The following is a 55,328-nucleotide window of genomic DNA, read 5'->3' as shown; positions in this document are numbered from 1 at the left end:
TCATGGCGATGCCGCGTTCGTTGGCCGCCTCTTGGTACCAGCGCGACAGGCAGTTCCGGCAGAAGCCCGCCAGATTCATCATGTCGATGTTCTGCACGTCGGTGCGCTTGTCCATCAGGTGTTCACGCAGGGCGCGGAAGGCGGCGGCTTCGATCTCGATGCGGGTCTGGTCGTCCATGTCTGGTCCTTTCAGCGGGTTGGCCGTGATCTAGCACGCGCAGGGCACGGGGCCAATGCGACGTCAGTCCACGCACTCGGCCAGGGCGGCGGTCAGGATCGGGGCCAGGCGCTGTGCCCAGGCGCGTTGCTGGTCGGGCGTTTCGATTAGATCATTGCGCACCTCGACCAGCGTGTTGTGGCGCTGCATGGCGATGGCGTGGCGCGCGATGGCGTCGCCGGGCAGGTGGCCGCCGTAGGGCTCATTCTCGCCCACGCAGAGGTCGGGTTCCTGATTCAGAAGCCGGATCAAGGGCTTGGACAGGCGCGTATCGGCGGCATAGAGGATGCCGACCTGCCACGGACGCGGCGCGCGGCCCTGCAATTGGCGGGTGAAGCTGTGGATCGACAGGATCACGGTGTCGTCCCGGCGCGCGGCCAGCTGGGCCAATGCGGTGTGATAGGGGCGGTAGCAGCGGTTCAGGCGCTTCTCCAGCTCGGCCTGATCGGCGTGGCGGTTGGCGGGGATGATCGAGCCGTCATAGAGCCGCATCAGCAGGGTCGGGTCATCCTCGCCGCGGTTGGGGTCGATCACCAGCCGCGAGAAGTTGGACAGGATGACGGGGGCGTCCAGCAATTCCCCCAGTGCCTTGGACACACCGGCGGCGCCAACGTCATAGGCGATGTGGCGGTTCATGTCGCCCGCGGCCAGGCCAAGGCTGCCGCCATTCACGAAATCGGGCACGGTATTGGCGGCATGATCGCAGGTGACCAGCCAGCGCGAGGGGCGATCTGCCCCGATGATCTGATAGGGTTCGTATGTCATCGAAAATTCACGTCCTTTGCAGCCGATCTAGGACAGAATTGCCGGATATGGAATTGTCCTTGCCGCCCGAAGCGCATAAGTTAGCGTTAACAGTGGCGAAAGCGCAAGGATGCGCCAAGAAACGGATGGATGGCAGGATGAGACGGCTTCGGAACGTAAAGATCGTGGCAACGCTGGGACCGGCGTCGAACACCTATGAGATGATCCGCAAGCTGCACGAGGCCGGCGCGGACGTGTTCCGCCTGAACATGAGCCACGGCAGCCATGAGGAAATCCGCGAGCGTCACCGCATGATCCGGCAGGTCGGCGACGATCTGCAAAGCCCGATCGGCATTCTGGCGGACTTGCAGGGGCCGAAGCTGCGGGTCGGTGTGTTCGCCAATGGGGCCGAGGAGCTGGTCGAGGGGGCGCCCTTCCGGCTGGATCTGGACAAGGCCGAGGGGGATGCAACGCGAGTCTGCCTGCCGCACCCCGAGATTTTCGCCGCCCTGGAACCGGGCGCGAGCCTGCTGGTGAACGACGGCAAGATCCGGCTGAAGGTCACCGCTTGTGGCCCGGATTTCGCGGATTGCACCGTGGTGACGGGGGGCACGATCTCTAACCGCAAGGGCGTGAACGTGCCGGACGTGCTGCTGCCCTTGGCGGCGCTGTCGGAAAAGGACCGCGCGGATCTGGAATTCGTGTGCGAGCTGGGCGTGGACTGGCTGGCGCTGTCCTTTGTGCAGCGCCCCGAGGACGTGAACGAGGCGCGCGCGCTGGCCAAGGGGCGGGCGGCGATCCTGTCGAAGATCGAGAAGCCCGCCGCCGTGAAAAGCTTTGAGGCGATCCTGGAGGTCAGCGACGGCATCATGGTGGCGCGGGGCGATCTGGGGGTCGAACTGCCGGTCAGTGCCGTGCCGCCGATCCAGAAGCGGCTGATCCGCAAGTGCCGCTCGGCCGGGAAACCGGTGATCGTGGCGACGCAGATGCTGGAAAGCATGATCGAGTCGCCGATGCCGACGCGGGCCGAAGTGTCCGACGTGGCGACGGCGATCTACGAAGGCGCCGACGCGGTGATGCTGAGCGCGGAATCGGCGGCAGGGAATTACCCGGTCGAGGCGGTGACCACGATGAACGACGTCGCGGTCGCGGTCGAAAGCGACCCCACCTATCGCGACATCATCGAGGCGTCGCGGCAGGCGGTGCGGACCTCGGTCGCGGACGGGATCGTGGCGGCGGCGCGGGAAATCGCGGAAACCACCGACATCAAGGCGATCTGCTGCTACACCCAATCGGGCACGACGGCGCTGCTGACGGCGCGGGAACGCCCGCGCGTGCCGATCATCGCCATGACCAGCCTGCGCCGCACCGCACAGCGGCTGGCGCTGAGCTGGGGCACGAATTGCGTGATGACCGGCGCAGTGACACGGTTCAAGGAGGCGGTCGTGAACTCGGCCCGGGCGGCGCGGGCGCAGGGCTATGCAGACGTGACCGACCAGATCGTGGTGATCGCGGGCGTGCCGTTCAACCAGCCGGGCACCACGAACATCCTGCGCGTCGCGCCGTGCGACGAGCGTTTGATCTACGCGACCGATCCGGGCTAATCTGGCCCGGTAAGTGGTGGGAGCGTAGGTATGATCTCGGATATGGATTCACTGTTTGTGATCGGGCTGTTCATCGCCGTGATGGCGGTGCCCTCGATCGTGTCCGCCTGGAGTGATAACGAAGTGCCGCGCGTCGCCGCGATCGTGCTGATTCTGGGCGGGGGGATGATGGTCTGGGCCCACACGCACAAGCCCGGCGGCTATCATTTCGACGAGATTCCGCACCTGATCTATAAATTGGTGGCGAAAATCATCTGACACCCCCTTGTCAGGCCGGGGAATGGCTCGTATACGGCCCCCCTGTCTGCGCGACCGGCCGAAGAGGCATGCCGAGTCGTGTTTCAACCGTTGAGAAAGACAAGGAGACGGAAATGCCCAAGATGAAGACCAAGTCGAGCGCCAAGAAGCGCTTCAAGATGACGGCTTCCGGTAAAGTCGTCGCTGCTCAGGCTGGCAAACGCCACGGCATGATCAAGCGCACCAAGAAATTCATTCGCGACGCTCGCGGCACCACCACGCTGTCCGCACCCGACGCCAAGATCGTCAAGGGCTACATGCCCTACGACCGCTAAGAGGAGATTGATCAATGTCCCGCGTCAAAGGTGGTACCACGACCCACGCCCGCCACAAGAAAGTCATCAAGGCAGCCAAAGGCTACTATGGCCGTCGCAAGAACACCTTCAAGGTGGCGACCCAGGCCGTTGACAAGGCAAACCAGTACGCAACTCGTGACCGTAAGACCCGCAAGCGGAATTTCCGCGCGCTGTGGATCCAGCGGATCAACGCTGCTGTCCGTCTGCACGACGAAGCCCTGACCTACTCGCGCTTCATCAACGGCCTGAACCTGGCCGGTATCGAAGTCGACCGTAAGGTTCTGGCCGACCTGGCCGTGCACGAGCCCGCAGCGTTTGGCGCCATCGTCGAAAAGGCGAAGGCCGCGCTCGCGTAACCCTATCCGGGTGACACATTGAGAAGCCGCGGACCTTTTGGGGTCTCGCGGCTTCTTGCGTTTTGGGCGTCCGCTGGGTAGCAGGGTGCCAACGGTAACGGAGGGTCGGATGGACGATCTGAGAGACAAGTATCTGGGCGCAATCGCAGGCGCCGGTGACGAGGCCGCGCTGGAGGACATCCGTCTGCAAGCCGTGGGCAAGAAGGGCGAGGTCGCCCTGAAGATGCGCGAGCTGGGCAAGATGAGCCCGGAAGAGCGCCAGACCATGGGCCCCAAGCTGAACGCGCTGAAGGACGAGATCAACAGCGCGCTGGCCGCCAAGAAATCCGCGCTGGCCGACGCCGCGCTGGATGAACGCCTGCGCACCGAATGGCTGGACGTGACGCTGCCGGTGCGCCCGCGCCGTCAGGGCACCATCCACCCGATCAGCCAGGTCACCGAGGAAGTCAGCGCGATCTTCGCCGATATGGGTTTCTCGGTCGCCGAGGGGCCTCGGGTCGAGACCGACTGGTATAACTTCGACGCGCTGAACATCCCCGGCCACCACCCCGCGCGGGCGGAAATGGACACGTTCTACATGCACCGCGCCGAGGGCGATAATCGCCCGCCGCACGTGCTGCGGACGCATACCAGCCCGGTGCAGATCCGCTCGATGGAGAAGCACGGCGCGCCGATCCGCGTGATCTGTCCGGGCGGCGTGTACCGCGCCGACTATGACCAGACCCACACGCCGATGTTCCACCAGGTCGAGGGGCTGGCCATCGACAAGAACATCTCGATGGCGAACCTGAAATGGGTGCTGGAAGAGTTCGTGAAAGCCTTCTTCGAGGTGGACGACGTCGAGCTGCGCTTCCGCGCGTCGCACTTCCCGTTCACGGAGCCGTCGGCCGAGGTGGACATCCGTTGCAGCTGGGAAGGCGGCACGCTGAAGGTCGGCGAAGGCGACGACTGGCTGGAGATTCTGGGCAGCGGCATGGTGCACCCCAAGGTGCTGCAAGCGGGCGGGATCGACCCGAACGAATGGCAGGGCTTTGCCTTTGGCATGGGGATCGACCGGATCGCGATGCTGAAATACGGCATCCCCGATTTGCGCGCGTTCTTCGATAGCGACCTGCGCTGGCTGCGCCATTATGGTTTCGCGTCGCTTGATGTACCCACTTTGCACGGGGGGCTGTCCCGATGAAATTCACCCTCTCCTGGCTGAAAGAGCACCTGGATACGCAGGCCTCTTTGGATGACATCCTCTATGCCCTGACCGATCTGGGTCTGGAGGTCGAAGGCGTGGAAAATCCGGCCTCGAAGCTGGCCAATTTCACGCTGGCCAAGGTCAAGCACGCCGAGCAGCACCCCGATGCGGACCGTCTGCGCGTGTGCACCGTCGAAACCGACGAGGGCGACAAGCAGATCGTTTGTGGCGCCCCCAATGCGCGGGCTGGCATCACCGTGGTGCTGTGCAAGCCCGGCGATTACGTGCCCGGCATCGACGTCACGCTGAGCGTCGGCAAGATCCGCGGCGTGGAAAGCCACGGGATGATGGCCTCGGAGCGCGAGCTGGAGCTGTCGGACGAGCATAACGGGATTATCGAGCTGCCGAGCGGCGAGGTGGGTCAGAAATTCACCGACTGGCTGGCGCAGAACGACCCGGCCAAGGTGGACCCGGTGATCGAGATCGCGATCACTCCGAACCGCCCGGATGCGCTGGGTGTGCGCGGGGTTGCGCTGGATCTGGCGGCGCGGGGGCTGGGCGTGATGAAGCCCGCCAAGACCGCGCATATCGAGGGCCAGTACCCGTGCCCCGTCACCGTGACGATCGACGAAGACACCCGTGAAAACGGCTGCGAAGTGTTCGCCGGCCGTCTGATCCGTGGTGTGAAGAACGGCCCCAGCCCGGACTGGCTGCAACAGCGGCTGAAGGCGATCGGCCTGCGTCCGATCTCGGCCTTGGTGGATGTGACCAACTTCTTCACCTATGACCGCAACCGCCCGCTGCACGTGTTCGACGCGGACAAGGTGAAGGGTGGCCTGCGGGTGCACCGCACCGTGGGTGGCGAAACCATGCTGGGCCTGGACGAGAAGGAGTACACCTTTGGCGCAGGCCAGGTGGTGATTTCCGACGACAACGGCGTGGAATCCATCGGCGGCATCATGGGCGGCGAAGTGTCGGGCTGCACCGAGGAAACCGTGAACGTGTTCCTTGAGGCCGCCGTGTGGGAGCGCGTGCAGATCGCGACCACGGGCCGTGCGCTGAAGATCAACACCGACGCGCGCTATCGCAACGAACGCGGGATCGACCCGGCCTACAACATGCAGGCGCTGGACGATGCGACCCAGATGATCCTGGAGCTGTGCGGCGGCGAGCCGTCGAACCTGGTGGTCGCCGGGGCCGTGCCGGATGTCAGCCGCGCCTACAAGCTGGACGCCGCGCGCATCCAGTCGCTGGTGGGCATGGACATCCCCGAGGCCGAGCAGCGCCAGATCCTGACGCGTCTGGGCTTCAAGCTGGAGGGCAACCTGGCCCACGTGCCGTCCTGGCGCCCGGACATCCTGGGCGAGGCGGACCTGGTGGAAGAGGTGGCGCGCGTGGCCTCGCTGACCAAGCTGGTTGGCAAGCCGATGCCGCGTGGCACCGCTGGTGTGCCCAAACCGATCCTGTCGCTGAAGCAAAAGCGCGAGCAGATCGCGCGGCGGACCGCGGCGGCGCTGGGATATAACGAGTGCGTGACGTACTCGTTCATCGACCAGAAATCGGCGGGGCTGTTCGGCGGTGGCACCGATGTGACCATGCTGGAGAACCCGATTTCGTCCGAGATGAGCCACATGCGCCCCGACCTGCTGGCCGGGCTGCTGCAAGCGGCGGCGCGTAACCAGTCGCGCGGCTTCATGGACCTGGCCCTGTTCGAGGTCGGCCCGGTGTTCAACGGCGGTGAGCCGGGTGAACAGCGGATGCAGATCTCGGGCGTGCTGATCGGCAAGACCGGTCCGAAGGACGTGCATGGCGCGGCGCGCTCGGTCGACGTGTTCGACGCCAAGGCCGATGCCGAGGCCGTGCTGGCCGCCATCGGCGCCCCCGCCAAGGTGCAGGTGTTGCGCAATGGCGAAGGCTGGTGGCACCCCGGTCGTCACGGCCAGATCTGCCTGGGCCCGAAGAAGGTGCTGGGCACGTTCGGCGAGCTGCACCCCAAGGTGCTGGCCGAGATGGACGTGAAGGGCCCTGCCGTGGCCTTTACCATCTGGCCCGAGGAAGTGCCGGAGCCGAAGACCCGCACCGCCACCCGCCCCGCGCTGGAGTTGCGCGACCTGCAGGCGGTGGAGCGTGACTTTGCCTTTGTCGTCGATGCGGGCGTCGAGGCGCTGACGCTGGTGAACGCGGCGGCGGGCTCGGACAAGGCGCTGATCGAGGACGTGCGCGTCTTCGACCAGTTCGTTGGCGGCTCGCTGGGCGAGGGCAAGAAGTCCATCGCCATCACGGTGCGCATCCAGCCGACCGAAAAGACGCTGACCGAAAAGGACATCGAGGCGGTCGCCGCCAAGATCGTCGAGAAGGTCGCCAAAGCCACCGGCGGCGTGCTGCGCGGCTAAGCGCTGACGCCTTCGGCGAGAGTATTTGGATCAGAAAGAAGGGGGCGCGCAGGCGCCCCTTTTTGCTGCCTCGCGCAAGGTCATGCTTTGGGATTTCAGGGCCCCGGGCGTAGCCTGCGCGCGGGGAGGATCTGGCATGGCTTATGATTACGTGATCGTTGGGGGTGGTTCGGCCGGGGCGGTGATGGCCGCACGGCTGAGCGAGGATGCATCTGTCAGCGTGTGCCTGCTGGAGGCGGGCGGCGGCGGGCGCGACCTGATGATCCGGGCGCCTGCGCTGGTGGCAGGGATGGTCTCGGGGCGGCCAAAGATCAACAACTGGGCGTTCCAGACGGTGCCTCAGGCCGGGTTGAACGGGCGGCGGGGGTATCAGCCGCGGGGGCGTGCGTTGGGGGGATCGAGTGCGATCAACGCGATGCTGTACATCCGCGGCCACCGCAAGGATTACGACGAATGGGCCGATCTGGGCTGCGATGGCTGGGATTGGGACAGCGTGTTCCCGTTCTTTCGCAAGGCCGAGCGCAACATGCGCGGGGCGGACGCGTGGCACGGGGGTGACGGGCCGCTGCAGGTGGCGGATCAAAGCGCGCCACGGGCGATCTCGGAGGCGTTTGTCGAGGCAGCTGGACAGATGCAGATCCGGCGCAACGCGGATTTCAACGGTGAGCGGCAAGAGGGCGCCGGGTTCTACCAGGTGACCCAGTTCTTTGACGGCGAGAAGCGGGGCGAGCGGTGCTCTTCGGCGGCGGCCTACCTGTTCCCGGCGATGGGGCGGGCGAACCTGACGGTGCTGACCGGTGCGCAGGTCCACCGCGTGGTGCTGGACCAGGGGCGCGCGGTGGCGGTCGAGCTGCGCCATGCCGGGGCCGTCAAACGCATCGACGCGCGGCAAGAGGTGATCCTGTCCGCCGGCGCGCTGAAGACGCCGCAGCTGCTGATGCTGTCGGGCATCGGCCCCGAGGACGAGCTGAGCGCCCACGGTATCGAACCGGTCCACGCGCTGCCGGGCGTTGGGCAGAACCTGCAGGACCACCTGGATTATGTCATCTCCTACCACTCGAAACGCGACGACGTGCTGGGGCTGAACCCTTCGGGGCTGGCGGCGCTGACACGGGCGGGGCTGCAATGGCGTACGACCGGACAGGGCATGTTTGCGACGCCCTATGCCGAAGGGGCGGCGTTTCTGCGGAGCGAACCGGGCCTGGATCGCCCCGACATCCAGCTGCATTTCGTGATCGGGATCGTCGATCAACACATGCGCAAGCTGCACTTCAAATACGGCTACTCCTGCCATGTCTGCGCGCTGCGACCCTGGTCGCGCGGCCGCGTCGGCCTGCACTCGGCCGCGCCCGAGGCCGCACCGTTGATCGACCCGGCCTTCCTCTCCGATCCGCGCGACCTGCCGCTGCTGATGCGCGCCGCCCGCCAGATGGAGGGGATCCTCGACGCCCCCGCCCTCGCCCCCTGGCGGGGCAAGCGGCTCTATCCCCATGACGGCGGCGACGCGGCGCTCGAGGCCGACATCCGCGCGCGCGCCGACACAATTTACCACCCGGTCGGCACCTGCCGCATGGGCACGGATGCGATGGCCGTCACCGACACACAGGGCCGCGTCCACGGGGTGCAGGGGCTGCGCGTCGTCGACGCCTCGCTGATGCCGCGCCTGATCGGGGGCAATACCAATGCGCCCACGATCATGATGGCCGAAAAAATCGCCCACACCATGCGCGCGCCGACCTGATCGTCCTTCTTCTTTTTGAAAATATCCCGGGGGTGAGGCCGCAGGCCGAGGGGGCAGCGCCCCCTCTCGCCCCTTGTCAGCCCTCGCGCGGCGGGATGTTCAGGCCGCGCTGCACGGCGGGCCGCGCCAGGAACCGTTGCAGGTAGGCCTGGCAGTTGGGGAAGTCATTCCAGCCCGTCAGCTCGACCGCGTCATAGCGTTCGGGCATCCGCATCCAGCCCCCCAGCGCAATATCGGCGATCGAGTAGTCGCCGCAGATCCACTCGCGCCCGTCCAGCCGTTTCTCGATCACCGCCAGCAGGCGGCGCACTTCTGCGACGTAGCGGTCGCGGGGGCGGGTGTCTTCGAAATCCTTGCCTCCGCCGGCGTGGAACCAGCCCATTTGCCCGAACATCGGGCCGACGCCGCCCATTTGGAACATCAGCCACTGGATCACGGTGTAACGCTGTGCGGGGTCTTGCGGCAGCAGCTGGCCGGTCTTTTCAGCCAGGTAGATCAGGATCGCGCCGGATTCCCACAGCGGCATAGGCTGCCCGCCGGGCCCGTGCGGGTCGATGATGGCGGGGATCTTGTTGTTGGGGTTCAGCGACAGGAACTCGGGCGATTTCACATCGACATCCGACAGGGTGACGCGGTGCGCCTCGTAGGGCAGGCCAATCTCCTCGAGCATGATCGAGATCTTCACCCCGTTCGGCGTCGGAAAAGAGTACAACTGGAGCACGTCCGGGTTCTGCGCGGGCCAGCGGGCGTTGATCGGGAAATCCTCGGGGAAGGTCATGGTTGCTCCTGTTCGGTCACCTGAGGGGGAATTTAGACCAAAATTCCCGATGCAACAGGCCGGTGATTGTGGAATATCGCCGCATTGGCTGTGTGGAAACGCGCGAAACAGCACCCGCAGCTGGGGAAAAAGGGGACAAACATGCTTAACGAATTCAAATCGTTCATCGCCAAGGGCAACGTGATGGACATGGCCGTCGGTATCATCGTCGGCGCGGCCTTTACGGCGATCGTGCAATCGGTGGTCAAGGATCTGATCAACCCGATCATCGGCCTGTTCACTGGCGGGATCGATTTCACCAACAACTACGTCGTGCTGTCGGGCGAAGTGCCCGAAGGCTCCAGCCTGGATGCCGCGCGCGAGGCCGGGGCCTCGATCTTTGCCTACGGCGCCTTTGCGATGGCCGTCATCAACTTCCTGATCATCGCCTTCGTGGTGTTCATGCTGGTCAAGATGGTCAACCGCGTCAAAGACGCCGCCATCCGCGAGGAAGAGGCGGCCGCCCCCGCAGAGGCAGCCCCCGCCGGTCCGTCCGAGCTGGACGTGCTGCTGGAAATCCGGGACGCGCTGAAGAAATAAGATGTGAAATCCTCCGCCTTGGCGGAGGGTTTTTTCATTCGGCCCGGAACAGCAGGCGGTTCACCCGCCACGACAGGCCGAATGCGATCGGGCTGACGATCATCGACAGCGCAAACGCGATGGGCCAGGCGGTGAAAAAGCTTTCGGGCCAATGGGCCAGCCATTCCCGGGTCAGGCCAAGGTTCAGCGCTCCAAAAATGCCGGTCATCAAAAAGGCCATCATGGCCGAGATGAACAGCTGCGCGACGATGATGATTTTCCTGTCTTGCATGGACACTCCTTTCAACAGGGGGCGGAGGGTCCGTGACATGGGCACCCTACCGCCAAGCGGTGGATGCCGTGGGTTCCCGAGGGACTAATTCTTGCGCAGCAAGGGCCGGAATAACCGTACCGGCCTGTCATTTTTCGGCCCTTCGGACCTAAGCATTCCGGGCAGTCGGGGCAAGGGTGAGGATAAAAAATCCCCGTGCTCGGGAAGGGGCCGAGCACGGGGTCCCATGGGAGGAAAGCACCGTCCGGTGCCAGGGATCAAGGTCTCTTCAGCGGGCCAACGCAGGCGCGCTGAAAAGGTTCCGAAGAAATTTCGCGAAATGCGAAATTTATTTGATGACCGCCTGCGGCGACACGACATCGATGCCCAGTGCAGTGCCGACGGCGGCATAAGTCAGCTGGCCAGCATGCACGTTCAGGCCATTCAGCAGGTGCACATCGTCAGCGCAGGCCTGTTTCCAGCCCTTGTTGGCCAAGGCCAGCAGGAAGGGCATGGTGGCGTTGCCAAGCGCGATGGTCGAGGTGCGGGCCACGGCGCCGGGCATGTTGGCGACGCAGTAGTGCATGATGCCGTCGACGTCATAGATGGGATCGGCATGGGTGGTGGCACGCGAGGTTTCAAAGCAGCCACCCTGGTCGATGGCAACGTCCACCAGTGCGGCACCCGGCTTCATCGTGGCCAGTTGCGCGCGGCTGACCAGTTTCGGCGCGGCAGCACCGGGGATCAGCACGGCGCCGATGACCATGTCGGCCTGCTCGACCAGCTCGGCGGTGTAGCCCTTGGAGGCATAGCCGGTGCGGAATTCTCCGCGGAAGGCATCGTCCAGATAGCGCAAGCGGGGCAGGGACATGTCCAGCACGGTCACATCCGCGCCCATCCCGGCAGCCACGCGGGCGGCATGGGTGCCGACGACACCACCGCCAATCACGACGACCTTGGCCGGGCCAACGCCGGGCACGCCGCCCAGCAGGACGCCACGGCCGCCGTTCGCTTTTTGCAGGGTCCAGGCGCCGACCTGCGGGGCCAGCTTGCCCGCAACCTCGGACATCGGGGCCAGCAGGGGCAGGCCGCCGTTGCGGTCGGTCACGGTTTCATAGGCGATCGCGGTGCAACCCGAGGCCAGCAGGTCATGGGTCTGCTCGGGGTCGGGGGCCAGGTGCAGGTAGGTGAACAGCAGCTGGCCTTCGCGCAGCATCTTGCGCTCGCCGGCCTGGGGTTCCTTGACCTTGACGATCATGTCGGCGGTCCCGAAGACCTCGGCGGCGGTGTTCAGAATGGTCGCGCCAGCAGCGACATAGGCGGCGTCGTCAAAGCCCGAACCCGCACCAGCGCCTTTTTGGATAAAGACCTGATGGCCGTGCGCGACGGCCTCTTGTGCGGCGTTGGGCGTCATGCCGACGCGGAATTCCTGCGGTTTGATTTCGGTGGGGCAGCCGATTTTCATGAGGTCCTCCCAAGGATCATGTAAGTTCTTTCCTGCGGTCAGGATGTCGCAGCCTCGGCGCAAGTGCTTTGAAAAACGGGTCGCCAAGCGGCGATTTTTGTGAATATCCTGCGAAGGAAATGAAGTTTCTGCGAAGGATTTTGCGCAAATGTCGCTGGATGAAACAGATCGGCGTATCCTGCGGGTGCTGCAACGCAAGGGGCGGATCTCGAATGCCGAGCTGTCCGAACAGGTGAACCTGTCGCCCTCGGCCTGTCACCGGCGGGTGCAGCGGCTGGAGGATGACGGGTTCATCAAGGGCTATGTCGCGCTGCTGGACCCGCGCAAGCTGAGCGTGCCGACGACCGTGTTTGTCGAGATCACGCTACAGGGTCAGGCGGACGAGATTCTGGATGCGTTCGAAAAGGCCGTGTCGCGGATTCCGGACGTGTTGGAGTGCCACCTGATGGCCGGGACGGCGGATTACATTCTGAAGGTCGTCGCCGAAAACACCGAGGATTTCGCGCGCATCCACCGCCAGCACCTGACCCGATTGCCGGGTGTCGCGCAGATGCAAAGCAGCTTTGCCCTGCGGACGGTGTTCAAGACGACAGCGTTGCCGGTTTAAATGCCTGACTTTTGATATTGTAAATGTAAGACATTTGACGTTACTTCTGCCGTAACGTCATTTCGTACAGCGGGAGAGAGCTATGCAGTGGGACTACATCATCGTTGGCGCCGGAAGTGCGGGATGCGTTTTGGCCAAACGGCTGGCCGATGCGAACAAGAAAGTTCTTCTGCTGGAGGCGGGCGGCAGCGATTTCTACCACTGGGTCCATATCCCGATGGGGTATCTCTATTGCATCGGCAACCCGCGCACCGACTGGATGTTCAAGACCGAGGCGGATGCCGGGCTGAATGGGCGCTCGCTGATCTACCCGCGGGGCAAGTTGCTGGGCGGGTGCTCGTCGATCAACGGGATGCTGTATCTGCGTGGGCAGGCGGCGGATTATGACGGCTGGCGGCAAACCGGCCTGACCGGCTGGGGCTGGGACGATGTGCTGCCCTATTTCATGAAGTCCGAGGATTACGTGGACGGCCCGTCGGACCTGCACGGCGCGGGCGGCGAATGGCGCGTGGACAATCAGCGCCTGCACTGGGACGTGCTGGACGACTGGATGGAGGCGGCCGCGCAAGAGGGGCTGCCCAAGACCACCGACTTCAACCGGGGCAATAACGAGGGCGTCGGCTATTTCCGCGTCAACCAGCGGCGCGGCTGGCGGATGAACACCGCCAAGGCGTTCCTGCGGACGCGCAGCGGGCAGGCGCTGAAGGTGGAAACCCACGCGCATACGCGGCGCGTGCTGCTGGAGGGCGGGCGCTGCGTCGGCGTGGAATACGAACAGAACGGCCAGGTGCATACGGCGCGGGCCGGAGAGGTGATCCTGTCGGCGGGGGCGATCGGCTCGCCGCAGATCCTGCAGCTGTCGGGGATCGGGCCGGGGGCCTTGTTGCAGAAACATGGCATCGCGGTGCAGCACGAAATGGCCGGGATCGGGGCCAACCTGCAGGACCATTTGCAGCTGCGCTGTGCGTGGAAACTGCAGGGGGCCAAGACGCTGAACACGATGGCCAACAGCCTGTTCGGCAAGGCGATGATCGGGATGGACTACGTGTTCCGGCGGCGCGGGCCGATGTCGATGGCGCCCTCGCAGCTGGGGGCGTTCGCCAAGTCGCGCCCGGAACTGGAGACGCCCGATCTGGAATTCCACGTCCAGCCCCTGACACTGGAGGCATTCGGCCAGCCGCTGCACGATTTCCCGGCAATGACGGCCAGCGTGTGCAACCTGCGGCCCGAAAGCCGGGGCGTGGTGGAAATCACCAGCCCGGACCCCAAGGCCAAGCCGCGCATCGCGCCGAACTATCTGTCCACCGAAGGGGACCGCAAGGTCGCGGCGGACTCGATCCGGCTGTCGCGGCGGATCATGGCGCAGTCGGCCATGGCGAAATACGCCCCCGAAGAAATGAAGCCCGGCCCCGTTGGCGACACCGATGCCGAACTGGCCCGCGCTGCGGGCGATATCGGCACGACGATCTTCCATCCCTCCGGTACGGTGCGGATGGGTGCGGATGACGCGGCCCCGCTGGACGGGCAGCTGCGGATGCGCGGGATCGGCGGGCTGCGGGTGGTTGATTGCTCGGTCATGCCCAGCATCACCAGCGGCAACACCAACTCGCCCACCATCATGATCGCCGAGAAGGCCAGTGACATGATCCTTGCATCCGCCCGCTAAGGCGTGGCAATGCGAGGACATGGCGAATGTAGCGATCACCTTTTTCTCGGGGCGGGGGCACACCCGCAAACTGGCGGTCACCCTGGCGCGGGCGCTGGGGACTGAGGGGTGCTCGGCCCGGCTGATCGACGTCATGGAGATGAGCGAGACCGACTGGCAGGCGATGGAGGCCGCGGACGGTATCCTGTTCGGCGCGCCCACCTACATGGGCAGCGTCGCGGCCGAGTACAAAGGCTTCATGGATGCCACCAGTGACATCTGGAGCGGCCAGAAATGGGCCGACAAGCTGGCGGGCGGGTTCACGGTGGCGACCTTTCCGGGCGGGGACAAGATCGTGGCGCTGCAACAGCTGAGTACCTTTGCCATGCAGCACGGGATGCTGTGGGTCGGGCAGGATCAGATCGGCGCGCCGGTCAACCGCAACCAGGTCGGCATCAACGAAAGCGGCACCTGGCTGGGGCTGGCGGCGACCACGGTGCGCGACAAGGAACTGCTGGTTTCAGACGGCGACGTCGAGACCGCGCGCCGCTATGGCACCCGCTTTGCACGGGCCGTACGACGTTGGTCTATATAGGCCTGAACGCTTTTGTTTTCCGGCCCCGGGCGTGGTATCACCCAGGCTGAGGAGACCGGAGGGCCCCGCATGTCGTGGCTGCATCACGCCGACAAGGTTCTGGAAGACGCATTTTCGCCGCGGGCCGCGGCGACCTCGCGCTTGGCTGCGTCCTGGCGGCGATCGGCGGTCACGTACGGGCTGGACCCGCGCAATAGCCGCGCCCCCGAACGGGTGGATCAAAGCAATGTCGGTTATCGGCGCGATGCGATGGGCGCGTTCCTGGCGCTGGCCACGCCGCAGCTGGATCAGCTGTTCCGCATGGTGGGTAATACCGGCTGCTGCGTGCTGCTGACCGACGCCGAGGGCGTGGTGCTGGAGCAGCGGTGCTCGGATTCGGATCGGGCGGTGTTCCAAAGCTGGGGCCTGTGGGAAGGCGCGGTCTGGAGCGAACAGACCGAAGGCACCAACGGCATCGGCACCTGCCTGGCCGAAAAGCGGCAGGTCGTCATCCACCGCGACGAACATTTCCACAGCCGCAACACCGGCATGAGCTGCATGGACGCGCCGATCTATGACGCGGACGGAGAGGTGGTGGCGGCGCTGGACGTGTCCTCGTGCCGGGCCGACCAGACCGAGGGCTACACCCGTCTGATCGCGGGCGCCGTGGCGCAGACCGCCCGGCAGATCGAGACGGCGCATTTCCGTGCGGCTTTTGCCGGGGCGCGGTTCGTTGATGTCGGCGCGGACCGCCCCGAGGAAACGCTGCTGCTGGCGGTGGACCGTGACGATCTGGTGATCGGAGCCACCCGCGCGGCGCGGCGCAAGCTGGGGCTGACGGCGGACAGTTTCGCCAACCCGCTGCCGGCGGCCGACCTGCTGGGCATGCGCCCCGACGCGGCCGGGCTGGACCACGCCGAACGCGCGGCCCTGCGCCGGGCGTTGGCGCGTGCGGGCGGCAATGCCAGTGCGGCGGCACGGGCGCTGGGGATCGGGCGCGCGACGCTGTATCGCCGGATGAAGCGCCTGGGCCTGGACTGAGCCTCGCAATTTCCTGTCTCGCTGTCTCAGTTCTGAGACACATCCTGCCGCTCCTCCCCCGGGGTGGGGATGCGGGAATCAGTGTTTCAGGGAACGCTTCCTTTCATTCGCCGGACCATCCGGCAAATGAGGAGGAGTTTCCAAATGAATGACATGAGCCAATCCAGCGCCACCCAGTATGCCTCGCCGTTCAAGGCACGCTACGACAACTTCATCGGCGGCAATTTCGTCGCCCCGGTGAATGGCCGCTACTTTGACAACATCACCCCGATCACCGGCCTGAAGTGCTGTGAAGTCGCGCGCTCGGACGCTGCCGATGTCGAGCTGGCGCTGGACGCCGCACACGCCGCCAAGGAAGCGTGGGGCAAGACCTCGGCCGCCGAGCGTTCGAACATCCTGCTGAAGATCGCCGACCGCATCGAAGAAAACCTGGAGCTGATCGCCACCGCCGAGACCTGGGACAACGGCAAGCCGATCCGCGAGACGATGGCCGCGGACATCCCGCTGTCGGTCGACCACTTCCGCTATTTCGCCGGTGTGCTGCGCTCGCAAGAGGGCACCATGTCGGAAATCGACCACGACACCGTGGCGTATCACTTCCACGAACCGCTGGGCGTTGTTGGCCAGATCATTCCGTGGAACTTCTCGATCCTGATGGCGGCGTGGAAACTGGCGCCCGCGCTGGCGGCTGGCAACTGCATCGTGCTGAAGCCGGCCGAGCAAACCCCCGCCGCGATCATGGTGCTGGCCGAGGTCATCGCTGACCTGCTGCCCGCCGGTGTGCTGAACATCGTCAACGGCATGGGCCCGGATGTCGGCGGCCCGCTGGCCGAATCCAGCCGTATCGCCAAGATCGCGTTCACGGGCTCGACCGAAACCGGCCGCATCATCATGAAGGCCGCGACCAAGAACCTGATCCCCGTCACGCTGGAGCTGGGTGGCAAGTCTCCGAACATCTTCTTCTCGGACGTGATGGCGCAGGACGACGCGTATCTGGACAAGGCGGTCGAGGGCTTCGTGCTGTTCGCCTTCAACCAGGGCGAAGTCTGCACCTGCCCGTCGCGCGCGCTGATCCAGGAAGACATCTACGAAGAGTTCATCGCCCGCTGCATCGAGCGTGTGAAGGCCATCAAGCGCGGCGACCCGCGTGACCTGAACACCATGGTCGGCGCACAGGCATCGCAGGAACAACAGGAGAAAATCCTGTCCTACCTGACCATCGGCCGCGAAGAAGGTGCCGAAGTGCTGGTGGGCGGCGACGCGGAACGCTTCAACGGCGAGCTGTCGAACGGCTACTACATCCAGCCGACCATCCTGAAGGGCCACAACAAGATGCGTGTGTTCCAAGAGGAGATCTTTGGCCCGGTCGTGTCCGTGACCACCTTCAAGGACGAGGCCGAGGCGCTGGCGATCGCCAACGACACCATGTACGGTCTGGGCGCCGGCGTGTGGACCCGTGACGGCACCCGCGCCTACCGCTTTGGCCGCAACATCGAAGCGGGCCGCGTCTGGGTGAACAACTACCACGCCTACCCGGCCCACGCGGCATTCGGTGGATACAAGCAGTCGGGCATCGGTCGTGAGACCCACAAGATGATGCTGGACCACTACCAGCAGACCAAGAACATGCTGGTCAGCTACAACCCGAACAAGCTGGGCTTCTTCTAAGGGAACTCGGTCGGGCCCCGCCCACCGGGGCCCGCACGTCCGGTTTCGGCCTGACTGCCCGTGGTTCTGTCTCCCGCGCTCCTCTTTCGACGGCGAGCGGGTGGTCAGGCCGGAATTGACGTAACAGAAAGGCGCGCACGGGGATGAGCCGGGCGCGCCTTTTTCGTTTCCGATGCTCCAGAAACGACAAACCCCCGGGCAGGGCCGCGGGGGTCGTCTTCAGCATTCAAGCTGTCGAGGAGGTCTTAGAGAAGACCTTCACGCTGTGCTTTCTTGCGTGCCAGTTTCCGGGCACGGCGAACTGCTTCAGCTTTCTCGCGCGCTTTCTTGACCGACGGTTTCTCGAAATGTTGCTTAAGCTTCATTTCACGGAACACGCCTTCACGCTGCAGCTTTTTCTTCAGGGCACGGAGTGCCTGATCGACGTTATTGTCGCGAACGCTCACCTGCATGTGGTTTTCACCACCTTTCTAAGTTGAGTTGCAAGGAATTGCAGGAGGTGGCCATATAGCAAAGGCCGCCCTATTTGTCTAGGGTGTGCCGGACAGACACGAAGGAGCCTGACATGACCGCGCCCGATGTGAAGGAAACTCTGCTGGATGCCGCGCTGATCCACGTCGCCTTTGACGGCTGGAGCGCCGAAACCTTTGCCGCTGCGGTGGCCGATTGCGGGGTGGATATGGCGGTGGCGCGGGCGGTGTGTCCGCGCGGCGCGGTGGATCTGGCGATGGCCTATCACCAGCGGGGCGACCGCCTGATGGCCGCCCGATTCGCGGCCGAGGACATGACCGGCCTGCGCTATTCGGAAAAGGTGGCCGCGCTGGTCCGGTTCCGGATCGAAGCCGCCGACGACAAGGAAGCGGTGCGCCGGGGCACGACCCTGTTCACGCTGCCGCAATATGCCGCCGACGGGGCGCGGCTGATCTGGAACACCTGCGATCTGATCTGGAACCTGCTGGGCGACAGCTCGGACGATGTGAACTGGTACACCAAGCGGATGACGCTGAGCGGGGTTTATTCCTCGACCGTGCTGTACTGGCTGGGCGACGATTCGCAGGGTGAACAGGCCACGTGGGAGTTCTTGGACCGCCGCATCGACGACGTTATGCGGTTCGAGAAGTTCAAGGCCAGCGTGCGGGCGAACAAACCATTGAGCGCGCTGCTGGCAGGGCCGATGGCCGTGCTGGGGGCAATCAAGGCCCCCAAGCGGCGCGACGACATGCCGGGCCATATGGGCGGCACCAACTGAGGAGAGCGAGATGACCGAGATGATGCGGGCGGTGGAAATCACCGAGCCGGGTGGCCCCGATGTGCTGAAACCCTGCAAGCGGCCGGTGCCGCAGCCAGCGGCTGGACAGGTGGTGATCAAGGTGGCCTATGCCGGGGTGAACCGCCCCGATGCGCTGCAACGCGCCGGGCGCTATGCGCCGCCGCCGACGGCCAGCGATCTGCCGGGGCTGGAAGCCTCGGGTACGATCGTGGCGATGGGCGAGGGCGTCAGCGGCTGGGCGATCGGCGATCAGGTTTGCGCGCTGCTGCCGGGCGGTGGCTATGCCGAATACGTGGCCACCCCGGCGGCGCATTGCCTGCCGATCCCGCACGGCATGGGCATGAAAGAGGCCGCCTGCCTGCCCGAGACGTTCTACACCGTCTGGTCCAACGTGTTTCAGCGCGGCGGGCTGAAGGCGGGCGAGAAGTTCCTGATCCACGGCGGCTCGTCTGGCATTGGGACGACGGCGATCCAGCTGGCGCGGGAATTCGGCGCGCGGGTTTTCGTGACCGTGGGCAGCCAGGACAAGGCCGCCGCCTGCAAGGCGCTGGGGGCCGAGCGCACGATCATCTACAAGGACGAGGATTTCGTCGAGGTGATGACCTCGGAAGGGGGCGCAGACCTGATCCTGGACATGGTGGGCGGGCTGTATATCCCGCGCAACATCCGGTCTCTGGCCGATGATGGGCGTCTGGTGCAGATCGCCTTCCTTCAGGGGCCGAAAGTGGCCGAGATGAACTTTGTCCAGGTCATGACCCGGCGGCTGACGATCACCGGATCCACCTTGCGGCCGCAAAGCGACCTGGCCAAGGCGATGATCGCTGACAGCCTGCGCGCCAATGTCTGGCCGCTGCTGGACGCGGGCAAGGTTGCCCCCGTGATGGACAGCGAATTCGCGCTAGGTGAAGCGAACAAGGCCCACGCCCACATGGAGGCAAGCGGCCATATCGGCAAGATCGTGTTGAAGGTGGCGGGCGACTGAGCCCCGAGGGAGGAAACATGGCACGTACAGTCATTATCGAGGAACACGGCGGACCCGAAGTTCTGAAAATCGTCGATCGCCCGGTGGGCGAGCCCGGCCCCGGACAGGTGCGAATCGCGCACAAGGTCTGCGGGCTGAACTTCATCGACGTGTATCAGCGCTCGGGGCTGTACCCGCTGCAAATGCCCGCCGCGATGGGCATGGAGGCCGCCGGCGTCATCGAAGCCGTCGGCGAAGGCGTGACCCATCTGAAGGTGGGCGACCGCGCGGCCTATGCGGCGATGCCGCCGGGGTCATATTGCGAGGCGCGGGTGATGCCCGCTGCCCAGGTCTGCCCGCTGCCCGAGGGGATCAGCTTTGAGCAGGGCGCCGCGATGATGCTGAAGGGCATGACCGTGGAATACCTGTTCCACCGCACCACGCCGCTGAAGGCCGGGGACACGGTGCTGTTCCACGCAGCTGCTGGCGGTGTGGGGCTGATCGCTTGCCAATGGGCGCGGTCCGAAGGGATCACGCTGATCGGCACCGCCGGCACGGACGACAAATGCCAGCTGGCGCTGGACCACGGCGCGGCCCATTGCATCAACTACCGCGATGGCGATTGGGTCGCCAAGGTGCGCGAGCTGACCGGCGGCAAGGGCGTGGACGTGGTGATGGACGCGGTTGGCGCGGACACGTTCAAGGGCTCGCTGGACAGCCTGAAACCGCTGGGGATGATGATCTCGTTCGGCAACGCCTCGGGGCCGGTCGCGCCGTTCGGTCTGGCCGAGCTGGCCTCGCGCGGGTCGCTGAAGATCACCCGCCCGACCCTGTTCACGCATATCGCCAAGCACGAGGACTGCCAGGCGATGGCCAAGCACCTGTTCGACAAGGTGCTGTCGGGCGACGTGACGATCCGGATCGACCAGCGTTTCCCGCTGGATCAGGTCGCCGACGCGCAGCGCGCGCTAGAGGCGCGACAGACCACCGGCAGTACGGTTCTGGAATTGTGACGACAAAAGAAGGGGGCTTTGCCCCCTTTTTTATATCCGGCATTCGGCGGTTTCTATTTTAAGTAGATTATTCCGCGTACTTCCGGTCAATTCAGTGGATTTCTACGGCTTTTATTGAACTCAATTTGCTAATCGGCATCGTCTAATGCTATTTGGGCTTCAGAGAAAAGACACGAAAAAGGAATTCGTCTCGTGACTGATATTGCTCAGATTTCCGCAGACCAGCTGAATGCCCTGTCCCTGGACGAGCTGAAATCGCTGGAACGGAAGGTTGCAAAAGCGATCGCCGGCTTCGAGGATCGCCAGCGTCAGGCCGCACTGGCCGCGCTGGAGGTCAAGGCCAAGGAATTGGGCTTTTCGCTGGCGGAATTGACCGGCGTTGCCCCCAAGGCGAAATCGCGCGGTGTGCCGAAATACGCCAACCCCGCCAACCCCGCGCAAACCTGGACTGGCAAGGGCCGTCGCCCCGACTGGTTCATCGCTGCGCTGGAGGCCGGCAAGTCGCCCGAGGACCTGTCGCTGTAATCAGCGGATCGGTTCGAACAGGGCGTCCTTGAGGCGGCAATCCTGCACGACATCCCGGCCACAGGGCACGGGGCGCAGGTCTTTCGACAGACACAGGCGGGCCTCTTGAATGCGGCCCGCCTGACACGTGATGGTCAGCATGTCACGCTCCCATCCGGGGTTTTCTTTCAGGAACGCATCTTCGATGACGGTGGCGGGCAGCGTGACCGCGCGGTTCAGCTTGCGAAAGATCGCGGGCCGGTTGACCTGTTCATAGGCGCGGCGGGCCAGGGCGAAATACTGCGCGGCAGACAGGCCAGAGCAGACGCCATGCTTTTTCCACTGATACCAGGCCAGACCCGAGGATCCCATGATGTCCTCCATCCCTTCGGTCATGAAGCGGGTGGGCATCGGCTCGGTCGTGCGGCAGTAGGAGGGCCAGCCGCGATGGTACTGCGGCCACAGCCCATGCAGCACCCAGCCGTAATCGGCGCGCGGGTCGCATTGCGGGGAATTGCGGGCGTCCCCCTCGAGCGCGCACCAGGTCGGTGACCAGCTGAGCGACAGCACGTAGTAATCGAACGCGCCCGCGCGCTCTCCGTCCGCACGGGCGAAACCTGCGAAATTCAGCGCAAAAACCAGGGCAAACAGGGCAAATCGCATAAACTCTTTCCTTCCGTCATTAACGGCACTATATAGGCGCCAAGTTCCCCAACAAGGTAACCTGCCCCGCAAGGGCCGCCTGATTTCAGGCAACGGGGAAGTTTTGCGTCAAGGAGAGATGACATGTCCAAACCGATCATGGCGAAAGCGACCGCTGTCTGGCTGATCGACAACACCACGATCAGCTTCAAGCAGATCGCCGATTTCGTCGGAATGCACGAGCTTGAAATCCAGGGCATCGCGGATGGCGACGTGGCGCCGGGCGTCAAAGGCTTTGACCCGGTGGCCAACAACCAGCTGACCGAGGACGAGATCGCCAAGGCCGAGAAAAGCCCGCTGCACAAGCTGAAGCTGAAGTTCAACGCCGCCGCCCAAGGCGAAGAAAAACGCCGCGGCCCGCGCTACACCCCGCTGTCCAAGCGTCAGGACCGCCCGAACTCGATCCTGTGGCTGGTGAAATTCCACCCCGAGCTGACCGACGGCCAGATCGCCAAGCTGGTGGGCACCACCAAACCGACCATCCAGTCGATCCGCGAGCGGACCCACTGGAACATCGCCAACATGCAGCCGATCGACCCGGTCGCTCTGGGCCTGTGCAAACAGTCCGAACTGGACGCGGCCGTGCAGAAGGCCGCCGCCAAGCGCGCCGCCGATGGCGCCGCGATGTCGGACGATGAGCGCCGCAAGCTGCTGTCGACCGAACAGTCGCTGGGCATGGCGCCCGAGCCCAAGATTCCCACTGCGATCGAAGGCCTGGAAACCTTCAGCCTGCGCGAGGATGACGAGGACGACAAGGACGACGACATCATCGACGCCGACAGCTTCTTTAACCTGCCGGGCGGCTCGGACGACGACGAACAGCCCTGATTTCAGGTACGTTCAAAACGCAAGGCCCGGCGATCGTCCGGGCCTTTGTCGTTTCGCAGGCTGCCGCGTTCGGTCATGAGTATTTGGATCAGAAAGAAACCAGGGGCGCGACGCGCCTTGTTCTTCTTCTTTTTGAAAATATCCCGGGGGAGTCGCCTGCAAGGCGACGGGGGCAGCGCCCCCTAGAACCGTTTACGTGCGTTCAGCGCGGCGGTGATGGTGCCATCGTCCAGGTAGTCCAGCTCGCCGCCTATCGGGACGCCCTGGGCAAGAGAGCTGAGCGCGACCGTGCCTTCGAGCTGGTCAGCGATGTAATGGGCCGTGGTCTGGCCGTCGACGGTGGCGTTCAGGGCCAGGATGACCTCGGTGATGCCTTCGGTTTTCACGCGGTCCAGCAGGCGGGGGATGCGCAGGTCTTCCGGACCGACCGAGGCCAGGGCCGACAGGGTTCCGCCCAGCACGTGGTAACGGCCCTTGAACACGCCGGAGCGTTCCATCGCCCAGAGGTCGGCCACGTCCTCGACCACGCAGAGCAGGCCGTTGGCGCGTGCCTCGGAGGCGCAGATGTCGCAGATGTCGCCGGTGCCGATATTGCCGCAGTTCAGGCATTCGCGTGCCGAGGCGGCGACGGTTTGCATCAGCTCGGCCAGTGGCGTCAGAAGCAGGCCGCGCTTGCGGATCATGTGCAGCACCGCGCGCCGGGCGGACCGTGGGCCCAGTCCCGGCAGTTTCGCCATCATCTCGATGAGGGCGTCGATGTCGCGGTTGCTGCTCATGTTCGGGCTGCGATCAGAACGGCAGCTTCATGTCGGCGGGCAGGCCCAGCCCTTCGGTCAGTTTCGACATTTCGGCCTGGGCGGCTTCGGCGGCTTTGCCTTGGGCGTCCTTGATGGCGGCCAGGATCAGGTCTTCGACGACTTCCTTGTCATCGGCGTTGAAGATCGAGGGGTCGATGTCCAGCGCGGTCAGTTCGGATTTCAGGGTGCAGGTTGCCTTGACCAGCCCGGCGCCGGATTCACCGGTCACGGTCATGCGGGCCATGTCGTCTTGCAGGGTGGCCATTTTCTCCTGCATTTCCTTGGCTGCTTTCATCATCTTGGCCATGTCGCCAAGGCCGCCGAGTCCTTTCAGCATGTTCGTCTCTCCGTCTGCATGGGCGGCCGGGGCCGCATCTTGTGTCGCGGGGTGTTAAGCATATGGCGCCGGGAATGGCGACAGGCAAAGCGTCTCAGTCCTCTTCGAACGGGTCCCATTCGTCTTCGACCTCGGGCAGGGCTTCGGCCTGGATTTCGGCGGCCAGTTCCTGACGGGTGCGGACCTCGGTGATGCGGGCCGTGGGGAAGGCGGCCAGAACGGCTTGCACCATCGGGTGTTGCGCGGCTTCGGCCTTGATCGCAAGGTCCGCGGCGTCGCGTTTCTGGGCGATGGTTTCGGCGCCGCCGTCCTTGACCAGGGTCACGACCCAGCGATTGCCGGTCCAGCGTTGCAGGGCGCTGCCGAGGCGCGAGGCGAGGTCCGAGGGGGCCTTGTCCGAGGGTTGAAACTCGATCCGGCCCGGGCGGTAGGCGGCCAGCCGGACGCCGGTTTCGACATCGACCAGCAGTTTCGCGTCGCGGTTGGTTCGGATCAACTCGACCACGTGTTCAAAGGTGGGGAAGCGGGCCAGGGCCTGATCGACATCCTGCGCAAGGGCCATCATCGGGCCGTTACCGCCGGGGTTGCCCCCCGTGGTCGCGCCGGAATAGGCCGAGGTCATGCCACCACGTCCGCCGCCACCGTTGCCGGGGGCGGACATGCCGCCGCCGCCCGGACCGGGGGCTGGCGGGGGTGTTGCGTTCTGAAGCTTGCGCACCAGGTCTTCGGGGGTGGGCAGTTCGGCGACGTGGGTCAGGCGGATCACGGCCATTTCGGCGGCCATCATGGAGTTGGGGGCGCTGCCGACCTCGTCCAGCGCCTTGAGCAGCATTTGCCACATGCGCGACAGGATGCGCATCGGTAGGGCCTTGGCCATTTCCTGCCCGCGGGCGCGTTCGTCGGGGGATACGGTGGGGTCTTCGGCGGCTTCGGGCGTGATCTGCACGACCGAGACCCAATGCGTGACCTCGGCCAGATCGCGCAGGATGGCCATCGGGTCGGCACCGTCGGCATATTGCGCGCTCAGCTCGGTCAGGGCGCCGGCGGCGTCGCCTTTCATGATCAGGTCGAACAGGTCCAGCACGCGGCCACGATCGGCCAGGCCCAGCATCGCGCGGACCTGATCGGCGGTGGTTTCGCCGGCCCCGTGGCTGATCGCCTGATCCAAGAGCGAGGTCGCATCACGGGCCGAACCTTCGGCGGCGCGGGTGATCAGCGCCAGCGCGTCGTCGGTGATCTGCGCGTTTTCGGCGGTGGCGATCTTGCGCAGCAGGGCGATCATCACCTCGGGTTCGATCCGGCGCAGGTCGAAGCGCTGGCAGCGCGACAGGACGGTGACGGGAACCTTGCGGATCTCGGTGGTGGCGAAGATGAATTTCACATGCGCGGGCGGTTCTTCGAGCGTCTTGAGCAGCGCGTTGAAGGCGCTGGTCGAGAGCATGTGCACTTCGTCGATGATGTAGATCTTGTAGCGGGCCGAGGCCGCGCGGTAGTGCACGCTGTCGATTATTTCGCGGATGTCGTTGACGCCGGTGCGCGATGCGGCGTCCATCTCCATCACGTCGACATGGCGGCCTTCCATGATGGCGACGCAGTGCTCACACTTGCCGCAGGGTTCGGTGGTGGGGCCGCCTGTGCCATCGTGGCCGATGCAGTTCATGCCCTTGGCAATGATCCGGGCGGTGGTGGTTTTGCCGGTGCCACGGATGCCGGTCATGATGAAGGCCTGCGCGATGCGGTCCGCCTCGAACGCGTTCTTCAGGGTGCGGACCATCGCATCCTGCCCGACGAGATCGGCAAAGGTCTCGGGCCGGTATTTGCGGGCCAGAACCTGATAGCCTTTGGTTGGGGTGTCGCTCATGAGGTGCCTTCGGATTCGTCGTACCGGGCCAAGGTAAGCGGGACGGGGCGGCGCGTCTACCGGAATGCCCGTGGGAACCGCCCGCCCGCGCCGCGTGTTGACGCAGGGGCCCGTGGGTCACGGGGAAAACGGTGCCGGATTTTCCATGTGCAGAAAGGGGCAAAGGCGCTAACGTCGATAAAAACGGGGGGAATGTCATGCGTCTGAAAGGTGTCCGCGGCAGCCGCAACATCGAGGATCGCCGCCGCAGCGGTGGCGCGGGTGGCAAGGCGGGGATCGGCGGCGTGGGTTTGCTGATCATTCTGGCCATCGGCTATTTCGCGGGGATTGATGTCTCGCCCCTGCTGGACGGGGCGACCAGTTCGCAGGCCGTTACCCCTCGTGAATTGACGGCGGAAGAGGAGAAGGCGGCGCAGTTTTCCTCGCGCGTGTTGACGACGACCGAGGACGTGTGGACCGACCTGTTCGCCGACCAGCTGGATGCCGAGTATCAGCCGCCCATTCTGGTGCTGTATTCCGGTGTCACGCAAAGCCCGTGCGGCGGGGCCAGCGGGGCGACGGGGCCGTTCTATTGCCCGTCGGATGAAAAGGCGTATCTGGACACCGATTTCTTTGCCACCCTGTCCCGCCAGCTGGGCGCGCGGGGGGATTTCGCGGCGGCCTATGTGATCGCGCACGAAGTGGCGCACCATGTTCAGAACGAGCTGGGGATCCTTGAACAGGTGAACGCCGCCCGCCAGAAGGCCAGCCAGACCGAGGCGAACGCGCTGACCGTGCGGCTGGAGCTGCAGGCTGATTGCCTGTCGGGTGTCTGGGCGCGTCAGGTCGGCGGAATGCTGGAGCCGGGCGACATCGAGGAAGCGCTGAATGCAGCCCGCATGATCGGGGACGATCACCTGCAAAAGCGGGCGGGCCGGGTGCCGCAGCCTCATACCTTTACGCATGGCACATCCGCGCAGCGGGCGCGCTGGTTCGCAACCGGGTACAAAAGCGGCAAGATCGACAGCTGCGATACCTGGTCGGTCCGTAATCCATAGGGGGGCGGGGTGCCGGATTTCGTCATACACGCCTTGCAGGTCGGAAACGGGATACTGGCGATTTCCCCTCTGCCCGGACGCGGTGGCAGCTATGCCGCCGATCTGGAGCATTTGCGGGAATGGCAGCCGGCGATGCTGATCTCGATGACGACACTGGCCGAGATGACGGCGCACGGGGCGCAGACGCTCGGGGCGGATATTCAGGACAGGGGCGCGCGCTGGCATCACTTGCCGGTCGCGGATTTCGGAACGCCCAACGCGCAGGTCGCAGAACACTGGCCCGAGGTCAGCCGCGCCGCCCGTCAGGCGCTGGCCGGGGGTGGCCGGGTGCTGATCCACTGCATGGGCGGGTGCGGGCGATCAGGCATGGCGGCGCTGCGCCTGATGATCGAGGCCGGAGAGAAACCGGACGCAGCACTTGCCCATCTGCGCCGGATCAGGCCCTGCGCGGTCGAGACCGACGAGCAGATGAAATGGGCGACTACTCCCACTCCATCTGGCTGAAAACGGCCTGCGCGTTACGGCGGGCCAGAATGTCGAAATTTTCCAGGTATTCAAACGCCGACTGGTTCACCTCGACCGAGCCGATGATGTCCCCGCCTTCGTCGATATGCGCGCGAATCCGGTCCCGCAGGTTTTGCAGGTAGTCGCGGGTGTCGCGGGTGGCGGTTGCGAGGTCCGTCACATCGCCGTGGCCGGGGACGATATGGGCCGGGTTCAACGCGGCCATCGCGTCAAATGCGGTCAGCCAGTTGGCGGCGTCCGAAACCTCCAGCACGCCAAGGATGCGTTGGACGTAAACGATATCACCGGCAAAGACCGTCTGCGCAGCGGGATGCCAGACAAAGCTGTCGCCGGGGGTATGTGCCCCACCCTGATGGCTGATCTGCAGCGTCACGCCGCCAAGGGTCAGGTCGTACCATTCGTCAAAGGTGATGTCGGCATAGGCGGGATTGGTGCCGGCCAGCCCGTCTGTGCCGATCAGCATCGACAGCCCCGTCTGCTGCATCGAGGCGCGGGCGGTCTGGTCCGCCACCGCATCCGCTGAGGCGATGACGGTTGCGCCGTGCTCTTTCCAGTAGCTGTTGCCAATCCAGCGGTGATCTTGCCCGCCGGTATTGATGACGTATTTCACCGGCTGATCCGTCACCGTGCGGATCGTCTGGTCCAGCATCTGCGCGCCCTTGTAGCTGCCGCCCGCGTCGATCAGGATCGCGCCTTCGGTCGTCACAACCAGCCCGAACGTGGCGTTGTTGCCCAGGTTTTCAGAGTCGCGATTGCCCAGCGGCCCCACCAGCGCATAGGTGTCGGGTGCGATCTGCGTAACGGTCATCTGGGCCGAAACAGGCCCGGACAACAGCGTCACCGCCAACGTGATCAGAGTGAAAATGCGGGTCATGGGCGTCTCCCTCGCGACTGAACCGAAGGGGTATGATGACCCGCACCGGGCAACCCGGCAACGCGCCGGATTGCCGCTGGGCTTACTCGCCGCGGCGGGCGCGTTTGGCCTTCATCACCGATTTCGCCATCTTGCTGAACTTGCGGCCGCGCTGGCGTGCCTCGGCCACGGTTTCCGAGTTGCGCGCGTCCTCGTCCTTCAGCTTGCGCCAGCGGTCCAGCCGGTCCTCGTCCAGATCACCGGAGTCGATGGCGGCGCGGATGGCGCAGCCGGGTTCGGTTTCGTGCTGGCAGTCCGAGAATTTGCAGGTCGCCGCCAGATCGGTGATGTCAGAGAACAGCGCGTCGATCCCGTCGGCGGCGTCGTGCAGGGCCAGCTCTCGCATTCCTGGCGTGTCGATCAGCCAGCCGCCATCGTGCATCCGGTACATCGAACGCGCGGTGGTGGTGTGGCGGCCCTTGGCGTCATCCTCGCGGATATCGGCAACGGCCAGGTCTTCGCCGGTCAGGCCGCGCGCGACGGTGGATTTGCCCACGCCGGACGAGCCGACCAGCGCCAACGTCTGCCCGGTGCCGCACCAGGGGGCCAGCCGCGCGATGTCGGCGGGGTCCTTGGCGTTCAGCGTCACCACCTGCAAATCGCGATAGAGCGCGCGGGCACGATCGGTGTAGGCGTCGGCGCTCATCTCCTCGGGCTTGTCGGCCTTGGTGATGACGATCACCGGGTCGATCCCGGCCTCGATCGCGATGGCCAGGTAGCGTTCCAGCCGGGCCTCGTTGAAGTCGTGGTTGCACGAGGTGGTGATGAACAGCGTGTCGATATTCGCCGCGATCAGCTGGGTTTCGGACGCGATCCCGGCCGCCTTGCGCGAAATCAGCGAGCGCCGGTCCAGCAGGCGGATGATCCGCTCGCCATCAGACAGGGCGAAATCGCCCACGGCAAAGTCGCTGGCAATAAACTCGCCGGTCAGGGCCAGTTCGTGCCGGGTTTGCGCTGCATCCAGCGCGATCAGGCTGCGGCGGCGCACCTCGGCGATGCGCACGGGCGTCAGGGTTTCAAATTCTTCGGGGCTCAGCTGGCCTGTGAAATGCTGGGTCCAGCCAAGGGTTTTCAGGTCGAATGTCATCGGTCTGCCTTCAAAAACGCAGAAAGACACCCCGTGCCGGTCGGGCGGCGGGGCGAAACGGTTTCGGGCAATCCGGAAATGGCGCTGGCCTTAGGCTGCAACTGCCCGAAGGGCAAAACGTGCGACAATCATCGAAACCCTCCTGTGGCGTGGCGTTAAGGCGTAGGTGAGAGGCTGGACAACGACCCAAGCGGGACTCGTTACGGCTGCTTCCTTCCGGACCTGACCGGGTTGGCGAGGAGCTTGCCCGCGCCAACCTCTCAGGGGTCCATATAGGAGTGTGGCCCCGGATTCGCAAGGCGTTGCGTCATCCTTCGGTTACAGCGCCAGCCGGTAGTAGCTGAACCCGTTCTCGGCGGGGCCTGCTTCGGTCAGGTTCAGCGGCAGCCCCGACAGGTAATCGCGCGCCTTGGGGGCGGATTCCAACAGGGTCGTCGTGCCGGGCATCGGGCGGAACCGCCAGTTCATTTGCCGCGGGATTTCCAGCTGCTTGCCGCGTGCCCAATCCGATAGGATCGTGCGGATTTCCTCGGTGACGGCCAGAACCTGCTGTTTTGGCCCCGCCCCGGCGAAATTGCCGCCACCACCCGCGCGGTAGCTGTTGGTGACCAGCAGAAATTCCTGATCGTCCTTCAGCGGATTGCCCTGATATTCCAGATCGCGGATGCGCGTGCCGGAGGGGTGGGCCAAGCTGCCGTCCAGCGCGAATTTGGCCGGTTGCGACAGGTCGATCTGGTAATCCAGCCCGAAGATCGAGTCGAAATTGTAGCTGGGGAAGTCGGGGTCCAGCAAAGGCTGATCCGGACGCCCCGGCAAAAGTTGGCGGAACTTGCCCGCCGCGCGCTCCAGCCAGTCGCGCAGCTGCGCACCGGAGACACGCAGCACGTTCAGCGTGTTGGGAAACTGATAAAGGTCGGCCAAGCCGCGCAGGGTCAGTGCGCCTGCGGGCACCTCGGTATAGTTGTCGGGGCCGGCATGGCCACCCGCGCGGAACGGCGAGGCAGCCGAAAGCAGCGGAATGTCCTGCTCGCCAAGCTTTTGACGCACGAAATCCAGTTGTGCCATCGCCACCGCACGCGTCGCCAGATCGAACCCGGCGAATGCGAAATAGGTGTGCAGCGGCTGCGCCACCGTGGCCACCGCCGTCCTGATATGACAGAGTGTTTCGGTATGCTCGGCCTCCATCTCGACCGGGATCTGTGCGTTTTCCAGCACGTCCTCGGGGATGGGTTTCAGGTAGGATTTGTGTCGCGCGATCTGCCATTTGCCAGCGTCGTCGCGTTTCAGGGCCAGCTCGATCACGCCAAGGTCCGAGCCAAAGAACCCCGCCATCACCGCGGGTTTACCGTGCAGAGTACCGCGGATGTGGTCCACGCCTTCGACACCTTCGAAGGTCGGGCCGGGAAAACGGCGGTGCTGGTGGCCGCACAACAGCACGTCGATGCCGTCGATGGCTGCCAGCGGGATGCTGGCGTTTTCCTGCAGGTCAAAATCCTCGGCGTTGCCGATCCCGGAATGGCTGAGTGCGATGATCAGATCGGCCCCGGCCTGTTTCAGCTTGGGCACCCATGCCCGCGCCGCCTGCGTGATGCCGCGGACGTAAAGCTTGTTTTCCAGATGCCGCCGGTCCCAAATCGAGATCTGCGGCGGCACAAAGCCGATGACGCCGATCTTCAGGCTGTGGGACTGGCCCGCCTGGTCGGTGAACGTTCGTTCAAGCAGCGTAAAGGGCGGGAAAAGCGTGTCGTCCTGATCTGGCGTCGGACCCAGTTTGCGGGCGGCGTTGGCCAGCACGACGGGAAACTGGGCGCCCGAGACGACGTTTGTCAGAAACTCCAGCCCGTAGTTGAACTCGTGATTGCCCGGCCCGCAGGCGTCATAGGACAGCGCGTTCATCATGGTAATGGCGGGGTGAAGGGCTTCGCCCTCGGGATTGCGCTCGGCGTAGACATCGCCAAGCGGCGTACCTTGCAGGAAATCCCCGGTTTCCAGCAACAAGGTGTTCGGCACCTCGGCACGCGCCTGGCGAATCATGCCGGCAAGCTGTGACAGACCCACCTGGGGGTCAGGACGATCGGTGAAGTAATTGTAGGGCAGCAGGTTGACGTGGATGTCGGTCGTCTGAAGCAGCCTCAGATGAATTTCTTCGTCGCAAATTTCTATTGGTGCAGGTCGAAACCCGCTTTGTTCGGTCTTGGGCATGGACGCCATTTGCCTTTAGGTTGTGTGCGTGGCCTAAAAGTTCAGGTTCGTTATGGTTTTGAATAGAAAACATGTTCAGATTAAAGCGTATTTGTGACCTCGCTTTTCTACTTTGCGGCAAGGATATGATTTTTCGGGTGAAAATGCCCAGCATAATCGCTTAAGTCGAGGCCGAGGGTGATGGGAGACAGCGATGAAACTGGCGGAACAGGTGACATTTGGCGGCTCGGGGTTGGAGCGCGCGGCGGAATTTCGGGGCGATGCGGCGCGTCTGGCCGAGTTGCAGGCCGATCCGCGTGCGGTTTCGATCGTTCTATGGCGTGGCAAGCCGCTGATGGCTTGGCTGCCGGACCGATCGGCCGATCTGGCGCGGGTGCAAATGGATCACCCCGTTCTGTCCGAGGCAAAGGCCGATCCGATTTTCCTGGGGATTGAGGACGAGGGGCCGGTCTTCGCGCAGGATATCTCGGGCTGGGATCCCGATGACGTGGATCTGGCGCAGCTGAACAGCTTCATGGACCGCAGCGAGCAGCACCATCCGGCGCTGCCGCCACATTTTCTGTTCTCGGAACTGCGGGGCGTGATGACCCGGATCAGCGCCCGCGATGCCGAACTGGCAGCGACCGCGCGGGCCTTGTTCAGCTGGCACCGCTCGCACCGGTTCTGCGCGATGTGCGGTGCTGAAAGCCAGCAGGCGATGGCCGGTTGGCAGCGCAATTGCCCGTCTTGCGGCGGCCAGCATTTCCCTCGCACCGACCCGGTCGTCATCATGCTGATCACGCATGGCAATGACGTGCTGCTGGGCCGCTCGCATGGCTGGCCAAAGGGGATGTACTCGCTGCTGGCCGGGTTCGTCGAACCGGGCGAAACCATCGAAGCCGCCGTGCGCCGCGAAGTGCGCGAAGAGGCGGGCGTGAAGGTGGGAGAGGTCGGTTATCTTGCCAGCCAGCCCTGGGCGTTTCCGTCCTCGCTGATGTTCGGTTGCCGTGGCCGGGCGTTGAGCCGGGACATCAATATCGACCCCAAAGAGATCGAGGATGCGCGCTGGTTTGCCCGCGAAGAGATCATGCTGGCGTTCTCTGGGCGGCATCCGGGTCTGATGCCTGCGCGAAAAGGGGCCATTGCGCAGTTCCTTTTGCGGAACTGGCTTGCCGACCGGTTGGATTGACGCAAAACTGCCGCCAGAGCAGAGCAAGAACGAGAGCTACAGGATGGAAATTACCACCCGCGAAGACATCGCAGCGCCGGCGGACTACGTCTTTGAATGCCTGTCCGACTTCCAGAGTTTCGAAAAGGCCGCGCTGCGCCGCGGGGCCGAGGTCGAGCGGGTCGATGGCGACGGTCCCTTGGGGCCGGGTGCGAAATGGCGTGTGAACTTCAGTTTCAGGGGCAAACCCCGCGAAATCTCGGTCGAGCTGGTTGATTACGAGCCGACGGAAAAGGCGTGCTATCGCGCCGTGGGGCAGGGGATGGAGGCGCTGATGCAGATCGAGTTGCTGCCGATGTCACGCACCCGCACCCGGATGGCGACGACCGTCGGGATGGAGGCGAAAACCCTGTCCGCCCGCCTGCTGCTGCAATCGCTGAAACTGGCAAAGGGCCAGATCGGTCGCCGGTTCGAAGGCATGATGGCCGATTACGCCCGGCAGCTGGAAAAGCGGCACACCAAGATGGGCGCGCACTGACCCTCTGCCGGGGTGGTAAGCGGGCGCCTTAGTGGCGCCGCTCATCCGCCGGGTAGACGCCCAGAATCTTCACGTTGGTGGTGAAGTAGTCCAGTTCCTCAAGCGCCAGCTTGACGTTGGGGTCTTCGGGGTGGCCTTCGATATCGGCATAGAACTGCGTCGCGGTGAACGAGCCGCCGACCATGTAGCTTTCCAGCTTGGTCATGTTGATGCCGTTGGTGGCAAAACCGCCCATCGCCTTATACAGCGCCGCCGGAATGTTGCGGACCTCGAACACGAAGCTGGTGATCATGCCATTGCCGCCGCGGCGCGAATGGTCGGCTTCGCGGCTCATCAGCAGGAAGCGGGTGGTGTTGTTGCCCTGATCCTCGATGTGGCGGGCCAGCACGTCCAGGCCGTAGATCTCGCCCGCCAGTTCGCTGGCCAGCGCCGCCAGCGACGCATCGTGCTGTTCGGCCACATGCCGAGCCGAGCCTGCGGTGTCCGCGCCGATGATGCGACGGATGCCGTGTTCACGCAGAAAGCCGTGGCACTGGCCCAGCAGGACGGTGTGGCTCATCGCGGTTTTCACGTCGGCCAGTTTGGTGCCGGGCAGGGCCAGCAGGTTGATGTGCACACGGACGAAATGTTCCTCGATGATGTGCAGGCCGGATTCGGGCAGCAGAGAGTGGATGTCAGCCACGCGGCCATAGGTCGAATTTTCGACCGGCAGCATCGCCAGATCAGCCTCGCCCGAGTTCACGGCGTCGATCGCGTCCTCGAAGGTGCGGCAGGGCAGGGCCTCCATGTCGGGGCGGGCCTGACGGCAGGCTTGGTGGGAATAGGCGCCCGGTTCACCCTGAAAGGCAATGCGATTGGTCATTTTCTGTCATTCCTGTCGATTTTTCTGCCTCTTGGGCGTTTGGTCGCGGAAACTACACCTTGCGTAATGCAAGGGGAAGCGGATACATACGCGCCGACAGACACGAAATAGACGGGCGAACCATGTTTGACACGATGACCCTTACCAAAGTCGGCGGCGCACTCTGTGGCTCGCTTCTGGTGTTCCTGCTGGGCAACTGGGCGGCAGAGTCGCTGTACCATGTCGGCGGCGGTCACGGTGACCATGCCGAGCAAGCCTATGTGATCGACACCGGCGCGGACGATTCGCATGGTGAAGCCAAGGAAGAGGCGGACGCACCTGACTTCAACGCGCTGCTGGCAGCTGCTGACGTCGCCAAAGGCGAAAAGCTGTTCGGCAAGTGCAAGGCCTGCCACAAGCTGGAAGATGGCGCCAACGCAACCGGCCCGTACCTGTCCGGCGTTGTTGGCCGTCCGGTCGACGCTGCCAACGGCTACTCCTACTCGGGCGCATTCGAAGCCGTTGCGGACGTTTGGTCGCCGGAGAACCTGAACCACTTCCTGGAAAACCCGAAGGGCTTTGCTCCCGGCACCAAGATGTCGTTCGCCGGCTTGAAAAAGATCGAAGAACGCGCAGATCTGGTCGCTTACCTGGCAACCATCAAGTAAGCATCCTGCACCGCGAAATTCAGGCCGCTGCCCATTGGGCGGCGGCCTTTGCTTTTGTGCCCCTCGCAGTCGCACAAATCCCGGTGAGCAACGGATTACCCGCTTGAACATGGTCGCACCGGCCCTTTACCTTCGCGGGAACAATCCGCTGAGGAGGACGAGCAATTGAAACCGATCCGTTCCAATGTTCGCGCGAAAACGTGCTCGACCCTGCCGATGGCATGGATGCTGGCGCTGATGGCCCTTGGGGCGATGCTGCTGGCGATGCCCGCTTGGGCCGGGGCACAGAAGATCATCAAGTCGCACGGCTATTCGTATTTCGGGAATCTGAAATACCCCGCCGATTACAAGCATTTCGACTATGTGAACCCGGATGCGCCGAAGGGTGGGGAAATCGCGCTTTGGGCGCCGGGGACATTCGATTCGATGAACCCCTACAGCCGCAAGGGCCGCGCGGGCCGCTATAGCTGGATGGTGTACGAAAGCCTGCTGGGCGAGGAGCCCAGTTCGGGCGGCAGCGCACCGGCGGACGTGAATGACGAGGCCTACGGCCTGCTGGCCGAAAGCCTGGAATATGATGAGGGCAAAACCTGGGTCATCTTCCACATGCGCCCCGAGGCGAAGTTCTCTGACGGCTCGCCGCTGACAGCGCATGACGTGGTGTTCTCGCACAACCTGCTGCTGGAGCAGGGACTGCCGTCGTACGCGCAGGCTGTGAAGAAACGCGTTCTGAGTGCCGAGGCGCTGGACGACCACACCGTCCGGTTCACCTTTGCCACCGGAATTTCCCGGCGCAGCCTGATTGATCAGGTCGGCGGCGTGCCGGTCTGGCCCAAGGCCTGGTTCGAAAAGACCGGCGCCCGCCTGGACGAGCCGCGCATGGATGCGGCGCCCGGCTCGGGGCCGTACATGCTGGACAGCTACGAGGTGAACCGCCGGATCGTCTACAAGCGCAACCCCGATTACTGGGGCAAGGACCTGCCGATCAATGTCGGCCGCCACAACTTTGACCGCATCCGCATCGAGTATTTCGGCGACGATTCGGCCGCGTTTGAGGCGTTCAAAGCCGGCGAATACACCTTCCGCGCCGAGGGGAACTCCAAGCAATGGGCGACGGGGTACGATTTCCCGGCGGTCAAGAAAGAGTGGGTGAAGCTGGAAACCCTGCCCGATGGCACGCCGCCCGATCCCACGGGCATCATCTTCAACTTGGGGCGCGAGGTCTTCAAGGACAAGCGCGTGCGCGAGGCGGTCTCGCTGGCGTTCAACTTCGAATGGACCAACCAGTCGCTGCAATACGGGCTGTTCAAACAGCGCCATTCGTTCGTGCAGGGCTCGCACCTAGAGGCGAAAGGCCCGCCCGAAGGGGCCGAGCTGGAGCTGCTGAAATCGCTGGGCGATCTGGTGCCTGCTGACATGCTGACCGAACCTGCGGTGACCGCGCACGAGTCGAACGCCGATCGGCTGAGCGACCGCCGCAACCTGCGTAAAGCGATGAAACTGCTGGACGAAGCAGGCTGGCCCGTTGGCAGCGACGGGATGCGCCGGAACGCGCAGGGGCAGCTGATGACGATCGAGTTCCCGATCGCCTCCAGCGGTTCGGCGACGATGGAAGCGGTCGTGGAAACCTTTACCCAGAACCTGCGGGCGATGGGCATCGACGCCAAGTTCGAGAAGGTGGACCCCTCACAATACACCCTGCGCGAACGGGATCGTGATTATGATCTGGTGTTCGACGGCTACCGTACCTTCTTGGACACGGGCACCGGGCTGCACCAGATGTATGGCTCGACCGAGGCGGCGTTCAGCCTGTTCAATCCCGCCGGTCTGGCCAGCCCGCTGGTCGACAAGATCATCGACGCCTCGCTGGACTCGACCACGGCCGAGGAACGCGACGTCGCCCTGATGGCGCTGGATCGTGCCCTGCGGTACGAGCGGTTCATGGTACCGGTCTGGTACAACGACTCTAGCTGGGCGGCCTATTGGGATATGTTCGAACATCCCGCGGAAATGCCGAAATACTCGATGGGTCTGCTGGATTTCTGGTGGTACAACGCCGACAAGGCTGCCGCGTTGAAAGCGGCCGGGGCGCTGAGGTAAGTCGCGCATGGGCGCTTATATTCTACGACGATTTCTGCTGATCATCCCCACATTGATCGGCATCATGATCATCAACTTCGCGTTGGTGCAGTTCGTGCCGGGCGGCCCGATCGAGCAAGTCATCGCCCAGATGCAAGGGCAGGGCGACGTGTTTCAGGGTTTTGCCGGATCGGGCGAGGATGCGGGCAGCGCCATGCCCTCGGGCGACGAGCAATATATCGGCGCGCGTGGCTTGCCGCCCGAGTTCATCGCCCAGCTGGAAAAGGAATTCGGCTTTGACAAGCCACCGCTGGAGCGGTTCCTGAACATGATCTGGAACTACATGCGGCTGGATTTCGGCGAGAGTTACTTTCGCAAGATCGGTGTGATCGACCTGGTGCTGGAGAAGATGCCGGTCTCGATCACGCTGGGACTGTGGTCGACGCTGATCGCCTATTTTGTCTCGATTCCGCTGGGCATTCGCAAGGCGGTCAAGGACGGCACCAGCTTTGACACATGGACCAGCGGGCTGATCATCGTCGCCTATGCGATTCCGGGTTTCTTGTTCGCGATCCTGCTGCTGGTGCTGCTGGCGGGCGGGTCATACTGGCAAATCTTCCCCTTGCGCGGCCTGACCAGCGACAACTGGGATCAACTGTCCTGGCTGGGCAAGATTGGCGATTACTTCTGGCACATCGCGCTGCCGGTGATCGCCTCGACCATCTCGGCCTTTGCGACGCTGACGCTGCTGACGAAGAACTCGTTCCTGGACGAGATCAAGAAACACTACGTGATGACCGCCCGCGCCAAGGGCCTGTCGGAAAGCCGCGTGCTGTACGGTCACGTTTTCCGCAATGCCATGCTGATCGTGATCGCAGGTTTCCCGGCGGTGTTCATCGGCGTGTTCTTTGGCGGCTCGCTGATCATCGAGACGATCTTCAGCCTCGACGGGCTGGGCCGACTGGGGTTCGAGGCCGCCGTGGCCCGCGATTACCCGGTGATCTTTGGCACGCTGTTCATCTTTGGCCTGATCGGGCTGGTCGTGGGCATCCTGTCGGACCTGATGTACGTGGTCGTCGACCCGCGGATTGATTTCGAACGGAGGGAAGGCTGATGGCCCTGTCGCCGCTCAACCAGCGCCGCTGGAACAACTTCAAACGCAACCGCCGTGCCTTTTGGTCGTTGGTGCTGTTCGTGATCTTGTTCGGCCTGTCGCTGTTCGCCGAGTTCATCGCCAACGACAAACCCATCCTGGTGAAATACCGGGGCGAATATTTCACGCCGATCTTCAACTTCTACCCCGAGACGCAATTCGGCGGCGATTTCCAGACCGAGGCCGCCTATCGCGACCCCGAGGTGCGCTGCCTGATCAAATCCGGCGGGGTCGAGGACTGTTTCGACGACCCCGAGGGGATCATCGACTCGATCGACGCGGGCAATTATGGCGACGCGGTCGAGGCGTTCCACCAAGGCTGGCTGCTGTGGCCGCCGATCCCCTACTCCTACGACACCACCGTGGACCGCCCTGGTGCCGCGCCGCTGTCGCCCAACGCGCAGAACTGGCTGGGCACCGACGACACCAAGCGCGACGTGGTGGCACGCGTGATCTATGGCTTCCGCCTGTCGATCCTTTTCACGCTGATCGTGACGACGCTGGCCTCGGTCGTCGGCGTTGTGGCGGGCGCCTTGCAGGGCTATTTCGGCGGCTGGCTTGACCTGATTTTCCAACGGGTGATCGAGATTTGGGGTTCTACCCCATCGCTTTACGTCATCATCATCCTGTTCGCGGTGCTGGGGCGCAGTTTCTGGCTGCTGGTGTTCATCACGGTTCTGTTCGGCTGGACCTCGCTTGTGGGCGTGGTGCGGGCCGAGTTTCTGCGTGCCCGTAACCTGGAATATGTCCGCGCGGCCAAGGCCTTGGGCGTGTCGAACACGGTCATCATGTTCCGCCACATGCTGCCCAACGCGATGGTGGCGACAGTGACCATGCTGCCCTTTATCGTCACCGGCACCATTGCCACGTTGGCGTCGTTGGATTTTCTGGGCTTCGGCCTGCCGTCCTCGGCCCCGTCACTGGGTGAACTGACGCTGCAAGCCAAACAGAACCTGCAAGCGCCCTGGCTGGCCTTCACGGCCTTCACCGTCTTCGCGGTGATGCTGTCGCTGCTGGTCTTCATCTTCGAGGGCGTCCGCGACGCGTTTGACCCCAGAAAGACGTTTCAATGAGCATTCTTGAGGTCAAGGATCTAACGGTTTCGTTCCGGCAGGACGGCAAGACGCATATGGCGGTCAAGGGCGTCAGTTTCTCGGTGGATCGCGGGGAAACCGTGGCGCTGGTGGGTGAAAGCGGCTCGGGCAAATCGGTGACGGCGCTGTCCACCGTGTCCCTTCTGGGCGAGGCGGCGCAGCTGGGCGGCTCGGTCACCTATGACGGCCAACAGATGATCGGCGCGCCCGAGCGCGATCTGCGCAAGGTGCGGGGCAATGACATCAGCTTTATCTTCCAAGAGCCGATGACCAGCCTTAACCCCTTGCACACAATCGAAAAACAGCTGACGGAAAGCATCGCGCTGCACCAGGGCCTGGCCGGTGACGCCGCCCGTGCCCGCATTCTGGAGCTGCTGGAAAAGGTCGGAATCCGCGACGCCGAAAGCCGACTGGGCGCCTATCCGCACCAGCTGTCCGGTGGGCAGCGGCAGCGGGTGATGATCGCGATGGCGCTGGCCAACAAGCCCGACATCCTGATCGCGGACGAGCCGACAACGGCGCTGGACGTGACCATTCAGGCTCAGATTCTGGAGCTGCTGGCCGAGTTGAAAGCCAGCGAGGACATGGGCCTGCTGTTCATCACCCACGATCTGGGGATCGTGAAGCGTATCGCCGACAAGGTCTGCGTCATGAAGGACGGCGAGATCGTGGAAACCGGCCCCACGGCCGAGATTTTCGCAAACCCGCAACACCCCTACACGCGCAAACTGCTGTCGGCTCGCGCGGTCGGTCAGCCCGCCCCGGTGCCAGAGGGCGCGAAAGAGCTGATCCGCACCGACAAGCTGCGTGTCTGGTTCCCGATCCAGCGCGGGTTCTTCAAGAAAGTGGTCGGCCATGTGAAGGCCGTTAACGAGGCGACGATCAACGTGCGTGCCGGGGAAACCCTTGGGATCGTTGGGGAATCCGGCTCGGGCAAGACGACGCTGGCGCTGGCGGTGATGCGGCTGATCGGGTCCGACGGGGGCATCAATTTCGACGGACAAGACGTGCGAAAATGGTCCACCTCCGAGCTGCGCGCGCTGCGCAAGGACATGCAGATCGTGTTCCAGGACCCGTTCGGCAGCCTGTCGCCGCGGATGACGTGCGAGCAGATTATCTCGGAAGGTTTGGGCGTTCATCGGATTGATACGGGGCGCTCGACGCGGGATCTGGTGGCGGAAGTGATGGAGGAGGTCGGCCTCGACCCGGCCACGATGCACCGCTATCCGCATGAATTCTCGGGCGGTCAACGCCAAAGGATTGCCATCGCGCGGGCCATGGTGCTGCGGCCCCGGCTGGTGGTGCTGGATGAACCCACCAGCGCGCTGGACATGACCGTTCAGGTGCAAATCGTTGATTTGCTTCGGGATTTGCAGGTGAAATACGGGCTGGCCTACCTGTTCATCAGCCATGATCTGAACGTCGTGCGCGCGATGAGCCACAAGATGATCGTCATGCGCCACGGTGATGTGGTGGAATCGGGGCTGGCCGCAGACGTGTTTGCCAACCCGCAAACCGACTACACGCGCGAGCTGCTGGCCGCGGCAGAGCTGTCATGAACGCTCGGTTAACGTCTCGTTTCTGGGTGGATGCGTACAGAAATCGGCTGAAATTGTACGCGATTCCCGCCTTCGTCGTGGCCCATGGCGATGACACGGCGGGGGCGGTTCTGGTGAAGCTGAACACGCTGGATGGGCAGGCGGTGGCGTATCACCGCTCGTTCGATCTGATGACCGGCGATCGCAAATGGGTCGAGCTGACGCGCGGACCCGAGGTGGACGTGGACGCGGCGATCCGGCGGCAGCGCGGGTTCGATCCGGACCTGTGGGTGATCGAGGTCGAGGACCGCGACGGCCGCCATCTGCTGGACGAGCCGGGGCTGGAATAAGCAGCCGCGCGGGGCGATAGTGTCGGCATGGAATGGCGGGATCAGGGCATTTTGCTGGGTGTGCGGCGGCACGGGGAAACCTCGGCCATTCTTGACGTGTTCACGCGCGAGCGCGGCCGCCATTTGGGCGTGATGCGCGGCGCGACCAGCCGCAAGATTGCTCCGATCCTGCAACCCGGCGCGCAGCTGGACCTGACATGGCGGGCGCGGTTGGACGACCATATCGGCAGCTATACGGTGGAGCCGGTGCGCAGCCGATCCGCGATGGCGCTGGGGGACCGGCTGTCGCTGGCCGGGCTGAACGCGGTGGCGGCGCTGCTGATGTTCCTGCTGCCCGAGCGCGAGGACCATCACTCGCTTTACCTGCGGACCGAGGCGCTGCTGGACATCCTGGACGAGGTGCAGATCTGGCCCTTTGCCTATCTGAAATGGGAAATGGCCCTGCTGGAGGAGCTGGGCTATGGCTTGGACCTGCGCAAATGCGCGGTCACGGGCAGCCGGGACGATCTGGTCTATGTGTCGCCCAAGACCGGGCGCGCGGTGTCGCGGCTGGGCGCTGGGGAATGGGCGGACAGGTTGCTGCCGCTGCCGCCGTGCCTGCTGGGGCAGGGGGGCGCGACGGATGCGGAGATCGCGGACGGGCTGCGTACGACGGGACATTTTCTGATGAACAAGATGGCGCCGGAACTGGGGCACAAACCGCTGCCCGAAGCGCGGCAACGCTTTGTCGATCTGGTGCGGCGGCGCTTAGCGCAGGGCGAGGACCAGATCGACCAGTGAGCCCATGGCACTGGTGTTGTCGTTGGAATCGCGGGCCGACAGATCCTCCATCCCGATATCGGCGGCATAGATGATGCGCGCCCATTCCGGGTTGGTGATGCCAGTTTCGTTCAGCAGGGTTTCCAGGAAACCCAGACGCTGGCCGTCGACAGAGGCCAGACGTTCCGCGACGACCGGATTGGCGCGCGACCAGGCGCGGATGGCGGCGTCCAGCTTGACCCCGCCCAGCGACTCGCTGCGGTGCGTCGCGATGATCTGGGACAGGCGGCGCAGCTTGGCGACGGGGGTCGGTTCAGCCTCGAGCGCGGCGGGGATGTGGCTGGTGGCCTGTTCGGCCCACAGGTCCAGCATGGCCGCGTGATAGGCGGGGACATCCGCGAAATGCCAGTAGAACGAGCCCTTGGTGGTGCCCAGACGGCGCGCCAGAGGTTCGGCTTTCAACGCCTCGGGGCCGTCCTCGGCGAGGGCGGCGAAACCGGCAAGCAGCCAGTCGGTCTGGTTCAGGCGCGTCTTCTTGGTCATGGGATCGGGATACGCGAGGTCAATTCATTTCGCAAACGCAGAAAAAGCTTGCGGCTCTTTTGTCGCTGCAAGCGTGACAATCCTGCCTGATTCCCCGGCGTCACCCCGCCTAGAGGTCGATTTCCAGCACTCCGTCCGGGTCAGCGGCGCGCGATTGGCACAGGATCATGGCGTGCTGGCGCTGCGCGTTGGACAGGACGAAATCGCGGTGCTCGACCTTGCCGGACAGGACGCCGCACTTGCAGACGCCGCAGATTCCGTCGGCACATTTGATGTCGACGCGGATGCCGTTCTGCACCAGCACATCGGCGGCGGTTTGGTCCGCGGGGACGGTCAGTTCGCGGCCATCGCGCAGGCGCAGGCGGAAGGGGTGGTTTTCGTACTCCGGCTGCTCGGGCGGGTTGAAGTATTCCAGGTGGCGGGCGTCGTCGGGGAAACCGGCCAGGGTGGCCGCGTCGATGACCGAGGACATGTAGCGATCCGGCCCGCAGGTGTAGACGTGCCAGCCGGGGGTGTAGCCCTTCAGGATCGCAGACAGGTCGGCGCGGGTGCCTTCGTCGCTGAAATGCAGGTGCACGCGGTCGGCCCAGGGGGCGGCGGCCAGATCGGCCAGATAGCCCGCGTTGGCGCGGCTGGAGCAGGAGTAGTGCAGCTGGAACTCGGCCCCCAGCGCGTGCAGGCGATGGGCAAAGGCGATCATCGGGGTGATGCCGATACCGCCGCCCATCAGGAAGGTCCGGGTGGCAGCCTCATCAAGGTGGAAATGGTTGATGGGGCGCGAGATAAAGACCTTGCGCCCCGGCTGGAAAATCCGGTGCATCAGGGCAGAGCCACCGCGCCCGGCATCCTCGCGCAGGACGCCGATCTGGTAGCGGTCGGTGGCCTGCGGATCGCCGGACATCGAGTATTGGCGCAGGAATTCCGGGGCGACCAGCACGTCCAGATGCGCGCCTGCGGTCCAGTCGGGCAGGGGCAGCCCGTCAAGCGAGGCGAATTCGTACTTGGTGATCTCGGGGGTCATCACCTCGGCCTTGGTCACTTCGACCCGCAGCAGGGGCGCGTCGCCGGGCACCGTGTAGCGGTGCACCATCGACAGATCGCCCCGGGCCAGACGGGCGCGGTATTCGGCGGCGGGGATCAGGGCGCGGTAGGCGGCGATGCCGGCCTCTCGGTCCATCGGAAAGGGATAGGGCCAGGGCGGCGGGGCCAGCGGTGCGGGGTAAACGGCGAGGGTCTGATCCTCGTACCGCAGTTTCAGGTCGGTCTGCAGGCCGCGCCGGTTCACCGGGTGCTGGGTGGGGCGATAGGCGCCGTCGGGGCATAGCTCCAGATCCCACCACCATGTCTTGACCGGGTTCAGGCCGCCATTCCCCGCCAGATCGTCCAGCCGCGTCAGCACGGGGGCGGCGGCGGGGACATGCATCGCGGCCCAGCGGAAGGGGGCCTGCGTGAACAGCCCCTCAAGGTTCCACGGGCAGGTTTTCATGCAGCGCCCGCACATCGCGCCGCCGGGGGTGGTGATGCGGTAGGTGGCGCATTTCTGGCTGTCGGATTTCCAGATCTCGTAGCCGTTGAACATCAGCTTCGGCCCGGCGGTGATCGCGCCCGAGGGGCATTCGCGCGCGCATTTGTTGCACGACTCGCAGAACGCTTGCAGGCCGAAGTCGATGGGCCGGTCATGCGCGACGGGCATGTCCGTGGTGACGACCCCGGATTTCAGGCGCGGCCCCAGATAGGGGTTCAGGATGACCTCGCCGATGCGGCTGACCTCGCCCAGCCCAGAGAGCAGCAGCAGGGGCGGTTGCAGAACGTCGCCGTCCATCACGGTGTGGGCCTTGGCGCTGTAACCGAGGTTGCGCAGGTGCTTGGCCAGCACGCCGCCCAGCAACGAGAACCGCAGATAGGCGCGCATGGATTGCGCGACGCTGATCCAGTCGTCGCCCGAGGCCCCCTCCATCGTCTCATAGCCCTGGTCGATGATGATGCTGATGGCCTGATCGTGGGGCGGTTTGATCGGGGTGCCGGTGGCGTCGTGGGAATACCACGCCCAGTCCGGGCAACGCGACAGCCCCACCGCATCGACGCCCAGGAAATAGCAGGCGGCCTTGATATTGGCGGCATTGCGGGCGGGGTCTGTGGGGCGGGGTCCCGGCGAGGGCACGCCGTTCTGGATCACGGTAAAGGCCCCAAGCGCGCGCCGTTGCGCCATGCTGGGGGCGGATTTGCGGACGTAGTGGCCGTTCTTGGCCTTGTCCTGAACGTGCTGGCCAAGGTCGCCGAACAGCGCGCGGGCGAACATGTCGGTGCGTTTGGGGACGCGGGCGACGTGCGCCTCGTCGATATAGGTGGTGGGGGTGGGGACGCGTTTCAGCCGTTCGAACGGGTGGGCGCCGTCGGTGAAGCGGCGCTTGGCAAAGGGATCGCGGGCGCGGGCGGGGCGGCGCGGTGGCGTCTGACCAGGGGTGAGGGGGCGGTCAGTGGCCAGATCCAGATCGCAGGTGACGACGGCCAGACCGAAGCGCGAGCCGATCCACGGGGCAGTCAGTTGGCCGTCTTGGACCCATGCCAGACCCGACTCGACCGCCAGAGCACCCAGATGAACGTCGGTGGTGCTGCCGCTATGGGCGCGGGCCTGCCAGCCCAACAGGCGCAGGTAATTCGCCAGAACAACGGCGGTTTCAGAGGCGCGCAGGCAGGCCCGATGCGCCTGCGCGTCGGCGATCCAGTCGGTGCCGGGCTCTGCCCGGTCGGGGTCGCGCGGGTATTCGTAGAGCAGGACCAGCGCGTGGCTGTGGCCGTCGATATCCGTGGGCGGGGCCTGCATCGCCTCTTTCAGTTCGGCCATGATGACGTCGATCCCCGAGGCCAGCGTTTGGGTCTGGCGGGTCTGCAGTTCGGTCGCCAGACGCTGGATGTCGGGGTTACGCACCGGGGTCTGCAACCGGGCCTGAGGCGGAATGCGGCAGATGCCGACCATGCTGGCGTCGTTGAAATAGGCGAACGCTTTCAGGTGGTTGGCGCGTTCCTGCGGGTCGGCCGGGATGTCCGAGCGGAGGCGCGCCTGATGCCCCTCGCGGATGGCGTCCAGCATGGCCTGATACTCGCCCATCGCGTTGACGATGCTTTCGGGTGAGGCGGGGCGGGCAAAGCTGACGGGCTGGAACGGGGGCAGGTTGGACAGATCGGCGGTGGCCTCACGCGTCAGCCGGTCCAGCGGATAGCACCCCAGATGGACCGGCCGATGCTTGTCCGAGAATAGCTTGGTCACGGCCCGCCCCTTTGTTCTGACACCGGTCTGACGGGGCGATTGCAGCCCCGCGCCAGTGTTTGATGAAATTTAAGGCAATCAGACCCGCAACACGAAACTTTTTCAAGCGGTCAAATTTTACCAGTTGATAAAAAAAGAAACCGTGAAATACTTTGACAAAAAAGAACACCAAGCACAGCGGAGGTTGGAATGAGTCCGAACACCCTGACGCCAGGTATCGCCGCAGGGCGGCTGCCGGCAAAGGCCTATGCCGAAAATTTCAGTGACCTGCACCCGGTCCTGGACGATCACGAGGCGCATGTCGCCGCGGATCGCTGCTATTTCTGCCATGATGCCCCGTGCATGACGGCCTGCCCGACCAGCATCGACATCCCGCTGTTCATCCGGCAGATCGCCACCGGCACGCCCGAGGCGGCGGCGAAAACCATCCTGTCGCAGAACATCCTGGGCGGGATGTGCGCGCGGGTCTGCCCAACGGAAACCCTGTGCGAGGAAGCCTGCGTGCGTGAAACCGCCGAGGGCGAGCCGGTGCAGATCGGGCGCTTGCAACGCTATGCGACGGACACGTTGATGGCGGCGGGCGTGCATCCGTTCAGCCGTGCGGCCTCGACCGGCAAGAGCATCGCCGTTCTGGGCGCGGGGCCTGCGGGCCTGTCCTGCGCGCACCGTCTGGCGATGAAGGGGCATGAGGTCGTGATCTACGATCCGCGCCCCAAATCGGGCGGTCTGAACGAATACGGGATTGCCTCGTACAAATCCGTGGGGGGCTTTGCCGCGAAAGAGGTCGAATGGCTGATGCAGATCGGTGGGATCACCGTGAAGCACGGCGAAGCCTTGGGCGCGGGCCTGTGTCTGGAGAAGCTGAAGGCCGATTACGACGCGGTGTTCCTGGGCATCGGTCTGGCCGGGGTGAATGCGCTGGACGTGGAAGGCGAGGACAAGGACGGTGTTCTGGACGCGGTGGAGTTCATCGCGGACCTGCGTCAGGCCTCGGATCTGGCCAAGGTGCCGGTGGGGCGCGACGTAGTGGTGATCGGCGGCGGGATGACCGCGATCGACGCCGCTGTGCAGGCGAAACTGCTGGGCGCGCTGAACGTGACGCTGGTCTATCGCCGCGGGCGTGACCGCATGAATGCGAGCGTGTTTGAACAGGATCTGGCGGCCTCCAAGGGTGTGCGCATTATTACGAACGCATCGCCCAAGGCGGTGATCGGTAACGGCGCGGTGCGCGAGATCGAGTTCGAATATACCGGCGACGATCTGAAGCCGACGGGCGATGCCTTCCGCCTGGCCGCCGATCAGGTGTTCAAGGCGATTGGCCAGACTTTGGGCCGCACCGACCTGCCCGATCTGGACGGCCGCAAGATTGCCGTCACGGGCGCGGGCCGCACCAGCATGGCGGGCGTCTGGGCCGGGGGTGATTGCGCCAGCGGCGGGGATGACCTGACCGTGACCGCCGTCGCCGAAGGGCGCGATGCCGCCGAAGACATTCACGCCTCGTTGATGGCGTAAGAGAGGGAGATAAGCAGATGGCCAATCTCGCAAGTGAATTCATCGGGATCAAATCCCCCAACCCGTTCTGGCTGGCCTCGGCCCCGCCGACGGACAAGGAATACAACGTCCGCCGCGCGTTCGAGGCCGGATGGGGCGGTGTCGTGTGGAAGACTCTGGGCTCCGAAGGGCCGCCGGTGGTGAACGTCAACGGCCCGCGCTACGGCGCGATCTGGGGGGCGGATCGCCGCCTGCTGGGCCTGAACAATATCGAGCTGATCACCGACCGCCCGCTGGAGGTGAACCTGCGCGAAATCAAGTCGGTCAAGCGGGATTACCCGGACCGCGCGCTGATCATTTCGCTGATGGTGCCCTGTGACGAGGATAGCTGGATCGACATCCTGAAGCGCATCGAGGACACCGAGGCGGACGGGGTCGAGCTGAACTTTGGCTGCCCGCACGGGATGGCTGAACGGGGCATGGGATCCGCTGTTGGGCAGGTGCCGGAATATATCGAGATGGTCACCCGCTGGGTCAAGAAACACAGCCGAATGCCCTGCATCGTCAAGCTGACGCCGAACATCACCGACGTGCGCAAACCCGCCGAGGCGGCCAAGCGTGGCGGGGCGGATGCGGTGAGTTTGATCAACACGATCAACTCGATCACCTCGGTCGATCTGGACGATTTCGCGCCGGAACCGACGATTGATGGCAAGGGCACGCATGGCGGCTATTGCGGGCCGGCGGTGAAGCCGATCGCGCTGAACATGGTGGCCGAGATCGCGCGTAATCCTGAGACGCATGGCCTGCCGATCAGCGGCATCGGCGGCGTCACCACGTGGCGCGACGCGGCCGAGTTCATGACCCTGGGCGCGGGCAACGTGCAGGTCTGCACGGCGGCGATGACCTACGGGTTCAAGGTGGTGCAAGAGATGATCTCGGGCCTGTCGGACTACATGGATCGCAAGGGCATGACCTCGACCAGCGAGTTGGTGGGCCGTGCGGTGCCGAACGTGACCGACTGGCAGTATCTGAACCTGAACTACATCACCAAGGCCAAGATCAACGAGGCGGATTGCATCAAGTGCGGGCGCTGCTACGCCGCCTGCGAAGACACCAGCCACCAGGCGATTGCGATGTCCGAAGACCGCGTGTTCAGCGTCAAGGACGAGGAATGCGTCGCCTGCAACCTGTGCGTCAACGTCTGCCCGGTCGAGGGCTGCATCACCATGGAACGGGTCGCCCCCGGTCAGGTTGATCAGCGCACCGGCAAAGAGGTTCCGGCGGAATACGGCAACTGGCTGGAGCACCCCAACAACCCCGGCAACACCTGCGCGGCGGAGTAACGCAAAAGCCCCGGCACTGCCGGGGCTTTTCGTTATAAATCAAGGCGTCAGCAGGTTTCGGAACAGCGTGTCCAGATAGCTTTCCGCCCCCTTGATGATGTCCTTTTCGCCGGGGGTCAGGACGGTGACCTGGGCCTCGAAATCGGCGTAGTGCTGGGTGGTGGCCCAGATCGAGAAGATCAGGTGGCGCGGGTCGACCTTGTTGATCTTGCCCTGCTTCATCCACTCGCGGATCACGGCGCATTTTTCCTCGAACAGCGGTTTCAGGTCGCTTTCCAGATGCGGGGCCATGCGCGGCGCGCCTTGCAGGATTTCGTTGGCGAACAGACGGCTTTCGCGGGGGAACTGGCGGCTCATGCGGATCTTGCGGCGGACATAGGCGCAGATCTCGTCCAGCGGTTCGCCGTTCGGGTCCATTTCGTGCAGCGGGTCCAGCCAGGTTTCCATCAGTTTGCTGAGCAAGGTGACGTGGATCGCCTCTTTGCCGTCGAAGTAATACAGGATGTTCGGCTTGCTCAGGCCGGCCTGTTCGGCGATCTGGTCCAAGGTCGCGCCGCGGTAGCCATGCTGCGAGAAAACGTCCAGTGCGGCCTCTAGGATCTTCTTGCGATTGCGCAATTGAATCCGGCTTGGTTTCTTGGCTGGCGCGGCGTTCTCGGCACTCATTCAGGCCCCTTTCAACAAACTGACGAAAAATTCATCGTGAGCCCTTTTAGACTATCCGGTGGCGAGAGGTAGCCAAGAGTTTTCTTGACAGATGCGGGGCGGGCGGCAATCGTCAATTTACCAAATGGTAAAAAAGCAGCAAGAGGGCGCCGCTCTCCAGCCAGGCGCGAAACTCTTGACTGACAGGGAAAGAGACGAGGAACGACCAATGCCTGCGCCGGGTGAAAATCTGAAAATCAATGCGGACCGTCTGTGGGACAGCCTGATGGAAATGGCCAAGATCGGGCCGGGTGTCGCGGGGGGGAACAACCGCCAGACGCTGACCGATGCCGATGGCGAGGGCCGTAAATTGTTCCAGAAATGGTGCGAGGACGCGGGCTGCTCGATGGGTGTGGACCAGATGGGCAACATGTTCGCCATGCGTCCGGGCGAAGACCCGGATGCGCTGCCGGTTTACGTGGGTAGCCACCTGGATACGCAGCCGACCGGTGGGAAATACGACGGGGTGCTGGGGGTTCTGGGCGCGCTGGAAGTCGTCCGCTCGCTCAACGATCTGGGGATCAAGACCAAGCACCCGATCGTGGCCACCAACTGGACCAACGAGGAAGGCACCCGGTTCGCGCCGGCGATGCTGGCCTCGGGTGTGTTCGCGGGGGTGCATACGCAGGACTGGGCTTACGGGCGGGTCGATGCCAAGGGCAAGAAATTCGGAGATGAGCTGGAGCGGATCGGCTGGAAGGGCGAGGAAGAAGTCGGTGCGCGCAAGATGCACGCGTTCTTTGAGCTGCACATCGAACAGGGCCCGATTCTGGAGATCGAGGGCAAGGATATCGGTGTTGTCACCCACGGCCAGGGTCTGAGCTGGATTCAGGTTACGATCACCGGCAAGGACGCGCATACCGGCTCGACCCCGATGCCGATGCGCAAGAATGCCGGGCTGGGCATGGCCCGCGTGCTGGAACTGGTGGACGAGATCGCCTGGTCGCACAAACCCCACGCGGTGGGGGCGGCGGGCCATATCGACGTCTATCCCAACTCGCGCAACGTGATCCCGGGCAAGGTGGTGTTCACCGTCGATTTCCGCAGCCCCGATCTGGCCGTGATCCAGGATATGGAGGCGCGGCTGAAGGAAGGCGCGCAGAAGATTTGCGATGAGATGGGCCTGGGCGTAGAGTTTGAAAAGGTGGGCGGATTCGATCCGGTCGCCTTTGATGAGGGGTGTGTGTCGGCCATTCGCAACGCGGCCGAGCGGCTGGGCTACAGCCACAGGGACATCATCTCGGGCGCGGGGCACGATGCCTGCTGGATCAACCAGGTCGCGCCCACCGCGATGGTGATGTGCCCCTGTGTCGACGGGCTGAGCCATAACGAGGCCGAGGACATCTCGAAGGAGTGGGCGGCCGCGGGCGCGGATGTGCTGTTGCACGCGGTGCTGGAGACAGCGCAGATCGTGGACTAAGGACCGGAGGGTCCCGGCGTGGTGACAAAGGACGAGGTCAAGGCAGAGGTGGCGAAGGCGATCGCGGGGTATCATCCCGCCAATCGCATGGATGCGGCCCGGCTGGAGGACTTCAAAAAGGCGGTCGTCGAACCTCGCCTTGTCACCGTCAATTTCAGCGGGGGGATCACCCAGAAATGCTGGAACGTGACGCGATCGAACGGGATGTACCGGGTCATTTTCCTGCCCACGGCGGGGTATTTTTCACTCTGTGTTGAATCGGACTTCGGGCCGCTCGACATCGGGGTGCATGGGGATGCGATTGGGTGTTTCGGGTCGGTGTGATCCGGGCAACCACAAGAAAAGACAGGGAGTTTTGATATGACCAAAGTCATCAAGGGCGGCATGGTCTGCACCGCGGACCGCACCTGGAAGGCGGATGTGCTGATCGAGGGCGAGACCATCAAGCAGATCGGCGAGGACCTGAAGGGCGACGAATATATCGACGCGGAAGGCGCCTATGTGATCCCCGGCGGGATCGACCCGCATACGCATCTGGAGATGCCGTTCATGGGCACCACGGCGGCGGAAACGTTTGAATCCGGCACCTGGGCCGCGGCCGTTGGCGGCACCACGATGGTGGTGGATTTCTGCCTGCCGGGCGAGGATGGCAGCATCAAGAACGCGATCAACGAATGGCACCGGAAATCCGCGCCGCAGATCTGCTCGGACGTCGGCTATCACATGGCGATTACCGGCTGGAACGAGAATGTTTTCAACGAGATGAAAGACGCCGTGGATATGGGCGTGAACTCGTTCAAGCATTTCATGGCCTACAAGGGCGCGCTGATGGTCGAGGATGACGAGATGTTCGCCTCGTTCAAGCGCTGCAAGGAGCTGGGCGCGCTGGCGATGGTGCACGCGGAAAACGGCGATCTGGTCGCGGCGATGCAGGAAAAACTGCTGTCCGAAGGCAAGACCGGCCCCGAGGCGCACGCCTATTCCCGTCCGCCCGAGTTCGAGGGCGAAGCCGCCAACCGCGCGATCACGATTGCCGATGCGGCGGGTGTGCCGCTGTACATCGTGCACGTCAGCTGTGAGCAGGCGCATGAGGCGATCCGGCGGGCGCGGCAGAAGGGGATGCGGGTCTATGGCGAGCCGCTGATCCAGTTCCTGACGCTGGATGAAAGCGAGTATTTCAACAAGGATTGGGACCACGCCGCACGCCGGGTGATGTCGCCTCCGTTCCGGAACAAGGAGCACCAGAACAGCCTGTGGGCGGGGCTTCAGTCCGGGTCGTTGCAGGTGGTGGCGACGGACCATGCCGCATTCTCGACCAAGCAGAAACGTATGGGGATCAATGATTTCACCAAGATTCCCAACGGGTCCAACGGGTTGGAGGAACGTCTGGCCGTGCTGTGGACCGAGGGCGTGGAGACCGGCCGCCTGACGCCGAACGAGTTTGTCGCGGCGACCTCGACCAACGTGGCGAAGATCCTGAACATCTATCCGCGCAAGGGGGCGATTGTTGAGGGGGCCGACGCCGATATCGTGGTGTGGGATCCGAAGATCAGCAAGACGATCAGCGCGTCGAACCACCATTCGGTGCTGGATTACAACGTGTTCGAGGGCTTCGAGGTGACGGCGCAAGCCCGTTACACCCTGAACCGGGGCGAGGTGATCTGGGCCTGGGGTCAGAACAGCCAGCCGCAGCCGGGACGGGGGCGGTTCATCCCGCGGCCCGCGTTCAACTCGGCCAGCGTGGCGCTGTCGAAGTGGAAGGAACTGACCGCGCCGAAGATGATCAAGCGCGATCCGATGAACATCCCGGCAGGGATTTAAGGGTCAGGGCACGAGGGCATCCAGATGCGGAAGCAAGACCACGCTTTCCTGCTCATGCGGGTCGGTCCGGGCGATGACAGCCTGGGTCGGCTCGGTGCCCGTATTGATCGGCAAATGCGGCACGTCGGCAGGAATGTAGATCAGATCGCCCGCGCTGGTTTCCATGCAATGTTCCAGGTTTTCGCCCCAGTACATGATGGCGGACCCGGACACAACATAGATCGCGGTCTCGTGCGTGGCGTGTTTATGAGCTTTGGCGCGGCCACCGGGCGGAACCGTCAGCAGATGCATGCAGATGGCTTGCGATCCGGTGGTTTCCTTGGCTATGCCATTGAAATAGTTGAAGCCCTGCTTGCCCGCATAGGTCTGGCCAGGGCGGAGCTTGATGCAGGTCCCGGGACGGAACGTGTCCATGTCGGCCTCTTTAGAAGAACGGCGCCGGTTTGGCGCAAGGAGAATTGAACCACAATGACGGCAGCGCAGGCAAACGAAACCGCCGCACCAGTGATCAGCGCCAAGGGGCTGAACCTGACATTCCAGACGAATGACGGGCCGGTCCACGCGTTGAAGGACGTGAATCTGGAGATCAACAAGGGCGATTTCGTCAGTTTCATCGGCCCGTCGGGATGCGGCAAGACCACGTTCCTGCGGGTCATGGCGGATCTGGAAAAACCCACCGCAGGCAGCATCACCGTGAACGGTGTCAGCCCCGAGGAGGCGCGCAAGACGCGGGCTTATGGCTATGTGTTTCAACATGCGGGCCTGTATCCGTGGCGCACCATCGGCGGCAACATCCGCCTGCCGCTAGAGATCATGGGCTACACCAAATCCGATCAGGACGAGCGCGTGAAACGCGTGCTGGATCTGGTGGAACTGTCTGGTTTTGAAAAGAAATTCCCCTGGCAGCTGTCGGGCGGGATGCAGCAGCGGGCCTCGATTGCGCGGGCGTTGGCGTTCGATGCGGACATCCTGCTGATGGACGAACCCTTTGGCGCGCTGGACGAGATCGTGCGCGATCACCTGAACGAACAGCTGCTGCAGCTTTGGGCGCGGACGAACAAGACGATCGGGTTCGTGACGCACTCGATCCCCGAGGCGGTGTACCTGAGCACGCGGATCGTGGTGATGTCGCCGCGTCCGGGGCGGATTACCGACGTGATCGAAAGCACTCTGCCACGCGAACGGCCGCTGGATATCCGCGACACGCCCGAGTTTCTGGAGATCGCCCATCGCGTCCGCGAGGGGCTGCGTGCGGGGCATGCATATGATGATTAACCATCCCGATTGTACGATTCTTGCCGGTTTTCGTACGCCGCGATCCGGCCGGGGGACGCGCACATGAGAAAGAGCTTCCTACCCGTTCTGACCGTGGTCGCCGCGATCTTTGTGCTGTGGTACGCGATGGCCGTGGTGCTGAACGCGGCCTGGGCCAAGGATCAGGCCAAACGCGCCGGGGTCGAGCTGTCGTTCAGCGAGCTGGTGGCCGACACATGGGCGCAGGACAAACCCAAACTGCCCGCGCCGCACCAGGTGGCGGCCGAGATCTGGGAAACGACGGTCGAGAAGAAGATCACCTCGAAACGCTCGTTGGTGTTCCATTCGGGGATCACGCTGAGCTCGACCTTGCTGGGCTTCGTGCTGGGCACGGTTCTGGGGATCGGGCTGGCGGTGGGGATCGTCTATAACCGCGTCATGGACATGAGCGTGATGCCGTGGGTGATCGCGTCCCAGACCATCCCGATCCTGGCGATTGCGCCGATGATCATCGTGGTGCTGAACGCGGTGGGGATTTCTGGCCTGCTGCCGAAGGCCATCATCTCGATGTACCTGTCGTTTTTCCCGGTCGTGGTGGGCATGGTGAAGGGGCTGCGCAGCCCGGACATGATGCAGCTGGACCAGATGCGGACGTGGAACGCCACTGCGTCGCAGCAATTCTGGAAGCTGCGCCTGCCGAGCTCGATGCCGTACCTGTTCGCCTCGTTGAAGATCGCGATGGCGGCGTCGCTGGTGGGGGCCATCGTGGGTGAATTGCCGACGGGTGCCGTGGCCGGGCTGGGCGCGCGTCTGCTGGCGGGCTCGTACTATGGCCAGACCATCCAGATCTGGAGCGCGCTGATCATGGCGGCGGCCCTTGCGGCCTGTCTGGTCGCGATCATCGGGCTGATCCAGCGGGTGACGCTGAAACGGATGGGGATGGCGTGATGGGCTGGATTGTCTTCGGAGTAATCGCTTGGGCGCTGGGCTGGGGCCTGAACGTGTGGCTGTCGCGCCTGCCGCGCAGCCGGGCCACGGGTCTGGCGGTGCCGGTGGTGTTCGGCATCACGCTGCTGCTGATCTGGGAAAGCATCGTGCGCGGGTTTGGCATCTCGCCGGTGCTGCTGCCGGCCCCCAGCGCGATCGCGGGGCGGTTCGTCGCCTCGACCGGCATCCTGTGGGAGGATTTCGTTCAGACCGTGCTGAAAGGCGCGCTGAGCGGGTATGTCTTTGGCTGCGGGGCCGCGTTCCTGACGGCCGTCGTGGTGGACCGCTTTCCGTTCCTGCGGCGCGGGCTGCTGCCGGTGGGCAACTTCGTCGCCGCGCTGCCGATCATCGGCATGGCCCCGATCCTGGTGATGTGGTTCGGCTTTGACTGGCAGTCCAAGGCCGCCGTGGTCGTCGTCATGGTGTTCTTCCCGATGTTGGTGAACACGGTCGAGGGGCTGCAGGCCACGGATGCCATGCAGCGGGATCTGATGCGCACCTATGCCTCGGGCTATTGGACGACGCTGCGCAAGCTGCGCCTGCCCGCGGCGATGCCGTTTATCTTTAACGGCTTGAAAATTGCCACGACTCTGGCCCTGATCGGTGCCATCGTGGCAGAGTTCTTCGGGTCTCCGATCCGGGGGATGGGGTTCCGGATTTCCACGAGTGTGGGACAATTGGCGCTGGACCTGGTCTGGGCCGAGATCGTCGTCGCCGCCATCGTGGGGTCCGCATTCTATGGCGGGGTCGCTCTGCTGGAAAAGGCAGTCACCTTCTGGCACCCGTCGCAACGAGGCTGAGCAATAAAAACAACAACGGCTTAACCAATAATCAACGACTAACTAGGA

55 protein-coding genes and 1 other RNA gene (1 of these 56 cut by a window edge) are annotated in these 55,328 nt (G+C 64.1%); 37 read left to right on the top strand and 19 right to left on the bottom strand.

The genetic code is table 11. From position 1 onward, the window contains the following. Together E7681_RS01380 and E7681_RS01375 are read right to left on the bottom strand one after the other, a co-directional pair. On the bottom strand, positions 1 to 178 hold the 5' portion of the coding sequence (locus tag E7681_RS01380; protein WP_136337466.1) for a DUF1244 domain-containing protein. 137 nt of this gene lie to the left of the window's left edge; the window shows 178 of its 315 coding nt (coding positions 1–178); the start codon lies at positions 176 to 178; its stop codon lies off the left edge, out of view. Between the two features lie 63 nt (positions 179 to 241). Next, positions 242 to 982 carry an N-formylglutamate amidohydrolase gene (locus tag E7681_RS01375; protein WP_136337465.1) on the bottom strand — a complete coding sequence of 247 codons (741 nt, stop codon included), beginning with the start codon at positions 980 to 982 and terminating at the stop codon, positions 242 to 244. A gap of 137 nt (positions 983 to 1,119) precedes the next feature. On the opposite strand from E7681_RS01375, the gene pyk reads away from it, so the two are divergent. From pyk to E7681_RS01340, 7 genes are all read left to right on the top strand, one after another. Then, positions 1,120 to 2,565 carry a pyruvate kinase gene (pyk, locus tag E7681_RS01370; RefSeq protein ID WP_136337464.1) on the top strand — a complete coding sequence of 482 codons (1,446 nt, stop codon included), beginning with the start codon at positions 1,120 to 1,122 and terminating at the stop codon, positions 2,563 to 2,565. Positions 2,566 to 2,607: 42 nt separating this feature from the next. Continuing rightward, on the top strand, positions 2,608 to 2,823 hold the full coding sequence (locus E7681_RS01365) for a hypothetical protein (protein WP_136337463.1): 216 nt from the start codon (positions 2,608 to 2,610) through the stop codon (positions 2,821 to 2,823). A 113-nt stretch (positions 2,824 to 2,936) separates the two neighbouring features. After that, a complete protein-coding gene (gene rpmI, locus E7681_RS01360; protein WP_136337462.1) occupies positions 2,937 to 3,137 on the top strand; it encodes a 50S ribosomal protein L35 in 201 nt (66 codons plus the stop codon). Positions 3,138 to 3,151: 14 nt separating this feature from the next. Beyond that, positions 3,152 to 3,514 (top strand): 50S ribosomal protein L20, encoded by a 363-nt coding sequence (rplT, locus tag E7681_RS01355; protein WP_136337461.1) that lies wholly within the window; start codon positions 3,152 to 3,154, stop codon positions 3,512 to 3,514. 109 nt (positions 3,515 to 3,623) lie between these two features. After that, entirely contained in the window at positions 3,624 to 4,697 is a 1,074-nt protein-coding gene (gene pheS, locus E7681_RS01350; protein WP_136337460.1) for a phenylalanine--tRNA ligase subunit alpha, read from the top strand. Continuing rightward, the gene (pheT, locus tag E7681_RS01345; protein WP_136337459.1) at positions 4,694 to 7,093 is read left to right on the top strand and encodes a phenylalanine--tRNA ligase subunit beta; all 2,400 of its coding nucleotides are present in this window, start codon (positions 4,694 to 4,696) and stop codon (positions 7,091 to 7,093) included. The genes pheS and pheT overlap by 4 nt, the downstream gene beginning before the upstream one ends. Before the next feature lie 136 nt (positions 7,094 to 7,229). Continuing rightward, positions 7,230 to 8,834: a GMC family oxidoreductase gene (locus E7681_RS01340; protein WP_136337458.1), complete on the top strand. Its 1,605-nt coding sequence runs from the start codon at positions 7,230 to 7,232 to the stop codon at positions 8,832 to 8,834. Positions 8,835 to 8,910: 76 nt separating this feature from the next. Here E7681_RS01340 and E7681_RS01335 read toward each other — a convergent pair whose 3' ends face one another. Continuing rightward, complete coding sequence (locus tag E7681_RS01335) at positions 8,911 to 9,612, bottom strand: glutathione S-transferase family protein (protein WP_136337457.1); 702 nt, start codon at positions 9,610 to 9,612, stop codon at positions 8,911 to 8,913. 141 nt (positions 9,613 to 9,753) lie between these two features. Between E7681_RS01335 and mscL the strand changes: the two genes are divergently transcribed. Beyond that, positions 9,754 to 10,191 carry a large conductance mechanosensitive channel protein MscL gene (gene mscL, locus E7681_RS01330; RefSeq protein WP_136337456.1) on the top strand — a complete coding sequence of 146 codons (438 nt, stop codon included), beginning with the start codon at positions 9,754 to 9,756 and terminating at the stop codon, positions 10,189 to 10,191. 34 nt (positions 10,192 to 10,225) lie between these two features. Here the strand turns inward: mscL and E7681_RS01325 are convergent, their stop codons facing one another. Together E7681_RS01325 and ald are read right to left on the bottom strand one after the other, a co-directional pair. Continuing rightward, complete coding sequence (locus E7681_RS01325; protein ID WP_136337455.1) at positions 10,226 to 10,462, bottom strand: DUF2798 domain-containing protein; 237 nt, start codon at positions 10,460 to 10,462, stop codon at positions 10,226 to 10,228. Between the two features lie 328 nt (positions 10,463 to 10,790). Further along, a complete protein-coding gene (gene ald, locus E7681_RS01320) occupies positions 10,791 to 11,906 on the bottom strand; it encodes an alanine dehydrogenase (protein ID WP_136337454.1) in 1,116 nt (371 codons plus the stop codon). 148 nt (positions 11,907 to 12,054) lie between these two features. Here ald and E7681_RS01315 point away from each other — a divergent pair, with 148 nt between their 5' ends. The 5 genes from E7681_RS01315 to adh all read left to right on the top strand — a co-directional run bounded on the left by E7681_RS01315 (position 12,055) and on the right by adh (position 17,441). Continuing rightward, positions 12,055 to 12,513 carry an Lrp/AsnC family transcriptional regulator gene (locus E7681_RS01315; RefSeq protein WP_136337453.1) on the top strand — a complete coding sequence of 153 codons (459 nt, stop codon included), beginning with the start codon at positions 12,055 to 12,057 and terminating at the stop codon, positions 12,511 to 12,513. 82 nt (positions 12,514 to 12,595) lie between these two features. Beyond that, the gene (locus E7681_RS01310; protein ID WP_136337452.1) at positions 12,596 to 14,179 is read left to right on the top strand and encodes a GMC family oxidoreductase; all 1,584 of its coding nucleotides are present in this window, start codon (positions 12,596 to 12,598) and stop codon (positions 14,177 to 14,179) included. Between the two features lie 19 nt (positions 14,180 to 14,198). Next, on the top strand, positions 14,199 to 14,753 hold the full coding sequence (locus tag E7681_RS01305) for a flavodoxin family protein (protein WP_136337451.1): 555 nt from the start codon (positions 14,199 to 14,201) through the stop codon (positions 14,751 to 14,753). A 69-nt stretch (positions 14,754 to 14,822) separates the two neighbouring features. After that, positions 14,823 to 15,773 (top strand): GAF domain-containing protein, encoded by a 951-nt coding sequence (locus tag E7681_RS01300; RefSeq protein WP_136337450.1) that lies wholly within the window; start codon positions 14,823 to 14,825, stop codon positions 15,771 to 15,773. A 153-nt stretch (positions 15,774 to 15,926) separates the two neighbouring features. Beyond that, on the top strand, positions 15,927 to 17,441 hold the full coding sequence (gene adh / locus E7681_RS01295; protein ID WP_425471370.1) for an aldehyde dehydrogenase: 1,515 nt from the start codon (positions 15,927 to 15,929) through the stop codon (positions 17,439 to 17,441). Between the two features lie 245 nt (positions 17,442 to 17,686). Here the strand turns inward: adh and rpsU are convergent, their stop codons facing one another. Continuing rightward, the gene (rpsU, locus tag E7681_RS01290; RefSeq protein WP_043871123.1) at positions 17,687 to 17,893 is read right to left on the bottom strand and encodes a 30S ribosomal protein S21; all 207 of its coding nucleotides are present in this window, start codon (positions 17,891 to 17,893) and stop codon (positions 17,687 to 17,689) included. 113 nt (positions 17,894 to 18,006) lie between these two features. Here rpsU and E7681_RS01285 point away from each other — a divergent pair, with 113 nt between their 5' ends. The 4 genes from E7681_RS01285 to E7681_RS01270 all read left to right on the top strand — a co-directional run bounded on the left by E7681_RS01285 (position 18,007) and on the right by E7681_RS01270 (position 21,210). Further along, positions 18,007 to 18,690: a COQ9 family protein gene (locus E7681_RS01285; RefSeq protein ID WP_136337448.1), complete on the top strand. Its 684-nt coding sequence runs from the start codon at positions 18,007 to 18,009 to the stop codon at positions 18,688 to 18,690. A 10-nt stretch (positions 18,691 to 18,700) separates the two neighbouring features. Then, on the top strand, positions 18,701 to 19,693 hold the full coding sequence (locus E7681_RS01280; protein WP_136337447.1) for an NAD(P)H-quinone oxidoreductase: 993 nt from the start codon (positions 18,701 to 18,703) through the stop codon (positions 19,691 to 19,693). A gap of 17 nt (positions 19,694 to 19,710) precedes the next feature. Continuing rightward, positions 19,711 to 20,685 carry a quinone oxidoreductase family protein gene (locus tag E7681_RS01275; RefSeq protein WP_136337446.1) on the top strand — a complete coding sequence of 325 codons (975 nt, stop codon included), beginning with the start codon at positions 19,711 to 19,713 and terminating at the stop codon, positions 20,683 to 20,685. 192 nt (positions 20,686 to 20,877) lie between these two features. Beyond that, entirely contained in the window at positions 20,878 to 21,210 is a 333-nt protein-coding gene (locus E7681_RS01270) for an H-NS histone family protein (protein ID WP_425471367.1), read from the top strand. On the opposite strand, the gene E7681_RS01265 is transcribed toward E7681_RS01270, so the two are convergent. After that, on the bottom strand, positions 21,211 to 21,852 hold the full coding sequence (locus E7681_RS01265) for a ribonuclease T2 family protein (protein ID WP_136337445.1): 642 nt from the start codon (positions 21,850 to 21,852) through the stop codon (positions 21,211 to 21,213). Positions 21,853 to 21,975: 123 nt separating this feature from the next. On the opposite strand from E7681_RS01265, the gene E7681_RS01260 reads away from it, so the two are divergent. Then, complete coding sequence (locus tag E7681_RS01260) at positions 21,976 to 22,719, top strand: DUF1013 domain-containing protein (protein ID WP_136337444.1); 744 nt, start codon at positions 21,976 to 21,978, stop codon at positions 22,717 to 22,719. A 182-nt stretch (positions 22,720 to 22,901) separates the two neighbouring features. Here E7681_RS01260 and recR read toward each other — a convergent pair whose 3' ends face one another. From recR to E7681_RS01245, 3 genes are all read right to left on the bottom strand, one after another. Then, complete coding sequence (gene recR, locus E7681_RS01255) at positions 22,902 to 23,495, bottom strand: recombination mediator RecR (RefSeq protein WP_136337443.1); 594 nt, start codon at positions 23,493 to 23,495, stop codon at positions 22,902 to 22,904. Positions 23,496 to 23,508: 13 nt separating this feature from the next. Beyond that, the gene (locus tag E7681_RS01250) at positions 23,509 to 23,853 is read right to left on the bottom strand and encodes a YbaB/EbfC family nucleoid-associated protein (protein WP_136337442.1); all 345 of its coding nucleotides are present in this window, start codon (positions 23,851 to 23,853) and stop codon (positions 23,509 to 23,511) included. A gap of 94 nt (positions 23,854 to 23,947) precedes the next feature. Next, positions 23,948 to 25,714: a DNA polymerase III subunit gamma/tau gene (locus tag E7681_RS01245; RefSeq protein WP_136337441.1), complete on the bottom strand. Its 1,767-nt coding sequence runs from the start codon at positions 25,712 to 25,714 to the stop codon at positions 23,948 to 23,950. 197 nt (positions 25,715 to 25,911) lie between these two features. Here E7681_RS01245 and ypfJ point away from each other — a divergent pair, with 197 nt between their 5' ends. Both ypfJ and E7681_RS01235 read left to right on the top strand, forming a co-directional pair. Next, positions 25,912 to 26,751 (top strand): KPN_02809 family neutral zinc metallopeptidase, encoded by an 840-nt coding sequence (gene ypfJ, locus E7681_RS01240; RefSeq protein WP_136337440.1) that lies wholly within the window; start codon positions 25,912 to 25,914, stop codon positions 26,749 to 26,751. A gap of 9 nt (positions 26,752 to 26,760) precedes the next feature. Further along, positions 26,761 to 27,255, top strand: a complete 495-nt coding sequence (locus E7681_RS01235; protein ID WP_136337439.1) for a protein-tyrosine phosphatase family protein — start codon at positions 26,761 to 26,763, stop codon at positions 27,253 to 27,255. On the opposite strand, the gene E7681_RS01230 is transcribed toward E7681_RS01235, so the two are convergent. The 4 genes from E7681_RS01230 to E7681_RS01215 all read right to left on the bottom strand — a co-directional run bounded on the left by E7681_RS01230 (position 27,233) and on the right by E7681_RS01215 (position 31,478). Next, a complete protein-coding gene (locus E7681_RS01230; RefSeq protein ID WP_136337438.1) occupies positions 27,233 to 28,150 on the bottom strand; it encodes an MBL fold metallo-hydrolase in 918 nt (305 codons plus the stop codon). The two genes, E7681_RS01235 and E7681_RS01230, sit on opposite strands and share 23 nt — an antisense overlap. An 82-nt stretch (positions 28,151 to 28,232) precedes the next feature. Continuing rightward, on the bottom strand, positions 28,233 to 29,276 hold the full coding sequence (rsgA, locus tag E7681_RS01225; RefSeq protein WP_136337437.1) for a ribosome small subunit-dependent GTPase A: 1,044 nt from the start codon (positions 29,274 to 29,276) through the stop codon (positions 28,233 to 28,235). Positions 29,277 to 29,440: 164 nt separating this feature from the next. Next, positions 29,441 to 29,539, bottom strand: an RNA gene (gene ffs, locus E7681_RS01220) — signal recognition particle sRNA small type. Between the two features lie 55 nt (positions 29,540 to 29,594). Beyond that, on the bottom strand, positions 29,595 to 31,478 hold the full coding sequence (locus E7681_RS01215) for a bifunctional 2',3'-cyclic-nucleotide 2'-phosphodiesterase/3'-nucleotidase (protein ID WP_168733129.1): 1,884 nt from the start codon (positions 31,476 to 31,478) through the stop codon (positions 29,595 to 29,597). A gap of 193 nt (positions 31,479 to 31,671) precedes the next feature. Here E7681_RS01215 and nudC point away from each other — a divergent pair, with 193 nt between their 5' ends. After that, positions 31,672 to 32,646, top strand: a complete 975-nt coding sequence (gene nudC / locus E7681_RS01210; protein ID WP_136337435.1) for an NAD(+) diphosphatase — start codon at positions 31,672 to 31,674, stop codon at positions 32,644 to 32,646. 43 nt (positions 32,647 to 32,689) lie between these two features. Continuing rightward, positions 32,690 to 33,163 (top strand): SRPBCC family protein, encoded by a 474-nt coding sequence (locus E7681_RS01205; RefSeq protein WP_136337434.1) that lies wholly within the window; start codon positions 32,690 to 32,692, stop codon positions 33,161 to 33,163. A gap of 28 nt (positions 33,164 to 33,191) precedes the next feature. Here the strand turns inward: E7681_RS01205 and E7681_RS01200 are convergent, their stop codons facing one another. Continuing rightward, the gene (locus tag E7681_RS01200) at positions 33,192 to 34,025 is read right to left on the bottom strand and encodes a prephenate dehydratase (protein ID WP_136337433.1); all 834 of its coding nucleotides are present in this window, start codon (positions 34,023 to 34,025) and stop codon (positions 33,192 to 33,194) included. A gap of 134 nt (positions 34,026 to 34,159) precedes the next feature. On the opposite strand from E7681_RS01200, the gene E7681_RS01195 reads away from it, so the two are divergent. From E7681_RS01195 to recO, 7 genes are all read left to right on the top strand, one after another. Next, a complete protein-coding gene (locus E7681_RS01195; protein WP_342777046.1) occupies positions 34,160 to 34,672 on the top strand; it encodes a c-type cytochrome in 513 nt (170 codons plus the stop codon). Between the two features lie 237 nt (positions 34,673 to 34,909). Next, the gene (locus tag E7681_RS01190) at positions 34,910 to 36,772 is read left to right on the top strand and encodes an extracellular solute-binding protein (protein ID WP_246032398.1); all 1,863 of its coding nucleotides are present in this window, start codon (positions 34,910 to 34,912) and stop codon (positions 36,770 to 36,772) included. A gap of 7 nt (positions 36,773 to 36,779) precedes the next feature. Beyond that, a complete protein-coding gene (locus E7681_RS01185; protein WP_136337431.1) occupies positions 36,780 to 37,865 on the top strand; it encodes a microcin C ABC transporter permease YejB in 1,086 nt (361 codons plus the stop codon). Continuing rightward, the gene (locus E7681_RS01180) at positions 37,865 to 38,977 is read left to right on the top strand and encodes an ABC transporter permease (protein WP_136337430.1); all 1,113 of its coding nucleotides are present in this window, start codon (positions 37,865 to 37,867) and stop codon (positions 38,975 to 38,977) included. Before E7681_RS01185 ends, E7681_RS01180 begins: the two co-directional genes overlap by 1 nt. Then, positions 38,974 to 40,557, top strand: a complete 1,584-nt coding sequence (locus E7681_RS01175) for an ABC transporter ATP-binding protein (RefSeq protein ID WP_136337429.1) — start codon at positions 38,974 to 38,976, stop codon at positions 40,555 to 40,557. Before E7681_RS01180 ends, E7681_RS01175 begins: the two co-directional genes overlap by 4 nt. Then, positions 40,554 to 40,886: a DUF1491 family protein gene (locus E7681_RS01170; RefSeq protein WP_136337428.1), complete on the top strand. Its 333-nt coding sequence runs from the start codon at positions 40,554 to 40,556 to the stop codon at positions 40,884 to 40,886. The genes E7681_RS01175 and E7681_RS01170 overlap by 4 nt, the downstream gene beginning before the upstream one ends. A gap of 27 nt (positions 40,887 to 40,913) precedes the next feature. Continuing rightward, positions 40,914 to 41,666, top strand: coding sequence for a DNA repair protein RecO (gene recO, locus E7681_RS01165; protein ID WP_136337427.1), 753 nt, complete (start codon positions 40,914 to 40,916; stop codon positions 41,664 to 41,666). On the opposite strand, the gene E7681_RS01160 is transcribed toward recO, so the two are convergent. Both E7681_RS01160 and E7681_RS01155 read right to left on the bottom strand, forming a co-directional pair. Then, positions 41,634 to 42,188 (bottom strand): TetR/AcrR family transcriptional regulator, encoded by a 555-nt coding sequence (locus E7681_RS01160; RefSeq protein WP_136337426.1) that lies wholly within the window; start codon positions 42,186 to 42,188, stop codon positions 41,634 to 41,636. The genes recO and E7681_RS01160 overlap by 33 nt on opposite strands. A gap of 109 nt (positions 42,189 to 42,297) precedes the next feature. Continuing rightward, a complete protein-coding gene (locus E7681_RS01155; RefSeq protein WP_136337425.1) occupies positions 42,298 to 45,456 on the bottom strand; it encodes a 2Fe-2S iron-sulfur cluster-binding protein in 3,159 nt (1,052 codons plus the stop codon). Positions 45,457 to 45,645: 189 nt separating this feature from the next. On the opposite strand from E7681_RS01155, the gene E7681_RS01150 reads away from it, so the two are divergent. Continuing rightward, complete coding sequence (locus E7681_RS01150; RefSeq protein ID WP_136337424.1) at positions 45,646 to 46,968, top strand: NAD(P)-dependent oxidoreductase; 1,323 nt, start codon at positions 45,646 to 45,648, stop codon at positions 46,966 to 46,968. A gap of 17 nt (positions 46,969 to 46,985) precedes the next feature. Beyond that, positions 46,986 to 48,293, top strand: a complete 1,308-nt coding sequence (gene preA, locus E7681_RS01145) for an NAD-dependent dihydropyrimidine dehydrogenase subunit PreA (protein ID WP_136337423.1) — start codon at positions 46,986 to 46,988, stop codon at positions 48,291 to 48,293. A gap of 39 nt (positions 48,294 to 48,332) precedes the next feature. On the opposite strand, the gene E7681_RS01140 is transcribed toward preA, so the two are convergent. Continuing rightward, positions 48,333 to 48,959 (bottom strand): TetR family transcriptional regulator C-terminal domain-containing protein, encoded by a 627-nt coding sequence (locus E7681_RS01140; RefSeq protein WP_136337422.1) that lies wholly within the window; start codon positions 48,957 to 48,959, stop codon positions 48,333 to 48,335. A 208-nt stretch (positions 48,960 to 49,167) separates the two neighbouring features. Here E7681_RS01140 and E7681_RS01135 point away from each other — a divergent pair, with 208 nt between their 5' ends. Genes E7681_RS01135 through hydA form a run of 3 tightly spaced genes read left to right on the top strand, consistent with a single transcriptional unit; the run spans position 49,168 to position 52,239 of the window. Beyond that, positions 49,168 to 50,418, top strand: coding sequence for a Zn-dependent hydrolase (locus E7681_RS01135; protein ID WP_136337421.1), 1,251 nt, complete (start codon positions 49,168 to 49,170; stop codon positions 50,416 to 50,418). 18 nt (positions 50,419 to 50,436) lie between these two features. Next, positions 50,437 to 50,742, top strand: coding sequence for a hypothetical protein (locus E7681_RS01130; RefSeq protein WP_136337420.1), 306 nt, complete (start codon positions 50,437 to 50,439; stop codon positions 50,740 to 50,742). 36 nt (positions 50,743 to 50,778) lie between these two features. Then, positions 50,779 to 52,239 (top strand): dihydropyrimidinase, encoded by a 1,461-nt coding sequence (gene hydA, locus E7681_RS01125; RefSeq protein ID WP_136337419.1) that lies wholly within the window; start codon positions 50,779 to 50,781, stop codon positions 52,237 to 52,239. 3 nt (positions 52,240 to 52,242) lie between these two features. Here the strand turns inward: hydA and E7681_RS01120 are convergent, their stop codons facing one another. Further along, entirely contained in the window at positions 52,243 to 52,653 is a 411-nt protein-coding gene (locus E7681_RS01120; RefSeq protein WP_136337418.1) for a cupin domain-containing protein, read from the bottom strand. A gap of 54 nt (positions 52,654 to 52,707) precedes the next feature. On the opposite strand from E7681_RS01120, the gene E7681_RS01115 reads away from it, so the two are divergent. The 3 genes from E7681_RS01115 to E7681_RS01105 all read left to right on the top strand — a co-directional run bounded on the left by E7681_RS01115 (position 52,708) and on the right by E7681_RS01105 (position 55,280). After that, positions 52,708 to 53,514 (top strand): ABC transporter ATP-binding protein, encoded by an 807-nt coding sequence (locus tag E7681_RS01115; protein WP_136337417.1) that lies wholly within the window; start codon positions 52,708 to 52,710, stop codon positions 53,512 to 53,514. A gap of 63 nt (positions 53,515 to 53,577) precedes the next feature. Continuing rightward, positions 53,578 to 54,441 (top strand): ABC transporter permease, encoded by an 864-nt coding sequence (locus E7681_RS01110; protein WP_136337416.1) that lies wholly within the window; start codon positions 53,578 to 53,580, stop codon positions 54,439 to 54,441. Then, entirely contained in the window at positions 54,441 to 55,280 is an 840-nt protein-coding gene (locus E7681_RS01105) for an ABC transporter permease (RefSeq protein WP_136337415.1), read from the top strand. The genes E7681_RS01110 and E7681_RS01105 overlap by 1 nt, the downstream gene beginning before the upstream one ends. The last annotated feature ends 48 nt before the right edge of the window (positions 55,281 to 55,328 follow it).

It is taken from the genome of Thalassobius vesicularis (genome assembly GCF_004799325.1).
In the GTDB taxonomy this organism is placed as follows: Bacteria; Pseudomonadota; Alphaproteobacteria; order Rhodobacterales; family Rhodobacteraceae; genus Thalassobius; species Thalassobius vesicularis.
The sequence above is the reverse complement of the archived record's forward strand: the minus strand, read 5'-3'. Positions and strand labels throughout refer to the sequence as shown.

Excerpts from the sequence above, each read along its gene's own strand:
- E7681_RS01375 (WP_136337465.1), bottom strand. The coding sequence starts at position 982 with ATGACATACGAACCCTATCAGATCATCGGGGCAGATCGCCCCTCGCGC.
- pyk (WP_136337464.1), top strand. The coding sequence starts at position 1,120 with ATGAGACGGCTTCGGAACGTAAAGATCGTGGCAACGCTGGGACCGGCG.
- E7681_RS01365 (WP_136337463.1), top strand. The coding sequence starts at position 2,608 with ATGGATTCACTGTTTGTGATCGGGCTGTTCATCGCCGTGATGGCGGTG.
- rpmI (WP_136337462.1), top strand. The coding sequence starts at position 2,937 with ATGCCCAAGATGAAGACCAAGTCGAGCGCCAAGAAGCGCTTCAAGATG.
- rplT (WP_136337461.1), top strand. The coding sequence starts at position 3,152 with ATGTCCCGCGTCAAAGGTGGTACCACGACCCACGCCCGCCACAAGAAA.
- pheS (WP_136337460.1), top strand. The coding sequence starts at position 3,624 with ATGGACGATCTGAGAGACAAGTATCTGGGCGCAATCGCAGGCGCCGGT.
- pheT (WP_136337459.1), top strand. The coding sequence starts at position 4,694 with ATGAAATTCACCCTCTCCTGGCTGAAAGAGCACCTGGATACGCAGGCC.
- E7681_RS01340 (WP_136337458.1), top strand. The coding sequence starts at position 7,230 with ATGGCTTATGATTACGTGATCGTTGGGGGTGGTTCGGCCGGGGCGGTG.
- E7681_RS01335 (WP_136337457.1), bottom strand. The coding sequence starts at position 9,612 with ATGACCTTCCCCGAGGATTTCCCGATCAACGCCCGCTGGCCCGCGCAG.
- mscL (WP_136337456.1), top strand. The coding sequence starts at position 9,754 with ATGCTTAACGAATTCAAATCGTTCATCGCCAAGGGCAACGTGATGGAC.
- E7681_RS01325 (WP_136337455.1), bottom strand. The coding sequence starts at position 10,462 with ATGCAAGACAGGAAAATCATCATCGTCGCGCAGCTGTTCATCTCGGCC.
- ald (WP_136337454.1), bottom strand. The coding sequence starts at position 11,906 with ATGAAAATCGGCTGCCCCACCGAAATCAAACCGCAGGAATTCCGCGTC.
- E7681_RS01315 (WP_136337453.1), top strand. The coding sequence starts at position 12,055 with ATGTCGCTGGATGAAACAGATCGGCGTATCCTGCGGGTGCTGCAACGC.
- E7681_RS01310 (WP_136337452.1), top strand. The coding sequence starts at position 12,596 with ATGCAGTGGGACTACATCATCGTTGGCGCCGGAAGTGCGGGATGCGTT.
- E7681_RS01305 (WP_136337451.1), top strand. The coding sequence starts at position 14,199 with ATGGCGAATGTAGCGATCACCTTTTTCTCGGGGCGGGGGCACACCCGC.
- E7681_RS01300 (WP_136337450.1), top strand. The coding sequence starts at position 14,823 with ATGTCGTGGCTGCATCACGCCGACAAGGTTCTGGAAGACGCATTTTCG.
- adh (WP_425471370.1), top strand. The coding sequence starts at position 15,927 with ATGAGCCAATCCAGCGCCACCCAGTATGCCTCGCCGTTCAAGGCACGC.
- rpsU (WP_043871123.1), bottom strand. The coding sequence starts at position 17,893 with ATGCAGGTGAGCGTTCGCGACAATAACGTCGATCAGGCACTCCGTGCC.
- E7681_RS01285 (WP_136337448.1), top strand. The coding sequence starts at position 18,007 with ATGACCGCGCCCGATGTGAAGGAAACTCTGCTGGATGCCGCGCTGATC.
- E7681_RS01280 (WP_136337447.1), top strand. The coding sequence starts at position 18,701 with ATGACCGAGATGATGCGGGCGGTGGAAATCACCGAGCCGGGTGGCCCC.
- E7681_RS01275 (WP_136337446.1), top strand. The coding sequence starts at position 19,711 with ATGGCACGTACAGTCATTATCGAGGAACACGGCGGACCCGAAGTTCTG.
- E7681_RS01265 (WP_136337445.1), bottom strand. The coding sequence starts at position 21,852 with ATGCGATTTGCCCTGTTTGCCCTGGTTTTTGCGCTGAATTTCGCAGGT.
- E7681_RS01260 (WP_136337444.1), top strand. The coding sequence starts at position 21,976 with ATGTCCAAACCGATCATGGCGAAAGCGACCGCTGTCTGGCTGATCGAC.
- recR (WP_136337443.1), bottom strand. The coding sequence starts at position 23,495 with ATGAGCAGCAACCGCGACATCGACGCCCTCATCGAGATGATGGCGAAA.
- E7681_RS01250 (WP_136337442.1), bottom strand. The coding sequence starts at position 23,853 with ATGCTGAAAGGACTCGGCGGCCTTGGCGACATGGCCAAGATGATGAAA.
- E7681_RS01245 (WP_136337441.1), bottom strand. The coding sequence starts at position 25,714 with ATGAGCGACACCCCAACCAAAGGCTATCAGGTTCTGGCCCGCAAATAC.
- ypfJ (WP_136337440.1), top strand. The coding sequence starts at position 25,912 with ATGCGTCTGAAAGGTGTCCGCGGCAGCCGCAACATCGAGGATCGCCGC.
- E7681_RS01230 (WP_136337438.1), bottom strand. The coding sequence starts at position 28,150 with ATGACCCGCATTTTCACTCTGATCACGTTGGCGGTGACGCTGTTGTCC.
- rsgA (WP_136337437.1), bottom strand. The coding sequence starts at position 29,276 with ATGACATTCGACCTGAAAACCCTTGGCTGGACCCAGCATTTCACAGGC.
- E7681_RS01215 (WP_168733129.1), bottom strand. The coding sequence starts at position 31,478 with ATGCCCAAGACCGAACAAAGCGGGTTTCGACCTGCACCAATAGAAATT.
- nudC (WP_136337435.1), top strand. The coding sequence starts at position 31,672 with ATGAAACTGGCGGAACAGGTGACATTTGGCGGCTCGGGGTTGGAGCGC.
- E7681_RS01205 (WP_136337434.1), top strand. The coding sequence starts at position 32,690 with ATGGAAATTACCACCCGCGAAGACATCGCAGCGCCGGCGGACTACGTC.
- E7681_RS01200 (WP_136337433.1), bottom strand. The coding sequence starts at position 34,025 with ATGACCAATCGCATTGCCTTTCAGGGTGAACCGGGCGCCTATTCCCAC.
- E7681_RS01195 (WP_342777046.1), top strand. The coding sequence starts at position 34,160 with ATGACCCTTACCAAAGTCGGCGGCGCACTCTGTGGCTCGCTTCTGGTG.
- E7681_RS01190 (WP_246032398.1), top strand. The coding sequence starts at position 34,910 with ATGGCCCTTGGGGCGATGCTGCTGGCGATGCCCGCTTGGGCCGGGGCA.
- E7681_RS01185 (WP_136337431.1), top strand. The coding sequence starts at position 36,780 with ATGGGCGCTTATATTCTACGACGATTTCTGCTGATCATCCCCACATTG.
- E7681_RS01180 (WP_136337430.1), top strand. The coding sequence starts at position 37,865 with ATGGCCCTGTCGCCGCTCAACCAGCGCCGCTGGAACAACTTCAAACGC.
- E7681_RS01175 (WP_136337429.1), top strand. The coding sequence starts at position 38,974 with ATGAGCATTCTTGAGGTCAAGGATCTAACGGTTTCGTTCCGGCAGGAC.
- E7681_RS01170 (WP_136337428.1), top strand. The coding sequence starts at position 40,554 with ATGAACGCTCGGTTAACGTCTCGTTTCTGGGTGGATGCGTACAGAAAT.
- recO (WP_136337427.1), top strand. The coding sequence starts at position 40,914 with ATGGAATGGCGGGATCAGGGCATTTTGCTGGGTGTGCGGCGGCACGGG.
- E7681_RS01160 (WP_136337426.1), bottom strand. The coding sequence starts at position 42,188 with ATGACCAAGAAGACGCGCCTGAACCAGACCGACTGGCTGCTTGCCGGT.
- E7681_RS01150 (WP_136337424.1), top strand. The coding sequence starts at position 45,646 with ATGAGTCCGAACACCCTGACGCCAGGTATCGCCGCAGGGCGGCTGCCG.
- preA (WP_136337423.1), top strand. The coding sequence starts at position 46,986 with ATGGCCAATCTCGCAAGTGAATTCATCGGGATCAAATCCCCCAACCCG.
- E7681_RS01140 (WP_136337422.1), bottom strand. The coding sequence starts at position 48,959 with ATGAGTGCCGAGAACGCCGCGCCAGCCAAGAAACCAAGCCGGATTCAA.
- E7681_RS01135 (WP_136337421.1), top strand. The coding sequence starts at position 49,168 with ATGCCTGCGCCGGGTGAAAATCTGAAAATCAATGCGGACCGTCTGTGG.
- hydA (WP_136337419.1), top strand. The coding sequence starts at position 50,779 with ATGACCAAAGTCATCAAGGGCGGCATGGTCTGCACCGCGGACCGCACC.
- E7681_RS01120 (WP_136337418.1), bottom strand. The coding sequence starts at position 52,653 with ATGGACACGTTCCGTCCCGGGACCTGCATCAAGCTCCGCCCTGGCCAG.
- E7681_RS01115 (WP_136337417.1), top strand. The coding sequence starts at position 52,708 with ATGACGGCAGCGCAGGCAAACGAAACCGCCGCACCAGTGATCAGCGCC.
- E7681_RS01110 (WP_136337416.1), top strand. The coding sequence starts at position 53,578 with ATGAGAAAGAGCTTCCTACCCGTTCTGACCGTGGTCGCCGCGATCTTT.
- E7681_RS01105 (WP_136337415.1), top strand. The coding sequence starts at position 54,441 with ATGGGCTGGATTGTCTTCGGAGTAATCGCTTGGGCGCTGGGCTGGGGC.